At 47.3% G+C, this 57,671-nt stretch carries 52 protein-coding genes, 11 tRNA genes, 4 rRNA genes, 1 other RNA gene and 1 other annotated feature (2 of these 69 running past the window's edge); of the genes, 4 read left to right on the top strand and 64 right to left on the bottom strand.

The window, feature by feature from the left end:
* The 28 genes from tilS to metG form a co-directional block, all read right to left on the bottom strand.
* Nucleotides 1–835, bottom strand: the 5' portion of a protein-coding gene (gene tilS, locus PP175_RS00855; protein ID WP_272441039.1) for a tRNA lysidine(34) synthetase TilS. Its footprint begins 560 nt before the window's first position; the window shows 835 of its 1,395 coding nt (coding positions 1–835); the start codon lies at nt 833–835; its stop codon lies off the left edge, out of view.
* 210 nt (nt 836–1,045) lie between these two features.
* Complete coding sequence (gene spoIIE / locus PP175_RS00850) at nt 1,046–3,505, bottom strand: stage II sporulation protein E (protein ID WP_272441038.1); 2,460 nt, start codon at nt 3,503–3,505, stop codon at nt 1,046–1,048.
* A gap of 158 nt (nt 3,506–3,663) precedes the next feature.
* Nucleotides 3,664–3,975 carry an FtsB family cell division protein gene (locus tag PP175_RS00845; protein ID WP_272441037.1) on the bottom strand — a complete coding sequence of 104 codons (312 nt, stop codon included), beginning with the start codon at nt 3,973–3,975 and terminating at the stop codon, nt 3,664–3,666.
* Between the two features lie 37 nt (nt 3,976–4,012).
* The gene (gene yabQ / locus PP175_RS00840) at nt 4,013–4,591 is read right to left on the bottom strand and encodes a spore cortex biosynthesis protein YabQ (RefSeq protein WP_272441036.1); all 579 of its coding nucleotides are present in this window, start codon (nt 4,589–4,591) and stop codon (nt 4,013–4,015) included.
* On the bottom strand, nt 4,588–4,878 hold the full coding sequence (gene yabP, locus PP175_RS00835) for a sporulation protein YabP (protein ID WP_272441035.1): 291 nt from the start codon (nt 4,876–4,878) through the stop codon (nt 4,588–4,590). The genes yabQ and yabP overlap by 4 nt, the downstream gene beginning before the upstream one ends.
* Nucleotides 4,879–4,974: 96 nt before the next feature.
* Nucleotides 4,975–5,268: an RNA-binding S4 domain-containing protein gene (locus tag PP175_RS00830; protein WP_272441034.1), complete on the bottom strand. Its 294-nt coding sequence runs from the start codon at nt 5,266–5,268 to the stop codon at nt 4,975–4,977.
* A gap of 17 nt (nt 5,269–5,285) precedes the next feature.
* Complete coding sequence (gene mazG, locus PP175_RS00825) at nt 5,286–6,746, bottom strand: bifunctional methyltransferase/pyrophosphohydrolase YabN (protein ID WP_272443144.1); 1,461 nt, start codon at nt 6,744–6,746, stop codon at nt 5,286–5,288.
* A gap of 39 nt (nt 6,747–6,785) precedes the next feature.
* Nucleotides 6,786–8,423: a putative polysaccharide biosynthesis protein gene (locus PP175_RS00820; RefSeq protein ID WP_272441033.1), complete on the bottom strand. Its 1,638-nt coding sequence runs from the start codon at nt 8,421–8,423 to the stop codon at nt 6,786–6,788.
* Between the two features lie 102 nt (nt 8,424–8,525).
* Nucleotides 8,526–9,065 carry a stage V sporulation protein T gene (gene spoVT, locus PP175_RS00815; protein WP_272441032.1) on the bottom strand — a complete coding sequence of 180 codons (540 nt, stop codon included), beginning with the start codon at nt 9,063–9,065 and terminating at the stop codon, nt 8,526–8,528.
* A gap of 156 nt (nt 9,066–9,221) precedes the next feature.
* On the bottom strand, nt 9,222–10,289 hold the full coding sequence (locus PP175_RS00810) for a peptidylprolyl isomerase (RefSeq protein WP_272441031.1): 1,068 nt from the start codon (nt 10,287–10,289) through the stop codon (nt 9,222–9,224).
* Nucleotides 10,276–13,833, bottom strand: coding sequence for a transcription-repair coupling factor (mfd, locus tag PP175_RS00805; protein WP_272441030.1), 3,558 nt, complete (start codon nt 13,831–13,833; stop codon nt 10,276–10,278). Before mfd ends, PP175_RS00810 begins: the two co-directional genes overlap by 14 nt.
* An 87-nt stretch (nt 13,834–13,920) precedes the next feature.
* The gene (locus tag PP175_RS00800; RefSeq protein WP_272441029.1) at nt 13,921–14,142 is read right to left on the bottom strand and encodes an anti-sigma-F factor Fin; all 222 of its coding nucleotides are present in this window, start codon (nt 14,140–14,142) and stop codon (nt 13,921–13,923) included.
* 64 nt (nt 14,143–14,206) lie between these two features.
* Nucleotides 14,207–14,770, bottom strand: coding sequence for an aminoacyl-tRNA hydrolase (pth, locus tag PP175_RS00795; protein ID WP_272441028.1), 564 nt, complete (start codon nt 14,768–14,770; stop codon nt 14,207–14,209).
* Nucleotides 14,771–14,883: 113 nt separating this feature from the next.
* Nucleotides 14,884–15,516 carry a 50S ribosomal protein L25/general stress protein Ctc gene (locus PP175_RS00790; protein ID WP_272441027.1) on the bottom strand — a complete coding sequence of 211 codons (633 nt, stop codon included), beginning with the start codon at nt 15,514–15,516 and terminating at the stop codon, nt 14,884–14,886.
* Between the two features lie 73 nt (nt 15,517–15,589).
* Entirely contained in the window at nt 15,590–16,540 is a 951-nt protein-coding gene (locus tag PP175_RS00785) for a ribose-phosphate diphosphokinase (protein WP_272441026.1), read from the bottom strand.
* A 24-nt stretch (nt 16,541–16,564) separates the two neighbouring features.
* Nucleotides 16,565–17,932, bottom strand: a complete 1,368-nt coding sequence (gene glmU, locus PP175_RS00780; RefSeq protein WP_272441025.1) for a bifunctional UDP-N-acetylglucosamine diphosphorylase/glucosamine-1-phosphate N-acetyltransferase GlmU — start codon at nt 17,930–17,932, stop codon at nt 16,565–16,567.
* 118 nt (nt 17,933–18,050) lie between these two features.
* A complete protein-coding gene (gene spoVG / locus PP175_RS00775; RefSeq protein ID WP_272441024.1) occupies nt 18,051–18,341 on the bottom strand; it encodes a septation regulator SpoVG in 291 nt (96 codons plus the stop codon).
* Between the two features lie 171 nt (nt 18,342–18,512).
* A complete protein-coding gene (locus tag PP175_RS00770) occupies nt 18,513–18,884 on the bottom strand; it encodes a RidA family protein (protein ID WP_272441023.1) in 372 nt (123 codons plus the stop codon).
* Nucleotides 18,885–18,908: 24 nt separating this feature from the next.
* The gene (gene purR / locus PP175_RS00765) at nt 18,909–19,730 is read right to left on the bottom strand and encodes a pur operon repressor (protein WP_272441022.1); all 822 of its coding nucleotides are present in this window, start codon (nt 19,728–19,730) and stop codon (nt 18,909–18,911) included.
* 162 nt (nt 19,731–19,892) lie between these two features.
* Nucleotides 19,893–20,759, bottom strand: coding sequence for a 4-(cytidine 5'-diphospho)-2-C-methyl-D-erythritol kinase (ispE, locus tag PP175_RS00760; protein WP_272443143.1), 867 nt, complete (start codon nt 20,757–20,759; stop codon nt 19,893–19,895).
* Nucleotides 20,760–20,887: 128 nt separating this feature from the next.
* On the bottom strand, nt 20,888–21,070 hold the full coding sequence (locus PP175_RS00755; RefSeq protein ID WP_272441021.1) for a small, acid-soluble spore protein, alpha/beta type: 183 nt from the start codon (nt 21,068–21,070) through the stop codon (nt 20,888–20,890).
* 73 nt (nt 21,071–21,143) lie between these two features.
* Entirely contained in the window at nt 21,144–21,416 is a 273-nt protein-coding gene (gene veg / locus PP175_RS00750; RefSeq protein ID WP_272441020.1) for a biofilm formation stimulator Veg, read from the bottom strand.
* A 168-nt stretch (nt 21,417–21,584) separates the two neighbouring features.
* Complete coding sequence (gene yabG, locus PP175_RS00745) at nt 21,585–22,445, bottom strand: sporulation peptidase YabG (RefSeq protein ID WP_272441019.1); 861 nt, start codon at nt 22,443–22,445, stop codon at nt 21,585–21,587.
* A 59-nt stretch (nt 22,446–22,504) separates the two neighbouring features.
* Complete coding sequence (gene rsmA / locus PP175_RS00740; protein WP_272441018.1) at nt 22,505–23,383, bottom strand: 16S rRNA (adenine(1518)-N(6)/adenine(1519)-N(6))-dimethyltransferase RsmA; 879 nt, start codon at nt 23,381–23,383, stop codon at nt 22,505–22,507.
* On the bottom strand, nt 23,380–23,931 hold the full coding sequence (gene rnmV, locus PP175_RS00735; protein ID WP_272441017.1) for a ribonuclease M5: 552 nt from the start codon (nt 23,929–23,931) through the stop codon (nt 23,380–23,382). The genes rsmA and rnmV overlap by 4 nt, the downstream gene beginning before the upstream one ends.
* Before the next feature lie 69 nt (nt 23,932–24,000).
* Nucleotides 24,001–25,101 carry a resuscitation-promoting factor gene (locus PP175_RS00730; protein ID WP_272441016.1) on the bottom strand — a complete coding sequence of 367 codons (1,101 nt, stop codon included), beginning with the start codon at nt 25,099–25,101 and terminating at the stop codon, nt 24,001–24,003.
* A 177-nt stretch (nt 25,102–25,278) separates the two neighbouring features.
* Nucleotides 25,279–26,046, bottom strand: coding sequence for a TatD family hydrolase (locus PP175_RS00725; protein ID WP_272441015.1), 768 nt, complete (start codon nt 26,044–26,046; stop codon nt 25,279–25,281).
* Between the two features lie 43 nt (nt 26,047–26,089).
* Nucleotides 26,090–28,087 carry a methionine--tRNA ligase gene (metG, locus tag PP175_RS00720; protein ID WP_272441014.1) on the bottom strand — a complete coding sequence of 666 codons (1,998 nt, stop codon included), beginning with the start codon at nt 28,085–28,087 and terminating at the stop codon, nt 26,090–26,092.
* 71 nt (nt 28,088–28,158) lie between these two features.
* Nucleotides 28,159–28,387, bottom strand: a binding site (T-box leader).
* Between the two features lie 503 nt (nt 28,388–28,890).
* On the opposite strand from metG, the gene PP175_RS00715 reads away from it, so the two are divergent.
* Nucleotides 28,891–29,154, top strand: coding sequence for an AbrB/MazE/SpoVT family DNA-binding domain-containing protein (locus tag PP175_RS00715; RefSeq protein ID WP_442870410.1), 264 nt, complete (start codon nt 28,891–28,893; stop codon nt 29,152–29,154).
* 161 nt (nt 29,155–29,315) lie between these two features.
* Here the strand turns inward: PP175_RS00715 and rsmI are convergent, their stop codons facing one another.
* The 10 genes from rsmI to PP175_RS00665 all read right to left on the bottom strand — a co-directional run bounded on the left by rsmI (nt 29,316) and on the right by PP175_RS00665 (nt 37,353).
* Nucleotides 29,316–30,200, bottom strand: coding sequence for a 16S rRNA (cytidine(1402)-2'-O)-methyltransferase (gene rsmI / locus PP175_RS00710; RefSeq protein WP_272441013.1), 885 nt, complete (start codon nt 30,198–30,200; stop codon nt 29,316–29,318).
* Between the two features lies 1 nt (nt 30,201).
* Nucleotides 30,202–30,921, bottom strand: a complete 720-nt coding sequence (locus PP175_RS00705) for a tRNA1(Val) (adenine(37)-N6)-methyltransferase (protein WP_272443141.1) — start codon at nt 30,919–30,921, stop codon at nt 30,202–30,204.
* A gap of 86 nt (nt 30,922–31,007) precedes the next feature.
* Nucleotides 31,008–31,373, bottom strand: a complete 366-nt coding sequence (gene yabA / locus PP175_RS00700) for a DNA replication initiation control protein YabA (protein WP_272441012.1) — start codon at nt 31,371–31,373, stop codon at nt 31,008–31,010.
* Nucleotides 31,374–31,389: 16 nt separating this feature from the next.
* Nucleotides 31,390–32,211 carry a PSP1 domain-containing protein gene (locus PP175_RS00695; RefSeq protein WP_272443140.1) on the bottom strand — a complete coding sequence of 274 codons (822 nt, stop codon included), beginning with the start codon at nt 32,209–32,211 and terminating at the stop codon, nt 31,390–31,392.
* Nucleotides 32,208–33,185, bottom strand: coding sequence for a DNA polymerase III subunit delta' (gene holB / locus PP175_RS00690; protein ID WP_272441011.1), 978 nt, complete (start codon nt 33,183–33,185; stop codon nt 32,208–32,210). Before holB ends, PP175_RS00695 begins: the two co-directional genes overlap by 4 nt.
* A gap of 31 nt (nt 33,186–33,216) precedes the next feature.
* Nucleotides 33,217–33,732, bottom strand: coding sequence for a YaaR family protein (locus tag PP175_RS00685; protein ID WP_272441010.1), 516 nt, complete (start codon nt 33,730–33,732; stop codon nt 33,217–33,219).
* Between the two features lie 15 nt (nt 33,733–33,747).
* The gene (gene tmk / locus PP175_RS00680) at nt 33,748–34,386 is read right to left on the bottom strand and encodes a dTMP kinase (protein WP_272441009.1); all 639 of its coding nucleotides are present in this window, start codon (nt 34,384–34,386) and stop codon (nt 33,748–33,750) included.
* A gap of 77 nt (nt 34,387–34,463) precedes the next feature.
* The gene (locus PP175_RS00675; protein WP_272441008.1) at nt 34,464–35,936 is read right to left on the bottom strand and encodes an aminotransferase class I/II-fold pyridoxal phosphate-dependent enzyme; all 1,473 of its coding nucleotides are present in this window, start codon (nt 35,934–35,936) and stop codon (nt 34,464–34,466) included.
* An 81-nt stretch (nt 35,937–36,017) separates the two neighbouring features.
* On the bottom strand, nt 36,018–36,197 hold the full coding sequence (locus PP175_RS00670; RefSeq protein WP_272441007.1) for a sigma factor G inhibitor Gin: 180 nt from the start codon (nt 36,195–36,197) through the stop codon (nt 36,018–36,020).
* Nucleotides 36,198–36,261: 64 nt separating this feature from the next.
* Entirely contained in the window at nt 36,262–37,353 is a 1,092-nt protein-coding gene (locus PP175_RS00665; protein ID WP_272441006.1) for a Rossmann-fold NAD(P)-binding domain-containing protein, read from the bottom strand.
* 125 nt (nt 37,354–37,478) lie between these two features.
* Between PP175_RS00665 and PP175_RS00660 the strand changes: the two genes are divergently transcribed.
* Nucleotides 37,479–38,027 carry a hypothetical protein gene (locus PP175_RS00660; protein WP_272441005.1) on the top strand — a complete coding sequence of 183 codons (549 nt, stop codon included), beginning with the start codon at nt 37,479–37,481 and terminating at the stop codon, nt 38,025–38,027.
* A gap of 217 nt (nt 38,028–38,244) precedes the next feature.
* Here PP175_RS00660 and PP175_RS00655 read toward each other — a convergent pair.
* The 10 genes from PP175_RS00655 to ffs form a co-directional block, all read right to left on the bottom strand.
* A 23S ribosomal RNA gene (locus tag PP175_RS00655) occupies nt 38,245–41,183 on the bottom strand.
* Nucleotides 41,184–41,416: 233 nt separating this feature from the next.
* Nucleotides 41,417–41,533 (bottom strand): 5S ribosomal RNA (gene rrf, locus PP175_RS00650).
* Between the two features lie 98 nt (nt 41,534–41,631).
* Nucleotides 41,632–43,166 (bottom strand): 16S ribosomal RNA (locus PP175_RS00645).
* Together the 16S, 23S and 5S rRNA genes form the textbook arrangement of a ribosomal RNA operon.
* Before the next feature lie 285 nt (nt 43,167–43,451).
* Nucleotides 43,452–43,718, bottom strand: a complete 267-nt coding sequence (locus PP175_RS00640) for a pro-sigmaK processing inhibitor BofA family protein (RefSeq protein WP_272441004.1) — start codon at nt 43,716–43,718, stop codon at nt 43,452–43,454.
* 29 nt (nt 43,719–43,747) lie between these two features.
* Nucleotides 43,748–44,710, bottom strand: coding sequence for a CPBP family intramembrane glutamic endopeptidase (locus PP175_RS00635; protein WP_272441003.1), 963 nt, complete (start codon nt 44,708–44,710; stop codon nt 43,748–43,750).
* A 223-nt stretch (nt 44,711–44,933) separates the two neighbouring features.
* Complete coding sequence (gene recR / locus PP175_RS00630) at nt 44,934–45,530, bottom strand: recombination mediator RecR (RefSeq protein ID WP_272441002.1); 597 nt, start codon at nt 45,528–45,530, stop codon at nt 44,934–44,936.
* A gap of 15 nt (nt 45,531–45,545) precedes the next feature.
* Nucleotides 45,546–45,866, bottom strand: a complete 321-nt coding sequence (locus PP175_RS00625; protein WP_272441001.1) for a YbaB/EbfC family nucleoid-associated protein — start codon at nt 45,864–45,866, stop codon at nt 45,546–45,548.
* A gap of 11 nt (nt 45,867–45,877) precedes the next feature.
* A complete protein-coding gene (gene dnaX, locus PP175_RS00620) occupies nt 45,878–47,617 on the bottom strand; it encodes a DNA polymerase III subunit gamma/tau (protein WP_272441000.1) in 1,740 nt (579 codons plus the stop codon).
* An 83-nt stretch (nt 47,618–47,700) separates the two neighbouring features.
* Nucleotides 47,701–49,122: a PAS domain-containing sensor histidine kinase gene (locus PP175_RS00615; protein WP_272440999.1), complete on the bottom strand. Its 1,422-nt coding sequence runs from the start codon at nt 49,120–49,122 to the stop codon at nt 47,701–47,703.
* A gap of 121 nt (nt 49,123–49,243) precedes the next feature.
* Nucleotides 49,244–49,508, bottom strand: an RNA gene (ffs, locus tag PP175_RS00610) — signal recognition particle sRNA large type.
* Nucleotides 49,509–49,755: 247 nt separating this feature from the next.
* Here ffs and PP175_RS00605 point away from each other — a divergent pair.
* The gene (locus tag PP175_RS00605; RefSeq protein ID WP_272440998.1) at nt 49,756–49,911 is read left to right on the top strand and encodes a hypothetical protein; all 156 of its coding nucleotides are present in this window, start codon (nt 49,756–49,758) and stop codon (nt 49,909–49,911) included.
* 62 nt (nt 49,912–49,973) lie between these two features.
* On the opposite strand, the gene PP175_RS00600 is transcribed toward PP175_RS00605, so the two are convergent.
* Nucleotides 49,974–50,064: transfer RNA gene (locus PP175_RS00600), tRNA-Ser, on the bottom strand.
* 164 nt (nt 50,065–50,228) lie between these two features.
* Between PP175_RS00600 and PP175_RS00595 the strand changes: the two genes are divergently transcribed.
* Complete coding sequence (locus PP175_RS00595) at nt 50,229–50,816, top strand: TetR/AcrR family transcriptional regulator (RefSeq protein WP_272440997.1); 588 nt, start codon at nt 50,229–50,231, stop codon at nt 50,814–50,816.
* A 68-nt stretch (nt 50,817–50,884) separates the two neighbouring features.
* Here the strand turns inward: PP175_RS00595 and tadA are convergent, their stop codons facing one another.
* From tadA to PP175_RS00520, 15 genes are all read right to left on the bottom strand, one after another.
* Nucleotides 50,885–51,376 carry a tRNA adenosine(34) deaminase TadA gene (gene tadA / locus PP175_RS00590; RefSeq protein ID WP_272440996.1) on the bottom strand — a complete coding sequence of 164 codons (492 nt, stop codon included), beginning with the start codon at nt 51,374–51,376 and terminating at the stop codon, nt 50,885–50,887.
* An 89-nt stretch (nt 51,377–51,465) separates the two neighbouring features.
* Entirely contained in the window at nt 51,466–51,816 is a 351-nt protein-coding gene (locus tag PP175_RS00585; protein WP_272440995.1) for a YmaF family protein, read from the bottom strand.
* Nucleotides 51,817–51,922: 106 nt separating this feature from the next.
* Nucleotides 51,923–52,978: a hypothetical protein gene (locus tag PP175_RS00580; protein ID WP_272440994.1), complete on the bottom strand. Its 1,056-nt coding sequence runs from the start codon at nt 52,976–52,978 to the stop codon at nt 51,923–51,925.
* A gap of 114 nt (nt 52,979–53,092) precedes the next feature.
* Entirely contained in the window at nt 53,093–53,242 is a 150-nt protein-coding gene (locus PP175_RS00575) for a YrzI family small protein (RefSeq protein ID WP_272440993.1), read from the bottom strand.
* A 1,129-nt stretch (nt 53,243–54,371) separates the two neighbouring features.
* A tRNA-Ile gene (locus PP175_RS00570) sits at nt 54,372–54,448 on the bottom strand.
* Between the two features lie 4 nt (nt 54,449–54,452).
* Nucleotides 54,453–54,544 (bottom strand) — tRNA-Ser (locus tag PP175_RS00565).
* A gap of 14 nt (nt 54,545–54,558) precedes the next feature.
* A tRNA-Met gene (locus tag PP175_RS00560) sits at nt 54,559–54,635 on the bottom strand.
* A 13-nt stretch (nt 54,636–54,648) separates the two neighbouring features.
* A tRNA-Pro gene (locus PP175_RS00555) sits at nt 54,649–54,725 on the bottom strand.
* A gap of 29 nt (nt 54,726–54,754) precedes the next feature.
* A tRNA-Arg gene (locus PP175_RS00550) sits at nt 54,755–54,831 on the bottom strand.
* 128 nt (nt 54,832–54,959) lie between these two features.
* Nucleotides 54,960–55,035, bottom strand: a tRNA-Gly gene (locus PP175_RS00545).
* Nucleotides 55,036–55,114: 79 nt separating this feature from the next.
* Nucleotides 55,115–55,201: transfer RNA gene (locus PP175_RS00540), tRNA-Leu, on the bottom strand.
* 372 nt (nt 55,202–55,573) lie between these two features.
* Nucleotides 55,574–55,649: transfer RNA gene (locus PP175_RS00535), tRNA-Lys, on the bottom strand.
* A gap of 6 nt (nt 55,650–55,655) precedes the next feature.
* A tRNA-Asp gene (locus PP175_RS00530) sits at nt 55,656–55,732 on the bottom strand.
* A 9-nt stretch (nt 55,733–55,741) separates the two neighbouring features.
* Nucleotides 55,742–55,818, bottom strand: a tRNA-Glu gene (locus tag PP175_RS00525).
* A gap of 91 nt (nt 55,819–55,909) precedes the next feature.
* Nucleotides 55,910–57,671: ribosomal RNA gene (locus PP175_RS00520) — 23S ribosomal RNA — on the bottom strand; it runs 1,177 nt beyond the window's last position.

Raw genomic sequence — 57,671 nt, 5'->3', positions numbered from 1 at the left:
GTTTAATCATCCTCCTTTGTAAAGCAATGGGACAGCGAAGAAAGCCTGGACGCTGTATTATAATTTTATGCGGTTTTCTCTCGTCTATGATTAACCTTAATTGCGTCTCTGCCTGCGCCGTCATATAGGCATTCTCATCGCGAACCACTTCACTTAGGTGTAGAAACGAATTTGCCAGAGACGGATTCTCCTCTTTCATCAGGGGAATCAGGTTCAACCGAATTCGGTTCCGCAAATATTTCCCTTTAAAGTTGCTCGGATCCTGCCGGGGAATGATCGCATGCGCCTCACAGTATGCGTTAATTTCATGCCGTGTAATCTCAATCATCGGCCGAACGATTTCAACTTGGCCAACCATTCGTTTAAGGGGAATTCCGGCAAGCCCTTCTATGCCCGTCCCCCTGATAAGGCGTATTAACATGGTCTCTACCTGATCATCTGCCTGGTGTGCTGTTGCGATTTTTGTGTAGCCTTCATTCTCTGCAACGGTTTGCAAAAAGTCGTACCGGACTTCCCGGGCAGCTTCCTGTGTGCCCATTCCCGTTTCCTGCATAATTAACGGGACATTAATGGATTCCACATAGCAGGGAACATGGAGCATCCTGCACATCTGCTCCACATACAGGCTGTCTTCTACTGCATCCTGGCCGCGAAACTGGTGATTCAGATGGGCGGCGCCTACCTGCCAACCGTACTTCTTCCGGAGCGATGCTAATGCATGAAGAAGGGCAATGGAATCCGGTCCTCCAGAAACAGCTGCCAGGATTTTATCGCCCTCTGTGAATAATTGGTGGTCCTTAATCGTTTTTTCTAAGATATGCAGCAATTCATTCACCTTCATATCCTTACCGTATTATTGTATACGATAATTCGTTTTCGAAGTTTCATTTTTTTTACCTTCTTCATGCTACCTTATTATGCTGCAAAAAACGAGATCTTTGCAAATCATGCCTTCTTAGTTTTATTCTGTTGCTTAGCAGCGTAACAGCGCAAAAATAAAAAGGCAGGATGCCGGGCCCTTGGCACACTGCCTCGAAAAGTTTGTTTAACTTACGTATCTTGGCCTGTTGATTGAAGGCGCATTTGGTACGGGGATGGTTGCCCAGGCGGGAGAATACCGGTCAATTCTCGTTACCATGACAGTCATATCATCTATGATTTCGCCATAATGGTGGCGAATAACAAGCTCCAGCAGTAAGTCTGCTATCTCCTGTGGATCATTCGTCTTTATCTCCGCTATTTTCCGCTTCATCCACAGGTTTTTATTCTCCACATTACGCGCCGCGTCATAGATGCCATCTGTCATCATAATTAGCAGATCACCCGGCTTCAGCTGGCAGCTGACTACATCTACATCAATGTCGTCAATGATGCCAATCGGCAGATTGTTTGCCGAAAGAGGTATGACTTCGTTCCCCCTTTTTATAAAACTTGGCGTAGAGCCGGTCTTAATAAATTTTGTTTTGGCTGTGTGAAGATCCACTAGCGCAAGATCAACCGTTGCATATATCTCGTCTGGAGAGCGGAGGGACAATACGGTATTTACCGATTTAATGCTTAAGGTTTCCTCCATGCCGGATTCCAGCAGTTTCTCCAGCAAGTCCAATGTAGTAGAACTCTCAAGGTATGCGCGCTCCCCGTTCCCCATGCCGTCGCTCATGGCCAACGCCATCTTCCCGTTTCCCAGTTCCATAATTTTAAAGCAGTCGCCCGATAGAAGCTGCCCTCCTTTTGCAGCACCAGCTACTCCCGTTTCAATTTCAAATTCCTGAGCCGATCCCAGGCACATGGTACAGAAGCCATCCGCAAATGCCTGGCAGTTCTTTTCTTTTACAGTAATTTTTTCACCGACTATATCAGATAGCAGCGGAGCAATCACCTTAACGCATTCGTCACGCCCATTGCACGAAGGCTGGCTGATCTCAATATCTACTTTTCCTTCCTCAAGATTTAAAATATCTACATTACGTATGGAAAGCCCCATGCTCTCCAGAGATGACAGTATTTGTTCCTCTTGCAGGTGTAGATGAATCCCCTCCTTTTGCACTTCGCTGGCAAAATTCTGCATGACTCTTGAGACACCGGCGAGTTGATCGGCAACCAGCAGCCGGCTTTTCGCAATTTGTTTGTTAATGTCAGCCTGATTCTGCTGGCGGGCATACTCCTGTTCAATAACCTGGAATACGCGTTCTTGCTTAATACACTTCTTCAGCCAGTTTTTCGGTGCTGAATAAACCGTTATCTCCCCTTCCTCTTCCAGTGTCTTCATCATCTCGGTCATCTCCTGATACGTTGAGTCAAACTGTCTCTCCCAGCACTGATCTTTTTTCCAGCAGCGCTGGCACGTATGGCGGGTGACCTCACTTAAGAAATAATCCTGTTTTTTCTCGGTATCTGAGTGATCGCCTATCTGGGTGTTGAATGTATCGGAAAGCTGGGAGAATAACTTAGCGAATTGATTCATCTTGCCGGCCGTTACATCTCTAATACGCCTAAGGTACTGCTGCTGTGAATCAATATTCTCTTCTGTACCCGGGATAAAGGAGCCGATCCAGTTAAGAACCCCTCTCGGTGTAAGGAAGAACATCACGATCGCGCTCACTGTCTCGAAGGTCGACTGCATGATCTCACGCTGTTGGCCGACGTATACCGTTAAAATAGAGGAGCCTATTAAAAGCCCAATGCCAACTGCCAGTTTATTGCCCTCCCTCAGGAGTCCGGCAAGCAGGCCGGAAAAAGCAAGCAAGCTAATTTGATAAACCGCATCGATATTGGCCAGGCTTAACACCAGCCCTGTTACGACGCCTACCGCTGAGCCAACTGTTCCCCCGCCAACAGCCGCAAACAGCAATACAAGATATCGGGACAGTACGTTATCCACCGCAACATCTTGAATGAGCCACCCTACCGTTCCAGTCATTACGGAAGCCAGGAGGATAATTAAGCAGATAATTTCTTCGCTTTTCAGCTGGTTCCGGCTCCTTCTTGATGTAACGATTGGAAGCGCCTGCACAAAGATGAGCGTCAGAATAAGCCCAAGAACCGAATCAACTCCATTCATAAACAGTTGATACCATGAAAATTGGTTTGTGATGTAATCGGCGCCCATTCTGCTCAGGAGGACCGCGAGAAACGCTATAATCGGTGCATAGTTGATTTCTGACTTTTTTCTGTGTTCCATAAAACCCAGCATAGCCAGCGCGAGGGCGATTCCGAAAAAATTTGTGCCAGCGATTTGTATCGATTGAGTGGCTCCCCCCACAATAAGCGAAACGGCGATCAAGGCGAGTCTGTTTTTCTTTATAAAGAACATCACTGTGAAAAATGGAATGGAGAAAGGGGATAACTCCTGCAGAATCACAGCTCTCCCAAGCAGAAACCCCATCGCGACATGGAGAAGACTCCACTGATGTGAGACCACCCACATCCAGTCTCTTAATCTTGCACCTGCTTTATGAAAAGATTGTGCCGCCTTGTTGGTTGAAACGGATTCACTTGGAATCATGATCATTCGCCCCTTTCGTTTTGGTGATCCTTATTTAAACACATGGCAAAATGAAAATTTGTCAAAACAACGGGCGATGTTAAAAGAATTTTCCGACAAATTAATAATTTGATTTACATCCGGTCTAAAACAAAAAAAAGAAACAGAAGCGGTTGCCTCTATTTCTGCCCGGTGTCTGGCGTGAGGAAAATGACTTCCCCTTTTTTGGATAAAAGAAGATTTTTCCGGGCCAGTTCTCCAATATATTCGCTGTTATTGAGTTGTTTTACTTTTTGTTCCAGCTGTGATTTTTCCGCCTTCGCCACCTCTGCCTGGTGTGTTAGGTCGGACAGCTTACTTTCCTTGTCTGCCAGCTGTTTACTCTGGGAAAAGTATGTGAATGCGCCCCACACGACAAAGACGGCTACCACGAACAGCAGGAGACGCATTCGCCGCTTTAGCCCCTGGTTACCTGTTGAAGACACCTGCATAGCATCAAACACCCTTCACTGTTGTACGTTAGTTTACTCACATTCTCTTACGTTTTACCCAGTTCGTCAAGGCATTCTTCGCTCGCGCCCATAAGCGGGTAACCTGTAACCACTGCTTTTTCCCCGGCTGCCCCAGCCGCTTCCAGAGCATAAGGCCGAGCCAGCGAAACGGGCGGAAAAGCCAACCCGCTATTTTGAGCAGCAGTTTAGCGGTAAACAGCAGGATGGATACAACCAGCCGGTAAAGGGATACCAGAGGAACCAACACCAAATACTTCAGCATCATCAGGAGCCTTCCGTACAGCCATACAATAAGTGCAATCATTTTACCCAGCAGATATAAATAAGCAGGCTGCAGGAACAACAGATACGATATCGCCCCAATGGCTATACCGAGAAACACATAAATACGGACGATGCCTTCGTTTACCCGGAGGAGCGTGCCAAACACAAGAAATATACAGCTTACCCAGAAAAGAAAGTCGCACAGCCAGATTACCCACCCGGAAAGTCCGCTTTTTCTCTCCAGTGTACGGTAAGTATCGAACAGCATACCGATTCCCATGCCGCAAAACGCCATTGAAAGCAGCGTTAAGGCCTGACTTGTGATGGTCACCTAAATATCCGGCCAAATAACCCTTTAGCCCTCTCCCCCTGATAGGATTCATCGATGTATTCCATTCCGAATACCATACCTTCAATGGACACCTGTCCGTCTTCCAGGCTGAGGTTTTTCATGTGCAGGTTCTTCCCTTTTATCGTTAGAAAACCGCCTTCCGTCTGTAGCAGGAATTCCTCGTGGTCAAAACTTTCCACTTTGAGGACACCGGTTATGTCTAGCTTTTTCCGGTTAATCATGACCACATCATGACGAATGGTCTTCTTCGGCCCCGTCTCCATCATGGCACATCCTCCTTTTTTGTACCATGTTATGGCGGACAACTCTTATTTAGAACAAAAAAGGCGGACAGGTTACACAGCCTGTCCGCCTTACCCAGCTTACCAGATGGTTGCATCCGGCTCGCTTGCCTTTTCCCGGGCGAGGAACTCTTCTTTTATGATCGTATATAGCGTCGCCGCCTCGTCTTTTTTTGAGGTATCGAGCAGTTTCTCTACCCGTGCGGTTACTAGCTTATTGCCGTACCGTACAGCAAGTTCGTCCCCTACTTTTACTGTTGAGCTCGATTTCGCGGTAATGCCGTTAATGCTGACGCGTCCCTGGTCACATACCTCCTTGGCCAGCGTGCGCCGTTTAATCAGCCGGGACACTTTAAGAAATTTATCCAACCGCATATCTTCTCCTCCTTTTCCTATTCGTTTTCCTTTTGCAGTTGCTTAGCTTCTTCCCACCAGGCATCCATCTCATCAAGCGTTGCATCCTTGGAGGTCTTTCCCGCCTCATGCAGCTTGCGTTCAATATAAGAAAAGCGAAATTTAAACTTGCGGTTTGTTAAAGCAAGGGCTTCCTCCGGGTCAATTCTCATAAAACGGGCGAGGTTGATAATGACAAACAGCAAATCACCAAGTTCTTCCTTGCGGTGTTCATCTGTCTGTGCTTCCCGCAGTTCTTCCCACTCTTCCTTTACCTTATCATACAAGTCCGTAATCGTTTCCCAGTCAAATCCGAACTCAGCTGCTTTCTTCTGAAATTTATAGGCGCGGGAGATAGAGGGCAAATCCCGGGGAACGCTGTCCAATACAGAGGAAAATTCCCTGTCCACTCCCTTTGCCTTCTTTTCCTCGCGCTTGATATCCTGCCAGTTAAGCAGCGCTTCCTCCGCAGACTCCGCTTTCCGCTCTCCAAATACATGTGGATGCCTTCTGATTAATTTCTCATTTAATGTCTGGACGACATCATACACGGAGAAATAGCCATCTTCCTCGGCCATTTCCGCGTGAAGCATGATTTGAAGAAGCAGATCACCCATTTCCTCGCACATAGCGTCCGGGTCCTCATCATCTATGGTCTCAAGCACCTCATAGGTCTCCTCAATAAGGTTTTTTCGGATAGATTGGTGGGTCTGCTCACGATCCCAGGGGCATCCTTCTGGACTGCGAAGGATTCGAATGATCTCTTTTAAACGCCAAAATTGTCGATTTATAACGTTATCTTGCATCGTTTGCGGTACAAAAAGGGTAGTCAGATTCGTGAATTCATCATAACGGTCCAATTGGTATAGTGGAATGGAATGGATTTTCTCTTCCCCCGCCACTCCTGCGGCATTAACAATGGTCACAGGGTACTCATCCGGGTACACTTCCATCAGCGTAAGCTTCACATCAGAAGCGACAAACCGGTCATAAACCTGACAGATAAGCGTATGTATGCCTGGCTGAAGCTGCTCCGCACGCAGGCTTGTCGCATCGAGCAGCGCGAATCCATCTGCAGGATCCATATACAGCGCAGTAAAAATTGGATCCAGAAAGCTTTGTCCGCCTTTAATATCCACGACGATTCCTAATTGCGGAGCTCTCTGCAGCAAAAGCTGCACCGTTTGCTCCGCAACAAGCGGGTGCCCTGGCACCGCATAGACAATTTCTTCATGCTCGGATGCCAGTTGTAGAAGCCTTGCTGCAATGTCTTCATATACGTCCGGAAACTGATCGTGGGCTTCATATACTTCGTCAAAACTTTTATAAGCGACCCCTTCAGCCGCGAGCTCAGCTGCAGCAGGATGATGATCAGTGCGCATGTACAAGTGCTGCGCATTTTTTAACGTCTTATATAAACCGAGCGGTAGGCCTTCAAGGCTGCCAGCTCCCAATCCCATTACCGTAATTTTATGCAAACGGAAAATCCCCTTTCAAGATTAATCGTGCAACAGACGCAGTCGTGTTAAGAAAGGGATCAGCTTTCTGCCAGCTGAAGTACCTTCAAGATCGGTTCGGCTTACTGTGCCGGAAACAAACAGAGCAATTCCATACATGGCGACCCCTGCAGTAACAGCTGCTACACTGACAGCTGAATAATAGAGGCGTTCGGAATGTATCCAATCTACGAGAACCTGTTCAGATGCCCGCATCGCAACGAAGGCAGCCAGCCCCATCATCGCTACTGCTAAAATTGGCTTCACAAAAAAGCGTTTCGCACTAAACCGCATGCCGGTATAAGCGAATATCGCGTACAAATTTAAGAGAGCAGATACAGCAAAAGCGGTTACGGTAGAGAAGGCCGCTCCAGAAATCCCCCAGAAAGGTATAAGTACCAAATTTAAAATAATCTTCAACAAAGCCCCAAGCGCAAGATTGCGCACAGGAAGAAGAATTCGTCCCATACCTTGCAGAATGCCGGATGATGTAATGCCTAAAGTGGAAAAAATGGTTGTGAAAGCCAGCACAATAAGCGTTGATGTGCCGCTTTCGTTTTTATAGAGCATAATGTTAACAGGTCCCGCTACCACTGCCAGCCCTACGGAACAAGGCAGTCCAATAAGAAAAGTCAGTCGAAGGGCCAGTTCAGAACGTGAGGCGATGAGTCGGTGCTGGCCGCGCGCCCGTGCTTCCGCAATAGCAGGTACAATCGAAAGCGAGAGTGCGGTTGCGAAAAAGGCACCAAATTGTACAAGCGGCTGCCCGCGATCAAATATGCCCTTCAGGTTGTAAGCATCCTGCTGGCTGAACCCTCCGTACAGAAGCATATTCACAACAGTGAAAGAATCAGATAACTGCATAAGCGGCAGGACAAGTGAGCCCATACAGATCGGAATGGCATAATAAACAATTTGCCGGATAATACTTCCGGTACTTTCTTTTGCATATGAACGGTTGTCATCCGTCTTACTTTTCATGGTCTCGTGCTCAATGCGCCGGTTGCGTCTAAGATACAGCAACATGATGCAGAAGGAAACCAATGCTCCCGTGACAGCTCCAAAAACAGCGCCGGATCCGGCAAGATACACATCCCCGGTCGTTTTCATAAAATAGTATGCCAGAATAATAATGGTCATAACCCTAACAAGCTGTTCAAAGATCTGGGACACGGCTGTGGGCATCATATTATGGTGTCCTTGAAAATAGCCGCGCATCGCTGCCATTATCGGTACCAGCAATAATGCAAAGGACACGCTCCGGATTGGCATCGTCAGCCTGGAATCCCGCATCCACGCTGCAATAACAGGTGCACCGATCCACAATAAAATAAAAAAGAACACCCCGGTTATACTGAGTAGCACAGCAGCCACAACAAAGATGCGGCGGGCGCCGTTGGCATCACCTACCGCGAGTTTTTCCGCCACCATTTTGGATATAGCGATAGGGAACCCAGCTGTCGCAAGAATGAGCAGGGCGCTATACAACGGGTAAACCTGCGTGTATACATAATACCCTAAATCTCCTGTAATATTTTGATAAGGGATGCGATAGACAACCCCTAACATTTTCGATAGAAGTGCTCCAGCGGCAAGTATTGCGGCCCCCTTAACAAAAGATGCACCCTGTTCTTTGGACACACTATTCCCCCCTCTCCTTAAAACTATCGAAATTATAACATAAAAAGAACCCTCTCCATGAAAAAAAGCTTCCCGACAGAGACCCTGCGGAAAGCTTTTATATTACTGCTCCATCTGTTTAGCCAGGAAGCCGGCAGCTGTCTCTGCCATCTTAAGCTCAAGTTCTCCCATGGACTGATCATTTCGGTTCAGCAGGATGACGGAGCCAATTGGATCCCCGCCCGCAATAATCGGTGCAACAACATAGGAAGAAAACTGCTCATCATGGTCTCTTATGACTTCATAATTTCCGGCATTGGATTCCAGCACCGGTTTTCTTTCTTCCATGCAGTTCTCCACAACTTGGCCGACCGATTTATCCATGTAGTCCTTCTTGGATGCACCGGAAACAGCGATAATGGAATCACGATCACTAATTAAGATAATATGATTAAGGTTTTCATACAGGGATTCGGCATATTCCTTGGCGAAATCGCCTAGCTCCCCAATTGGAGAATATTTCTTCAAAATGACTTCTCCATCTCGATCCACAAAGATTTCCAATGGGTCACCTTCTCGAATCCTCAGGGTGCGTCGGATTTCCTTAGGAATAACCACACGCCCCAGGTCATCGATACGGCGAACAATTCCAGTTGCTTTCATCTTGTTGCCTCGCTTTCTTTGGAGTAATCTCATGACTGCAACTAACTTGTTTGTAGTATTTATCCCCAACACGGAGAATATTCACCATCATGATATACATTATTCCTACCACAAGAAAGAGCTGTTCCTACTGGAGGAAGCAGCTCTTAGGTACAATTATTTTTTTGCCGGCTGCTGTGCAGGAGCCGGCTGGCTGCCAGATGGAGCCTGGCTGCTTGGAGAAGGTGCAGGTGCCTGTCCAGGTGCTGGCTGGGCAGGTTGCGCTGGTTGGGCTTTGATCATGGATGCAGGAATATTCGATTGCTTAATAAGGGTTTTGACATTCTTATCCAGGAATTGCGACTGCTTGTCCTGAGCCATATACATTTTAATTTGCTGCTTCACCTGGTCATACGGCTGAACGGTCCGTTTTTCCACGCGAATAATGTGATAGCCATATTCGGTTTCTACCGGGTCGCTAATCTTATTAAGCGGAAGGGTCATAACTGCCTGCTTAAACTGCGGAACTGTGCTGGCAATTTGCATATCCTTGTACAGTCCGCCATTCGCCTTGCTTCCCGGATCGTCTGAGTTCTGCTTAGCCAGCGCGGCAAAATCAGCGCCGGATCGAAGTTCCTTCAGAAGATCGTCGGCCTTCTTCTTCGCATCTGCCTTTGAACGGCCCTTCGTATCATCAATTAGAATGTGGCGTACGTCAGCTGTTGTGAGCTGGCCAGAAGCCTTAATTTCTTCATATTTTTTCCTCATATCAGCATCTGTGATGTCTTTAGAGAAGTACTGTTGTACCTTCGACTGCTGGAGGAAGAAGTCCTTTAACTGCTGTTCGGTCACATTCTTAGAAGCATAATAATTCTTCAGGTCCTGCGTTTTCAGAGACTGCTGGGTAAGCGTCTTGAACTGATTGAAGTTCTTGTCAGCCTGCTGCTTAATTTCAGATGTCTCCGGAACCTTTGCGGCAACGTAATTGCTCATTACCTGATAATTAAGGACAAATTGAAGGGTATCTTTCTTGCCGGCATCAATTTCCTGGGCAAGCGTAGGATCACGAAATACCGCTTTTAAAGCGTTGATAAAACTTTTATATTGAGTCTCAGTAATCTGTCCCCCGTCATATTTGGCTACGATGTTTTCCTGTTTCTGTGGTGTACCGCCGCAGCCAGCGACCAGGGCGGCGACAAGGCCCAATATTAACATAAAGGACCAGATTCGCTTATTTCGCAACATTGGATGGTTCCTCTCTTTCCTTGTCCTTATTCAACTGTTCAAACTCCTGAAGAAAATCTTCCATAAGAAGGATAGCTTCTTCAGGTTTCAATCCCTTAACTTTAACAGTTATGGCTACCTGCTGTCCAGTTTTGGAAACACTGATTCTGCGCTGGAACTTCGATGTCAAATCGAAAATCCGGCTCCAGTCCACCGCAGACGTCCGGTCTTCGTGGAACAGTATTTTAATGTCCTGGTCTTTCTGCGAAATCTCCACAATTCTATTGCGAATCGCATACGCACGGAGACGGGCAACATACAGTAGATTTTCCACGCTTTCCGGGAGCGGTCCGAAACGATCCTGCATTTCTTCTCGCAGCTCCTGGATCTCCGCCTGCGTACTTACAGCGGCAAATTTCTTATACATTTCAATTTTCTGCTTGCCATCCTGGACATAGTCAGAAGGAATGAATGCATCGATTGTAAGAGAGATCTCAGGCTGTATCTCTTCTTGCTTCTTTGGTTCGCCTTTTAATTCTTCGATGGCTTCTCTCAACATTTCACTGTATAAGTCAAAGCCGACAGAGGCAATGAAACCGTGCTGCTCAGCACCAAGCAAATTGCCGGCTCCGCGGATGGATAAGTCCCGCATGGCGATTTTAAACCCTGATCCCAGTTCAGTAAACTCTTTGATAGACTGGAGCCTTTTCTCCGCAACCTCCGTAAGTACCTTGTCACGCTGGTACGTGAAATAAGCATAAGCAATTCTATTGGATCGTCCGACACGGCCGCGCAGCTGATACAACTGAGAAAGACCCATCCGGTCGGCATTTGTAACGATAAGCGTATTTACATTCGGGATATCCACACCCGTTTCAATGATGGTGGTACTCACCAGCACGTCGGACTCCCCTTCAAGAAAGCTGAGCATAACGGATTCCAGTTCCGTTTCGCTCATCTGCCCATGTGCGATAACTACCTTCGCTTCCGGAACAAGCATGCGGATTTGGTCGGCCATTTTTTCAATGCCTTGCACCTGATTGTATAGAAAATAAACCTGCCCCCCACGGGCCATTTCGCGCTCGATGGCCTCCCGCACAAGTGCACCGCTGTACTCCATCACATACGTTTGCACCGGGAACCGGTTTTCCGGCGGGGTCTCAATAACAGACAGGTCACGCACCCCCAGCATAGACATATGCAGAGTCCTTGGAATTGGTGTGGCTGTTAAGGTGAGAACATCCACATTTGTTTTGAGCCTCTTTAACTTTTCCTTATGTGTTACGCCAAAACGCTGTTCCTCATCGACAATTAACAACCCAAGATCCCGAAAAACCACATCCTTGGAAAGCAGGCGGTGGGTACCAATGACAATATCCACGGTTCCTGCTTTGATTCCTTTTATCGTCTGGGTCTGCTCCTTCTTCGAGCGAAAGCGGCTGATTACTGCAATATTTACCGGATAATCGGAAAAACGTTCTCTAAATGTTTCATAGTGCTGCTGTGCCAAAATCGTGGTGGGCACAAGCACGGCAACCTGCTTCCCGTCCATGGCGGCTTTAAAGGCAGCGCGGATGGCAACTTCTGTCTTGCCGTAGCCCACATCTCCGCAGAGCAGGCGATCCATAGGACGCGGAATTTCCATGTCTGCTTTGATTTCGCTAATGGCCCGCAGCTGATCCTCTGTTTCTTCATAAGGAAACATCGCTTCAAATTCCCGCATTTCATCAGAGTCCCGGTTAAAGGCATAGCCCTTCGCCTCCTGGCGCGCGGCATACAGCTTAATTAAATCCTGTGCGATGTCCTGTACGGATGCCCGGACGCGGCTTTTTACCTTCTTCCAATCGCTTCCGCCCAGCTTGTAAATTTTTGGTTCCTTTTCCTCACTGCCGACATATTTCTGCACCTGATCGATCTGCTCAATTGGCACATACAGCTTGTCGTTGCCTGCATATTTAATATGAAGATAGTCTTTATGAATACCATTAATATCAAGGGTTTCAATCCCAAGATATTTTCCTATTCCGTGGTTCACATGAACAACGAAATCCCCAACCGCAAGCTCCGTATAACTTTTAATCCGTTCTGCATTGCTTAAATTGGTGCGCAGTTTAGATGCTTTCCGTTGTTTTTTGGTGAAAACTTCGCTCTCTGTTACGACGACGAGATGCTGAATCGGCAGCTCAAAACCGGTCTGCAGGTTCCCGAGTGTTATGACAGGCCTGCCGCTCTTAATGGCTTCTTCATTATTTAAAACAATATCGGCCTCGATCTGATAATCTTGAAAAACTCGCTCCAGCCTGCGCGCCCGCTCTTCATCCGCAGCGCAGAACATAACCGTGTAACGATACTTCTTCCATCGTTCCAGTTCGGCTTTCAGCACGTTCATCTGGCCATGGAAATTCTGCATCGTTTTACAGTTGAAGTTTACGATATTTTGCGGATTTGTTTTGTGTACTTGGCGCAGGAATAAGGAGATGTGCAAAATCGGCCGCTTTTTCGGTGCAATGATGGAGTCGAGCGGATAAGAAATTTGAACATCCGGCACAAACTCACCCTCCTCAATAAGGGCTATTTTCCACTCATTCTCATCCTTATCGATTTGGGCAGCCGCCTCCATAATGCGAGAAGGCTCATCCACAACCAAAAGCGGTGCTGTCCCCATATAATCTAGCAAACTATGCTGCTCAGGATAGAGCAAAGAGCTGTATTTATAAAGGCCAGGGAAGCTTGTTCCAGACTTTAGCTTTTCTATCTCTGCGCCAACCTTTTCAACAATTTGTTCCTTAACCTGGGCATCCCGGATTTTTTTGAGGGATTCGCCCATTACCTGTTCGAGCCGTTCGGAAGCTTTTATAAATATTTCCCTTCCCCCGAAAAACTCGCGGGCCGGTCCTATTATAATTTCACTCATCTTCTCAACTGAACGCTGGTTGCTAATATCGAACGTTCTGATAGAGGAAATCTCCACATCAAACAATTCAATTCGTACCGGGTGATTCATATAAACAGGAAAAATATCAATAATTCCGCCGCGGACGCTCAACTCCCCCCGCGCTTCCACCATCTCTACCCGTTCGTATCCAAGCGCAACCATCTTCTCCAGAAAAAGCTCCAGATCAATTTCCTCTTCAACGGCCAGCTTAATTTGCGCTTCTTTCCACTGCTCGACAGGTACAACCGGACGCCGAATTCCGGCATATGGAATAATGAGTACACCACGCCTGCCCTTGGCTAGCTCGTTCATTACCTCAATTCGCTGGCTTAGTGTTTCAGGGCTTGCAACCGATACTTCGGAAAGCACCAGTTCGTTAGCCGGATATAGCCACAGCCTGTCGGACGGGATAAGCTGATTCATATCATCGTAAATCTTCTGCGCTTGATACATGTTATGGGTAACGATTACAATAGAACGGTCAATTTTTTGATAAACCGCAGCGAGAAAAAGCTGGCGGGCCGAACCGCTTAATCCAGACGCGAGTTGCTCGCGCAAGCCTTCGCGGTAGCCGCTTACAATCGCCTGAAATTCATCGTCCGCGAAAAATCTCTCTAGTAATCCCTGCACTCCGACTCCTCCTCTCTGTTCCACTTCACAAATGAAAAATAAGCCTTAGCACATAAGCCAAGGCATCGTATGATTCCATTTCGTCATTTATTGTAAAGGGTGCGCTAATTCAGGATGCCGATTCAGCGCTTCACTACAATATTCACAGGCAATACGGGCTGTGATGTCCCCATTTGTTTCATAGCTAATTATATGAGTCCGTTCCTCAGGGGTCAAGGAATAGAATCCAAGGCTAGCTTCCGTTGCAAACGGATGATCGAGCATGGCAAACTGCGATCTGCAATGGGGGCAGATGTATTTGATTGTCATAAATTTTATGCCTCCTGGAACTTCGTTATGCTTAACAGTATCTCCAGAAGGACTTTTCTCAATACTATTGATTAAATTGATTCATAACCCGCAGAAAGGAAATTTCGGTCCAGGCCTTTGCCGCTTCCGCTGCCCGTTTCACGGCATCTTCTACTACTGGCAAATCGTCAGGGGTAAAGGATGACAGTACGTGATCGACTACCTTGCGGCCTGGCTGCGGCCGGTCAATCCCAATCTTTACCCGTTTAAATTCTTCAGTACCCAGATGTGAGATCAAGGACTTCATCCCATTGTGCCCTCCAGAACTGCCCTTTGTGCGAAGCCTGATCTTGCCGCAGGGAATATCCATATCGTCAAAGATAACCAGCAGATCCTCCTCTGGATTCACTTTGTAGAAGTGGAGGAGCGGCCCTACACATTCCCCCGAAAGGTTCATGTAAGTGAGCGGTTTTACGAGAATCACCTTCTCCGATCCAACCCGGCCCTCTCCCAGCAGCCCTTTAAACTTGCCTTCGTTTAAGGAGATATTCCAATTACGAGCCAACTGATCAATTGCCCAGAAGCCTACATTATGTTTTGTCTTTTCATATTCTCTTCCCGGATTTCCCAACCCCACGATAACTTTCATCGTTACACACTCTCTTTCCTATCCACCGAAAAAAGGCGCAACCTTCCCGGTTACGCCTTTTTGTTTTCAGCCAACTTATTGTCCTTGTTCGGCGTTACTTACATTGCCGCTGTTTACTGATTATCTTCGGCATTCGTATCTTTACTTTCATCCTGCTTGGCATCTTCCATCTCTTCCGAGTCCTCAGGTACGGGTGTTGTATCTGCAGGTACCACACTGAGCACCATTTCCTCCGGTTCGTGGTTAACCGTCACACCTGAAGGAATAGAAAGATCCTGCACAACAATAGAGTCCCCAATTGCCAGATTATCCACCGACACGGTTATCGCATCCGGAATCGCACCTGGCAGGCATGCAATGCTAAGCTCCCTGAGTGTCTGCTGCAACACACCGCCGGCTTTAACCCCCGCTGCTTCACCTTGAACCACAATATGAACCATGGTTTCGATTTCCTCGTTCATATTGACTTGATTGAAATCAAGGTGGAGAATCTGCCCTTTTAATGGTTCCTGTTGAACCTCTTTAATGAGCACATTATAAGAATTGCCATTAACATTTAACGAAATGATATGGTTAATACCCTGCTGGCGTACGACTTGAATCAAATCTTTCTCAGTTACAGCTAGAGGCTGGCTTTGTATATCGCTTCCATACAGTACAGCAGGGATTTTTCCCGCTTTTCTCAGTTTATTCGTTGCAGAGCGCTGCGTCTCATGTCTTCTTTCTGCTTTTAATTCCATTGCCATTTGGTGTCATCCTCCTGTACGGTACATGGTCATTATTTACTGTACCCCAAACAGAAGAGGGCAAATCCTATTTTTAATCAAAAAGTTTGCTTACAGACAGCTCTTCATGAACACGAATGATGGCTTCGCCAATAATAGGTGCAACCGATAGAATTTTAATCTTTTCAATATGCTTTTCCGGTCCCAGTGGAATCGAATTCGTTACGACTAATTCCTTGATGCAGGAATTCTGAATGCGTTCAATGGCTGGTCCCGATAATACCGGATGTGTACAGCATGCATATACAGCTTTTGCCCCGGACTCAACCAGTGCATTGGCAGCCAGCGTTACTGTTCCTGCCGTGTCAATCATATCATCAATAATAATGGCCGTCCGGTTCTCAATGTTGCCTACAATATTCATAACTTCGGCCACATTCGGTTCCGGTCGGCGTTTGTCAATAATAGCGATCGGGGCTTCTAGGCGTTCCGCAAGTTTGCGTGCTCTCGTAACGCCGCCGTGATCAGGTGATACCACAACGATATCTTCCAGGCTTTTTTCCAGAAAATACTTTCCGAGTATAGGAACGCCAAGTAGATGGTCGACAGGAATATCAAAAAAGCCCTGAATTTGAGTAGCATGAAGATCCATCGTAATGACTCGGTGGGCGCCGGCTGTTTCGATTAGATTTGCTACCAGCTTGGCTGTAATCGGATCCCGGGCCCTGGCTTTGCGATCCTGGCGGGCATAACCGTAGTAAGGAATGACGACATTTATGCTTTTGGCCGATGCTCGTTTGAGCGCATCCACCATAACGAGCAATTCCATTAGATGTTCATTGACCGGTGCACTTGTAGATTGAATAACGAACACATCCGCACCACGTACGCTTTCGTTCAGTTTAATCTGAACTTCGCCGTCACTAAAATGAACGACCTGAGCATTCCCCATTGGCAGCCCAATATGGTCCACAATTTCTTTGGCCAGTGCCGGATTGGCATTACACGTAAATACTTTCAACTTCGGATCGCGATAATTCGCCATGCTACTCTATGACCTCCACAAAAGTTATTTCTTTTTTGTAAGTTTCTTCGCGTAATCTTCTTTATTTGTCTGGCGTTCGCGGGCTATTGCAAGCGCCTCATCCGGGACATCCCTTGTAATCGTTGAACCGGCTGCAATATACGCGCCTTCACCAACCGTTACAGGGGCAACCAGGTTCGCATTGCACCCGATAAACGAATTGTCTTTAATAATCGTTTTATGTTTATTTACACCGTCGTAATTTACAGTTACAGTGCCGCATCCCACGTTCACCCCGCTGCCGACTTCTGCATCGCCGAGATAGGTAAGATGGGAAACTTTGCTTCCTTTTCCCAGAGATGTATTCTTGATCTCCACGAAATCACCAATTTTAACGGATTCCCCGATATGGGAATTAGGGCGTATATAGGCAAAAGGTCCAACCGTTGCTTCATCATCAATCTGGCTGTTCATCAAGACAGATTGTTTAATTTCAACGCCATTGCCTACCCGGCAGTTCATAAGCTGTGTGTGCGGCCCAATCACGCAGTCTTCGCCAATAACGGTTCCTGATCCAATGATCGTACCGGGATAAAGGACCGTGTCACGGCCGATTTCTACTTCTGTCTCTATATAGGTGGAGGACGGGTCAATGATGGTTACACCTTGACGCATGTGGCGGGTAAGGATGCGTTCCCGCATTAATGCTTCTGCCTTAGCCAGCGCCACCCGGTCATTAACGCCTACCGTGATTTCTTCTGTTATAAAACCCTCAATGCGCTCCCCTTGTCTGCCGAGGATCTCAACCACATCAGGCAGATAGTACTCACCCTGCGCATTGTCATTGCCAACTAGCTTTAGTGCGGCGAATAACTTTTCATTATCAAAACAATAGGTTCCCGTGTTGATTTCACGTACCTTCCGCTCATCCTCTGTTGCATCTTTCTGCTCTACAATACGGGCGACTTCGCCGTTGTCTGCACGAATAACCCGTCCATACCCGGTGGGATCTTCCATGACGCGGGTTAAAATTGTAGCTGCAGCATGGCTCTGTTCGTGTGTTCGGATAAGAGCGGCCAGCGTATCAGAACTGATTAACGGTTCATCTCCGGAGACTACAAGCGTTGTCCCCCGCTTTTCACCTAGAATCGAATCCGCTTGCATAACGGCATGTGCAGTACCGAGTTGCTGTTCCTGCATGGCGTACTCGATTTGGTCACCCAGCTGCTGCTTCACCTTATCGGCTCCATGACCTACGATGACAACGATCTCATCGGCCTGCAGTTCTACCAGGTTATCAACAACATGCTGTACCATAGGCTTCCCGCAAACCGGGTGTAATACTTTGTAGAGTTTGGACTTCATCCGGGTTCCCTGGCCGGCAGCCAGGACAATCGCAAATTTTTCTGACATGGCGACCTCCATTTATCATGACGATAAGTTTCCACACTGACTATATCTTAATTAAGGGTTGATTTCAAGGTGCAAAGAAAAAAGGGACCTCTAAATATTAGGCCCCCTTGCACAACCGTTACGCTCCCTCTTCTACTAATTCTCCCTCTGAGGTTTCTCCTACCCGTTCGTACTCAGCCAGCACTGCGGCTTGAATCTTCTCGCGAGTAGTCGAAGAAATTGGATGCGCGATATCGCGAAATTCTCCTTCGGGTGTACGCTTGCTTGGCATTGCCACAAACATACCATTGTTGCCATCAATAACCCGGATGTCGTGAACCACAAATTCGTTGTCAATGGTAATGGAACAAATCGCTTTCATACGCCCATCCGTGTTAACTCGGCGGAGTCTTACGTCGGTCACTTCCATGTCTGCACACCACCTTTTTCCAGTTATCAAGAGCTTGATAAGTGTAATTCTCCAAAGGGTAGTGAATTCCTCCTAAAGGGATAAAAAATTTCCACTTTTTTTAAAAATACGTTTTCGGTTTCACACAAATGCCATATAAACAGCGGTTTAGGAGCAATAGCACCGCTTATACTATAATGCAGCAATCACTTCGATTTCAAGAAGGGCGTCTTTAGGCAATTGGGCAACCTGCACCAGAGAACGGGCAGGGCGGTGATCCTTAAAGTACTCTCCGTAAATGTCGTTTATAGCCGAAAAGTCATTCATATCCTTTACGAACACCGTGGCTTTGACCACCTTATCCAAGCTGGTTCCTGCCGCGGCCAGAACGGCTTTTAAATTAGCGAACACCTGGTGAGTCGCTGCTCTCACATCATCCGCAACCAAATCGCCTTCTGCCGTAAGCGGAATTTGGCCGGAAGTAAAGAGCAGGTCGCCGATTTTTATTGCCTGAGAATAAGGGCCAATCGCTGCTGGCGCGTGTTTTGTTGAGATCGTTTCCATTTTCGCATCCTCCTTATGTACTTTCTATTTAGTGAAATAATTGCCCAGCTCCAGGCGGACTTCTTTGTCTCTGGTATCCACTTCTGTCATGCTTAGCAGGGAAACATAGTCATCTACAAGAAGCTCAGGTACATTCGCCGTCTCCATAAAAATGCCGATCCCGGCGACCTCAGCCTTAAATTCTTCCAGAAGATCAATCATGCCCCTAACCGTTCCGCCTGCTTTCATAAAGTCATCAATAATAAGAACTTTTGAGTGTTCCGGCATGCTCCTTCGGGCCAGTGACATGGTCTGAATTCGTTTGCTTGATCCAGAAACGTAATTAATGCTTACCACCGAACCTTCTGTGACCTTGCTGTAACGGCGAACAATCACCACGGGAATGTTCAGGTACTGGGCGGCCGCATAGGCAAGCGGAATGCCTTTAGACTCTACAGTCATGACGATATCCGCACCTGATTCCGCGAAAGCGGAGGCAAAGATTCTACCGATCTTCCCCAGGGCTTCCGGATTACCGAGCAGATCAGCCATATAGAGGTAACCGCCCGGTAAAAGCCGGTTTGGGGACTGCAGCATCCCGCATAGATCTTTCATGGTACGTTCAGCTTCTTCCGGACTGGCTTTCGGAATGTATTTAACACCGCCGGCAGCCCCGGCTACTGTTTTCAGCAGGCCAATACCTTCTAATTCAAACAGCTCTTTTATAATCGATAAATCTTCGCTAATGGATGATTTAGCCGATCCATATTGATCGGCAAAAAAAGTTAAAGGGATCAGTTTATGGGGGCGAGCGAGCAGGTGCTGAGTCATATCAACCAGTCGGGCGCTTCTCCGCAGTTTCTTCATTTTATTTCCTCCGTATTAGAACACTTGGCTGACACCAAGATGTGGCGCAGGCGGGCAGCCTTAGTGGCACTTATGTGAAAAAGAAAGACCAAACTTTCTTTTTTACGAAAAAGACGAATATTATGAAGTAATATACCACTTTTGTACGGATTTATGCAAGAGCTACCAGTTGTTGCCTCCCAACACCCTCACAGCGAATACATCTTTACAAAATCCTCTTAGTCCGTTATAAATTCGGTTTGCCCTGGATTCTTTATCCGTAAGGGCAAATACCGTTGGACCGCTTCCGGACATTAAGACCCCATCTGCACCAAATCGCGCCATTTTTTCCTTTATTAAACGAACTTCCGGGTACCGTTCCAATGTGACCGATTCGAGGTGGTTGCTTAACGATTCGCACACTGCCAGGAAATCCTTTCTGTATATCGCTTCCATCATTTGTTTGGACTTGCCGGTATCCTTGAACTGCTCCGCCTTCAGTGCCCCGTATACCTCGGCGGTTGATACGCCTATGGGTGGTTTGGCCAGTATGACCCAGCAAGGCGGAGGGGAAGAGAGAAGTTCGATTCTCTCCCCTCTCCCCTTCGCTAAAGCTGTTCCGCCGTAAACACAAAACGGTACGTCCGACCCTATCCGCGAGCCCAAATCAGCCATTTCCTGCATATTCATTCCTAAATTCCACAGCTGATTCAAGCCCCGAATCGTGGCCGCTGCATCGCTGCTTCCCCCAGCCAATCCAGCGGCTATCGGAATTTGCTTATCTATGTAAATCCGCACGCCCTTGTCAATATTAAACTGCTGTTTTAGGAGCATGGCAGCCTGGTATACATGGTTTCGCTCATCAAGCGGCAGGAAGCATACAGAGCAATCCAGTACAATCTTATTTTCATCAAGCGGCTCAATCGTCAGGCGATCCGCCAGATCAATGGTGGTCATCACCATTTCAACCTCATGGTAACCATCCGGCCTTTTGTACAAAACATCAAGCGTAAGATTAATTTTGGCCGGGGCTTTCACCATTAAACGCACATTTTTCACCTGCTTTTTTCTCCCATTCATTTTTCCGCTTTGACCATTGTAGCATTAAGAGCAAAGCCCCTGCAATGTATGCAAGAAAAAGGCCAGGAGCTTCTCTCCTGGCCTTACGGGGTGTGAGTTTATCTCATATTTTGCTGCGCTAAAGCCTGTTCCGCCAATTGAATGGCGCGCTTTACCATATTCCCGGCATCACGGGTTGTAATACCTCCCCAACCTTCCTTCTGCAAGGTATCGTAAAATCCCAGGTCCTTTGCAAGCTCATACTTAAACTCTTCAGACATGATGCCTCTTCTTCTTGACATAGATGCATCCTCCTTTGTACCCCGTTTCGTTAGTATGCCTTAGACACAAATAAAAACAGCAGGATATTGTATCCTACTGTTCGAGCGGAATGCGTATGTGTTCTTCGTTGCGGCAGATGGTAAGTTCAACTGTTTCGGTTAAAATATCCGCATAGCTATAGGACACGCGTTCAAAGGTATGCTTGTCCTCATCAAGCTTAACAATAAAAACAGACGGATATGTCTCTTCGAGGATACCCGACCTCTCCACGGTCTTGCGACGGCCACCATTAGCGCGGAGCAAAATCCGTTCACCAAGGTGACTATCTAAACTACGTTTAATATCTCTTAACGTATTTCTCGCCATTCAGACCACCTCACTGTATTAAACTATACCACTCATATTATAGTATGTCAAGCGGAACATAAAATTATAGCAACCACAGCAATTAGTTGTCAATAAATTTTTATCTGTAAAATTCAACAAAAAACGGACAGATGTGACCGCCCGTTTTCTCGCGATTTGCCTGCTTTTTCACTGTTTCGGAATGCCAAAGCGAAAACACCCCTTTGTTTCAAGCCCACCAACCCCATCTAACCCTGTAATGGTATTTTTAATCATGTCAAAAATGTTCACAGATTGTCGAATGGAAGTGTACGCTATTTTCTCCGCTATGTACACGGGATCAAGGGTATGGATGTTTATTCGTTTCGGTGAGCTGGCGAAATTAGCCCCAGAAAGAAGAATCGCTTCAAAAAACGATTGGCACGCACCGGCAAAAATGACGAGGTTGTCTTTGCCGGGCTCGTATAGTCTAGCCTTCTCCACAGCCTGAATAAAGTAGCGCGAATTGCGGTAGCTATCCAGGTTATTCGCCGGGCCCCGCTTCGCCTGTAAGGCATCATGGCCTGTTATTACGAGTATATCCGGCCGGTGCTTCTGAAGCAGCTCGGTGACCCGGTTCGGCATATCCTTCTCCGCCATATAATAACCGTCCACCGGTATCTTTAATTCCTCATACACCTGCAGACATCTCTTGAGATAAGTAGAGTCCCCATCGAGGTGCAGAACCCTTCCAGGCCAATCAAATGAACCGCCAACCTCCTCCGAATGGTTCACCAGACGCCATTCGCTGCGGTCGCGCATCCTGTTCCTATCCTGCTGTATGAGCCGAACCGCTTCCTGGGCCCTTTGCCTGTATTTCTGCGTGCGTGTCTCAACCTCATGGGGATCCAGTTTAACCAGATCGGATAGCGGCGCGTCGGCCAGCAGCCTATATTCAAAGCCCAGCAAAAAAGCGGAACCTGTCTCAGGATGCATCTCAATAATTTGAAATAGCATATCCTGCCCGTAAGACTTCCTGGCCACAACATCCCCTACCTTAAAATGAACCATCAATAAAAACCCCCTCTCCCTGCCAGTGTATGCCCGGGCGGGAGAAGGGGTTCATATGCTTACAGGCCGCCATGGCGGCTAATCAGATTGCTGAGCTCGCCAAATTCCTTAATGGAGAGTGTCTCCCCGCGGCGGGCCGGATCAATCCCGACTTGTTCAAGAATGGACAGCATGCCCTCTTTACGCTCTTTGCCAAACAAGTTATTAATCAGGTTGTTAGAGAGTGTTTTCCGCCGCTGCCCAAAACTGGCTTTGACTACCCGGTAAAACATGGCCTCACTATCAACGTCCACGGCCGGTTTCTCCCGGATTCGTAACCGGAGCACTGCTGAATCAACGTTTGGCTGGGGAATAAAAACGCTGTGCGGGACAACGGTTACAATATCTGACTCAGCATAAAACTGTGCCAGCACCGTAAGCGCCCCGTATGCTTTACTGCCGGGTGAAGCAGCTAGACGCTCGGCCACTTCCTTCTGAATCATCACCACAATGTTCTCAAGCGGCAGGCGCTCTTCCAGAAGCTTCATTAGAATAGGACTGGTAACATAATACGGAAGGTTTGCCACGACACTTACCCTGCGGCCATCAAACTTGTCCTGTATTAAGGAGGCCAGGTCCATTTCAAGAACGTCGCCATGAACCACTTCCGCGTGTGGATACGGGGAAAGCGTATCCTTGAGAATCGGCAACAGACGCTGGTCAATCTCAATAGCAACGACTTTACCCGCTTCACGGGCCAGCCGCTCTGTAAGCGCTCCGATCCCTGGCCCTATTTCGATCGCACCCTTCTCAGGCGTGAGTTCGGCTGCCTGCACGATCTTATCAAGGATATTAAGATCAACCAGAAAATTCTGTCCGAGGCTTTTCTTAAAGGTAAACCCGTATTTTTTCAGAATTTCTCTCGTTCTGGTTGGCGTCGCGATATCGCGGTTGTTCATTTGTTTTCCTCCTGTGCTTCAAGCCAGGCTAAAGACGCAGCAAATTCCTCTCGGGATACTTTCAGCATAAGCAGCCTTTTGTGCAGCTGTTTGGCATTTGCATACCCGATTCCCAGCTTTTCTCCAAGCCGAAATCGCCTGTCTCTGGCCTGGGCTCCACCAACTAAGCCTGCCTCAATTAAATCGTCCATTGTAATCTGTTCTTCAGGCGCATCCGCTTCCGTGCGGACTTCAGCCAGAGCCCGTCTGATTGCTTCATCCGTGGCATACTCCACACCAAGGTTTCGTTTCCCTCTGCCTTCATCCCGCTTAATAAAAGCGTGTTTACAGCCCGGAACGTGCTGGCTGACAATCTTGCGGATTCTCTCGCCCTGAAAATCAGGATCCGTAAAAATAATAACGCCCCGCGTCTGCTGCGCCCGGCGGATTCGGTCAAGTACGCGGCCAGAGATAGCTGAACCGCCTGTTTCTATTGTATCGGCTTGAACGGCCCGTTTGATAGCCACGGTATCCGATTTGCCTTCTACCACGATAATTTCTTTAATCATTGCAAGAACCTACTCTCCTTATAAACCAAAAAGAACAGGGAAGGCTTCCTTCCCTGTTATATCATACCATTATTCTGGTTTATTTGGGCCTATCACATACACCTTTTTTCGCTGAACGCCAAAGTCGCTTGCATCCTGTTCCGAATTGAAAAACAGGTCAATGTGATCCCCCTGGATGGCGCCACCGGTGTCCTCAGCCCTTCGAAAACCATACCCTTCAATATAAACCCACCAGCCAAGCGGAACAACACTAGGGTCTACTGCTATGGTTCTTCCTTCCGTCAATTTTGTTCCTGTTTTTGTAATCATCCGGCCCGGGTCATTGGGTGAATAACCGTTCGATGCAGGGTCAGATGAATAAGCTGTCATGGTAATGTCCAACACTTCGCGCGGGGTGAAGGATAGGCCGCTGCCATCTCCCGCCAGCATTGCTGCACGCCGGGTTGACACCTCACTGCGTGAAGCCGTTACCATGTTTGCTGTACCAAGTGCCATGATTCTGCTTTTAGGCTGTACAAGCACTCGTGCATCAAGAAGTTTTTTTGAGGTTGGCTTTCCATTCGTATAGACTACTTCATATCGCTCTACGGCTTTGCCCGGCTGTCCGTCTTGTATCACTCTCGACTGTCCCCGGGCTAACGTGCCGTCCTGTTTTTCTTCTGTATTGAAGGCTATTGTTTTCTGCATTGGTACAATTTTTTGGCTAATCCGACTAACAAAAATAACTGAATTATCTTTCACTTCCTGGTTGAGCGGCGGCTCAACTTTATCAAGCGGGTTTAACTTAATTCTCTGCTCGTTAAGCACCTCCTGAATGGTTTGTCCTTGCGTATAAGCCAATCGTCTGCTGCCTGCTACTGTGAGTGTCACGGGTGTTCTATGTGTAAAAACAACCTGCATCCCGTTATGTAGCGGTGTGGACAACCCGGGTTGAATGAAATCATGTGAATCCGGGTGAATCCCCTGATCCTTTAAAAACTCCTGCAGTGTTTCCGCTTTGGTGTCCACAGCCATCTGCTCACCATTGCAAACAAACTTTATCTCTTTTTTCTGTAAAGCATTAAGTAGGAACCCAAGGCTCACGGCAACAATCATCGCACCAGCTATGTACAGAACCGTCCTTGGGCGCCTCTTTACACCAAGCTGAACTAAACTGTTTTTTAAAATCATATCTGCCTCCTTAGTGGTCGAGTGCCATTGTAGAACATATCCCAAAACTTTGTCAAACCAGTAATTTACAGACTGTTCGACACTTTTTTCGTTTTTTCAATAGGAATATTGTCCTGGTTAGGCGCTCAACCCTTGTCATTACTAAGGTGGCTGGTATGGATATATTTTACATAAGGTCTAAATTTGGAATAATTTTTTCGCGTTTTTCGTCGTGATTTCAGCCAATTCTTCGAACGAAATATTTTTTAAAGCAGCAATTTGTTCGGCTACAAAGCGGACATAACCGGTCTCATTTCGCTTTCCACGATAAGGTTCCGGTGTTAAATAAGGGCAATCCGTCTCGATAAGCAGCCGATCCAGCGGCACCCTCTCCGCCACTTCTTTAGGCTTCCTGGCGTTTTTAAATGTTACAGGTCCTCCGAGGGAGATGTAAAAATTCATCGCCATGCACTGCTCCGCCATCTCAGGACTGCCTGAAAAGCAGTGCATGATCCCGCCTACTTCTTCAGCCTTTTCCTCACGAAGGATGTCCAGTAAATCCTGATGGGCATCCCGATCATGAATGATGATGGGCAGGTTAAGCTTTTTTGCCAGGCGAATCTGCTTGCGGAATACCTCCTGCTGCACATCCTTAGGGGAGGTATCCCAATAATAGTCCAAGCCGATTTCTCCAATTCCTACTACTTTTTCTTCATCTCTGGCCAACTGCTCAATCCATTCAAGATCCGCGTCTGTCAGCGTTTTTGCATCCTGCGGGTGCCAGCCGATAGCCGTGTAAATAAAATCATAGTTATGAGCCAGTTCAAGCGATGTCTCGATGGTTTCTCTGTTATAGCCGATGTTGCAGATGTACGAAACCCCATTTTCCCGGGCCCGCGCGATAACCGCTTCCCGGTCTTCCTCAAATTTCTCGTCATTCAAATGGGCGTGTGTATCAAAAAGCACGTGCTAATGCCTCCTTTGACGATGCTGTCTACTCGTTTTATTCTTATTTGACAATGGCCCCGTTAGGCATGGAGTCAGGAACGGTTGCAAGCGTCAGCTTATCATTCACAGATGCGGCCAGTATCATGCCATTCGAATGCTCCCCGCGCAGCTTCACCGGTTTAAGGTTAGTTACACAGATTACTTTTTTACCCACAAGCTCCTCTGGTGTATAATACTTAGCTATCCCCGAAACGACCTGGCGCTGTTCATAGCCCAGATCCAGCTGCAGCTTCATCAGCTTATCCGCTTTCGGGATTTTTTCCGCTTCCAGTACCTGCGCTACACGGAGTTCCACTTTCGCGAAATCATCAATACCTATTTCCAATTTGCTTTCCGGCTTGTCCGTTGCTGAAGGCTGCTGTCCGCTTAATGCTTCCTGTTTTTTCTTGTTTTCCTCTGCCTGTTTCCGGGCAGCCGCCGTTGTTTCATCGATCACCTTAATTTCCTCTTCAAGATCGAGGCGCGGGAAAATAACGTCTCCCCGGTTTACCTTCAGTCCGCCCGGTAATTTACCCCATACTTTTGCAGACTCCCAATCCGTTAAACCTTCGCCTTCCTGGATGCCCAACTGCTCCCAGATTTTTTTAGGCGTCTTTGTCACAAACGGCTGCAGGGCAATGGAGATAATGCGAATGCTCTCTGCCAGATTATACATCACGGTACCCAGACGGCCGCGTTTTTCCTCGTCTTTAGCAAGTGCCCATGGGGTTGTCTCATCAATATACTTATTGGTCCGGCTGATAAAATCCCACAGATGTGCCAGCCCATTTCCGAAGCGCATCTCATCCAGGTTCTCTTCGAGGCCCGCAAGAGCTTTTCGGGCAGATTCCTTAAGGTCATTATCCAGCGGTTCCTCATCAGAAGGAGAAGGAATGACCCCGTCAAAATATTTCTCAATCATGGCTACAGTGCGGCTTACCAGGTTGCCAAGATCATTGGCAAGGTCGAAGTTCAACCGCTGAATGAACGCTTCCGGTGTGAATACGCCGTCCTGGCCAAAGGCAATTTCACGAAGCAGGAAATAGCGGATGGAGTCGGAGCCATAACGGTCAATTAAGAATTTCGGGTCGATAACATTCCCCTTCGATTTAGACATCTTTCCATCGGGCATGAGCAGCCAGCCATGTCCAAAAACTTTTTTCGGGAGCGGAAGATCTAAGGCCATCAGGATAATTGGCCAGTATATCGTATGAAAACGCAGAATGTCTTTGCCAATCATGTGCACATCTGCCGGCCAGTATTTTCTAAACTTAGAGTCATCTTCTTGCAAGTATCCAAGCGCTGTAATGTAATTAGCCAGTGCATCGATCCACACGTAAATGACGTGTTCCGGGTCAGTTGGATGTTTGATCCCCCAGTCAAATGTGGTACGGGACACACAGAGATCTTCCAACCCTGGCTTGAGGAAATTGTTTACCATTTCGTTGCGGCGCGATTCCGGCTGGATAAATTCCGGATGTTCCTGAATATAATTCATCAGGCGATCCTGGTATTTCGACATGCGGAAGAAGTAGCTTTTTTCCTTAACAAGCGATACCTCCCGTCCACAGTCCGGGCATACATATTTATCGCCTTTTTTTGCCTGGTGCTCGGTCCAGAAGGCTTCGTCCGGCACACAATAATATCCTTCATACTCTCCTAAGTAGATATCTCCGTTCTCCAGTAGCTTCTGAAAAATCTTCTGAACGGCATCCATATGCCGCGGCTCCGTTGTCCGGATAAAGTCGTCATAGGAGATATCCAGGCGTGCCCACAGGTCTTTAATCCAATCCACAATCGGATTGATAAATTCCAACGGCTTCTTGCCTTCTTCTGCGGCACGGCGCTGCAGCTTCTGACCATGTTCGTCCGTACCTGTTAAATAGTAAACATCATACCCACGCAGTCTTTTATATCTGGCAAGTGCATCACAAGCAATCGTTGTATAAGCATTTCCAATGTGAAGCGTGTTACTGGGATAATAAATCGGCGTCGTGATATAAAAAGTTGGTTTGGCCATTTGTTAAACCCTCTCTTTCCACTTTTTCATTAGATTCAAACTTTTATTCAACCAAAAAAAGCCCTCATCCCTGCTGGGACGAAAGCTTCGTGGTACCACCCAAATTCCCTGCCACCCAAGTTAGGTCTGCAGGCTCAATCCCTTAACGCGGGCCACGTCGCTTCCTTATTCGGCTTAGGGCCAAGCTCGAAAGCGATCGCTCAGGGGCCATATTCATCTGCTTTTTCCTGCCGGCTTCCACCCACTCCAGCTCTCTGTGAAGAAAAAGAAACAGATTACTCTTCCCGTCATTGCGGCAAATTATGTTAGCTAATATTACCACTTCATTAATATCGTATTCAACTGCGTCGATTAACTTCATTGCTGAATTCGAATCAGATGTACCCGCAGGGTGATTCACTCTTATTCTATACAGAAACACCCTATCCTCGTCAAGTGGTTGGAGTGATAAACCTATATTTACCTTATCGGCATGGTATTTCCTCTGTAAACTTTCAGAATTTAAGGGAAATATTTGCTTCAATTTAAAGGGTGCAAAATTTACACTAGCTGTTGCCAGGCTGCTGAACGAAAGTGGAAACTGCAATAAAAAACCAGTGTTTTCAAGGGTTCGTCGGTAAATATTGGTCTGGTCTTTCCTGTGTGTCTCCTTCGCCTTCATTTGTCCCTAACCATATGGTAGTAAATGGGTTGACTAGAATTGGAAACACTGTTATTATAGTGATAAATATCTTTTGTCGAATTTTGGCGAATTAATGGCGATAATTTCTTAAATAGGAATAATGAGAGGAGATACTATTTCAATGAAATCCACAGGAATCGTACGAAAAGTAGACGAATTAGGCCGGGTTGTAATCCCGATAGAATTGCGCCGTACGTTAGGAATTGGTGAAAAAGACGCGCTGGAAATTTACGTGGACGGCGAGCGAATTATGCTTAAAAAATATGAGCCGGCATGCATTTTCTGCGGCAGCGTTGAGAACACGGTAACGTATAAAAATAAAATTATATGCGGGGACTGCCTTGAGCACATGCCAGTGCCGCAGCACGCATTATCATCTATATAATAGAAGAAGTCATTACTTGGCTGCGGCAAGCCGCAGGCGAAAGTCGACAAACTTCGTTACTCTTATGTATATAAGAAAGCCGAGAAGACAAAGGCCACTTCCCTTTGTTTTCTCGGCTTTCTGCTTTTTCCATGCTGCGACTTGTTCTGTCTCCGATGGCCCTACTCACCGGTTTTGTGATACTGGTTGTAAACTTCCCGCTTGGGGACACCCCGGTCATCTGCCGCGGATTTAACAGCAGCCTTCGTATCGAGGCCCTGTTGGAGGTACGCCTCAACATGATCGATAACCGTTAGTTCATCCCACCATCTCGATTGCTGATCACCTGCCAACTCCCCGCTGTTTCCCGAGACGATGACTGTGAACTCCCCGCGCACTTCTTGCTGCTCTTCCAGAAACAGCCGGACTTCGGCGAGGGTGCCACGAATAAACTCCTCATACCTTTTCGTTAATTCCCGGCCAAGAGCAGCCTGCCTGTTCCCAAATGCTTCTTCCATTTCTTTTAATGTTTTAGTTACCCGGTGTGGCGATTCGTAAAAGATAAGCGTTTCCGGGTACTTGCTGAGCCGCTCTAATTCCTGCCGCCTCTGCTTATTGTCACGCGGAAGAAAACCGCGAAAAGCGAACCGGTCTGTTGGAATACCCGATACGATAAGGGCGGAAAGGCCTGCATTAGCGCCGGGAATCGGTACAATGGTTATGCACTCATCCACTGCCATTCGAACTAGATCTTCTCCCGGATCGGATATTGCCGGGAGGCCGGCATCGCTGACTAGTGCCACCTGTTTGCCTTCTTTTAACAAGCGGATAATCTCGGGGCCGCTCGCATTCTTATTATGCTCATGGTAGCTGATTAAACGCGTATCAATCTCGAAATAGGTAAGCAGTTTCCGGGTCTGCCTTGTGTCCTCTGCAGCAATAATATCCGCTTCTTTGAGCGTGCGAATCGCCCGCATTGTCATATCTTCCAAATTTCCGATTGGAGTAGCCACCAGATAAAGCGTTCCGCTCTCAATTACAGGGGAAAAACTTTTTTGTATAAACATATTAATCCTCCGTCTTATTCCCATAGTAAATGGAGTATATCTCTTCACAGTACTGCCCGTCTTCCCCGTAAACAATGAGCGGCGGAAGAATCTTCATGTCCGGTTTGCCATCCCTAATGCCCTCAATTAAAAGCATATTAGCATCCGCCCCCGCGCGCGGGTGGACAAACCTCACCCGCTTTGGCTCGATCCGATATGCACGCATAATGCTTATAATATCTGCCAGACGGCCGGCTCTATGTACGTATGCAACCTTTCCGCCTGACCGTACAAGCCTGCAGCTTACCTGGATCATTTCCTCCAGCGTTAGCAGGATTTCATGCCGGGCAATCGCAACATGGCTGCTTTTATTTTTATCACCGCCCACTACCGGCATGTATGGCGGATTACATGTAAGAAAGTCGTACTTCCCATTTCCCAGAAAAGATACCGCTTCTTTTACATCACCATGGTATACGGTAATTTGCTCGTGCAGCTTGTTTAGTCTGATGTTGCGGCTGGCCATATCATACAACCTGTCCTGAATTTCGACTGCATCAATATGCGCCGCAGTTCTTGTGCTTAAGAGAAGGGGAATCACACCATTTCCCGTACACAAATCCACAATTCGCCCTTTTGGAGGAATGCCCGCAAACCGGGCAAGCAGCACAGCATCCATGGAGAAACAGAAAACCTCATCGCTTTGGATAATTTTCATATTTTTAGTGAGCAAATCATCCATTCTTTCCCCGGGATTAAGGCATACGCTGTTCACCTTACCATTTCCTTTCTAAAAAAGCGACCCGCCTAAACGGGTCGCTCCGAGATTCATTGTTTATTAAGAAACGACAGGCAGAAAAGACAGTCCCCTTCGGTACGCAGGCTTCCGTAATGCAGATTGCATATGTGAAAACCTTCCTGATAAAGGCGAGCTAAATTATCGTAGCCCTCCCCGACAGCCGGCTTTTTCTTTCTGCTGCCTTTCGAAGTGTTTTTCTCCTGTTTTCCCTGCTTTGTTATTTGCTGCTCCCTCTGCTGCAGCCGCTCTCTAAGGTGTTGATTCTCGATTATGAGGTTTTGATTCTCTTCCAGAAGCTCAATCACTTGTTTCTTAATTTGTCCGAGTTCTTGATACAGGTTTCCTACCTGCTCTTCTATTGAAGAAACCTGGTGAAATATGTTCTGCTTATCCACAACTCCACCTCAATATCTACTCCACCTTTTCAAGTACGCTTATATCCTCCAGAGGAAAAGAAAGAATTCGTTGGGCTTCATACAAATCAACCTGAACTTTGCGCTCCAGGATATTTACGCCGGCAACCCGGCCGTATCCCATAGCTGTTACCACTTCCTGGCCGATATCCGGCAGTACTTCTTTGCCACTCTCATAGTTATCATTCTCATATTTCAAGCAGCACATGAGCCTTCCGCATAAACCGGAAATTTTTGCAGGATTTAGTGATAAGTTCTGATCCTTAGCCATCTTTATGGAAACCGGTTCGAAATCACCAAGGAAGGTGGAACAACAGAGTATGCGCCCGCATGGGCCGATACCGCCAAGCATCTTGGCTTCATCACGCACACCTATCTGGCGAAGTTCAATGCGTGTGCGAAAGATTGCAGCCAGATCTTTTACCAGTTCACGGAAATCCACACGTCCATCCGCAGTAAAGTAAAAAATAATTTTGTTTTTGTCGAACGTATATTCAACATCAACCAGCTTCATATCCAGCTTATGAACGGCAATTTTCTCCTGGCAAACGCCGAACGCTTCATTCGCCAGCTTCTTGTTGTCCGCAACCTGCAGATAATCATTATCATCCGCAATACGCAGCACTTTCTTTAGGGGAAGGATGACATCCTCCTCCTCCACCTGCTTATGCCCAATTACAACCTGCCCGTACTCAACACCGCGCGCTGTTTCCACAATAACGTAATCATTCGTCTCAATCTGGAAATCGCCTGGGTCAAAGTAATATATTTTACCCGCTTTTTTAAAGCGGACACCTACAACATCGTATAAAATGGTTATCCCTCCTGCAGACGAAGTACCATGTCCTCTAAGGATAACTGCAGATTAGCATAATGGCTTAACCTGTTTTTCGTTATCAAGACTGTACCCATTCCGTTTACAAGACGCCGCTGACCCCAGCGGACAGTATGTCTTGCAATGGTCTCCATCTGATCTATATTCGTAATGCGGGATTCTCTTCCCAGCAAGTAAAGCAGTAAATCACGCAGCCACACCACAAGTAGATCAAGAAACAGGTCTATTTCATCAACAGCCTTATCAGCTTTCAATAATTTATCATGAATGGAAACAAGAGCATAAGAGCCCCGTTCCATAATGTCCTCAGTCAATTGTATCACTAGAATTCTAAACTGTGCAAACCATTCTGCTTCACATAATTCACGGGCTTTAACTAAATTAAAAGAAACCGCTGTTGCAGCGCGGGCCAGACCGGGCCGCACACCTTCTTCTTCCAGCCGGGCAACAATGGATTCCTCCGGCAAGGAAGGAAACGCAACAACCTGGCAGCGGGAAAGAATGGTGGGTAATATGTTGCTTGCCTGTTCAGTAAGCAAAATGGCGACGACACCTTTTGGCGGCTCCTCGAGGAACTTAAGTAGCCTATTGGCCGCTTCGGTTGTCATCTTATCTGCTTCTACCATTATATAAACTTTATGCTGCGATTCCATCGCACGATAAGAGAATTCTTTCTGTAACTCTTCAATTTGCTTAATTTTAATGCGGGTTCCTTCCGGAGCAACTCTGTGCACGTCCGGATGATTGCCCGAGGCAATACGCCGGCAGTTTTCACATGTTTCGCAGCTGTTCCCGTCCCCGCGCTGACAAAACACCGCTTTAGCCAGTTGGACCGCCATATCACGCTTTCCTGAACCGGCCGCCCCTGCAAATAAATAAGCATGAGCGAGCCGATCATTTTGAATGCTGCGGTGCAGAAACTCCGCAATCTGCTTCTGTTCATAACAATCCTGCCACATGCTATCATCCTCTGTTTCTTCTGTTAGCCTGCTACATGTACATGTTAACAAGCAGGCCCTTGATTTCTCCGACTGTATCCAGTATGTTGATGCCTTTCTTTTCTTTATCCAGAACGGCGTTCGTCACATCTGTTAGCTTTTTATCTACTTCCGTTATAATTTTATAGACTTTACTGCGTCCGCGGCGGCTAAATCCATGTCGTTCTTCCAGGGCCACTCCGTTTTTTACGGCTTCTTCCATAAAATTCTTAACAAGAGACTTATAGTGCTTTAAATCCTTAATCGTGCGCGAACGGCCCAGCCTCTCACCCTGCATATCGATCTGCTCAATCAGTTTGTTCAGCTTCTCCACATCAAGCTGCTGGCTGCGCTTATTCATTACTTCTTCAAAATCGACATACTGGGGGAGAACCTTCTGCTTCTGTTCGGGCCCCTGCGTTTTGTCGATTGGCATGTTTTCCCCAATACGCACAGGCAATCTCCTCTCTCCATGAATGGTATAGTCAGCCAAGTTTTCTACTATTATCGGAAGGATTGTTCCGGACATGCACCCTCAGGCAGTCTAATCCCGTTTGCCTATAAAACGAACCAGATCTTCGAAAATCCCCTTCTGAATCGCTTCTATTTCACGGTCGGCACCCACAATTACCACTCTGTCCGGCTCCTGCCTGCATAGGGAGGCAAACCCTTCTCTTACGCGGCTATGATAGTCCAATGGCTTTCGTTCTATCCGATCCAGCCCTTCGGCTCCAAACCGGGCTTCTAGCCTTTCACGGCTTTTCTGCATCGGTATATCGAGAAAATAGGTGCGATCCGGACGAAGGTTGTCTGCAGCTATCCGATTGACGCCTATTACCTGGTCAAGGGGCAGCTGGAGCCCATAGCCCTGATACGCGATGCTTGCATCGACAAAACGGTCACACAGGACGATAGCCCCTCTATCAAGGGCAGGCTTAATTTTTTCCCTGACATGCTGTGCCCGGGAAGCGGCATACAGCAGGACTTCCGTCATGGCCTGCATTTCTGTATTTTGCGGATCTAAAATAAGTGTACGGATTTTATCGCTGATGGCCGTTCCGCCTGGCTCCCGTGTGACAATTACATCATAGCCTCTTTCTTTTAAGTTTTGATAGAGCAGCTGGATCTGGGTCGTTTTTCCCGATCCGTCCATCCCTTCAAACGTGATAAAAAATCCCTTCATGATGCCTCCTATACAAATCACCGATTCAGCTATTCTATTAACTGCTTGTTTGCCACTCTCTTACAGCTGCTGCTTGCTTACCTGTCATTGGCCAGTACTAATAGGCCTGTCATATTCTCATCTTGTCCCCCCTGGAAAATACCGCCCGCGTGCTTAATCAGCCTTATTTGCTGGATATGTGCGGACGTAATTTTTTCGCCGGGGAGCAAAAGCGGGATGCCGGGTGGATACGGGATGATCATTTGGCCGCAAATCTTCCCGGCCGTCTCATCAAGCGCAACCAGGTTATGCCCGCTTTCAAATGCTTCCTTCAATGAAATTCGTGGATAGGAAAGCTCCCCCACTTCAGGTACCGGAAAATCTATTACCCGGAAACCATCGGCTGCTGCCGATTTTTTATCTAATATTTCATCTAATATAAGAAGCGCTTTACGCAATTGATCCATATGATGGCTGGTAACAGATAGCGGAAAAACGATCACTACATTGTACACATCAGCCATCTCCGCAACAATACCGGCTTCTCCAAGCCATTTAAGCAGTTCATATCCACTTACGTTTCGGAATCGGCTGGATAGTACCCATTTAAATGGATCCACGGAATGAATATGTCTGGATACGCCAGACCAAATTAAAAGAGAGCTCAGCTCATCTGTTAGTTGCTGTCTCATCTCGTTGAGCAGTACAAGCGACTTAAAGATAGCCTCCCGCCCCTCTGTGACAAGGTATTTCCGGGCAAGGTCAAGTGAAGCCATTAACGGATAGGAAGGGCTGCTCGACTGCACCATTGATAGTGTTGAAACCAACCTTTGCCGGGAAATTCGTTTGCCCTGTATATGAAGCATGGAGGCCATGGTCATAGCCGTTAACATTTTATGTGTAGACTGTACAACAAGATCAGCGCCCGACTGAAGCGCGGATTTAGGAAGGCTGTCGGCCTGCCCGAAATGAGCACCGTGCGCCTCATCCACGATGAGAGGTATCTCTGAATCGTGGGCAATGTGAGCTATTTCCTCGACATCGATACCCATGCCATAATAGTTTGGATTTGTAATCCACACCGCTTTTGCCTCCGGGTACTGCTCTAGCGCGGTGCGGATGCTGCTGGCGGTAAGGCCAGCAGCCACCCCGGTTTCCTTTTCTGTATCAGGGGTAATATAAACAGGCCTGCTGCCGGCAAGAAGAAGGCCATTAAATACGGACTTATGGGCATTCCTCTGTACAAGTACTGTATCGCCTGGACTGCAGATGGTAAGGGCTGCTGCCAGGTTGCCTACAGTTGAACCGCCAATTAAAAAAAAGGTCTCGTCCGCCCCAAAAGCATCTGCAGCCAGCTGCTGGGCTTCCCGAATGACGCCGGATGGGTGATGAAGATCATCCAGCCCCTCAACCTCTGTTGCATCAATGGCTAACACTGGCGCAAATAAAGCCTGTGATTCCGGTTCGAAAACCTCCCCATCCTTATGCCCGGGTACATGAAGAGATACATTTTGTTTTTGTTTGTATAGCTCAAGCGCTTCATACAGCGGAGCGCGATTATGCCCTAACATAACATCCCTCTTTTTTGATTATACCTACTATGATACAGCATTTTGGGCAGAAAAAAACCCTTCCACATTTATTGGAAGGGCCTATGCATTCTGCTTGAGCCATATCTGGCGCATTTGCTTAATAAAATACAGATATTTATCTTCATTTACTTCTGTTGTCACCATTTCCTGTTCACAACTGCGGCAAACAAAAGCAGTAAAAATAAAGATTCCTTCTCTATCTTTTCTGCCGCAAACAATACAATGATCTTCCCGTTCCATTTTCCTCATCCTTTTTGGTTTTATGAGCAGTTATTCCCCACCGGCTAGAATTTCATACATAAAATCAAAAGGTTTCAAAAATTTCTCGTCCAAAAGAAATATAACGGCAGCCAATCGTTGTTATTTCTTCCGGTTCATAAAGGCCACAGCAATCGATAATCAGCGGAAAGGAGTGTTTTCCTTGAAGGTGAGTCTCCCATTCAGCCAGCATCAGCTGAGAAAATTCTTTATGCCGCTCTACTATTACGAGAGCTTGAGCAGCATTGAGCGTCTGCCACTTTCCGAGAGATAAATCCAGTCCGGTCATTCGCTTTGTCTTTGTTTCCGGGCAATAGATTTGAACCTGGCACCCCATTTGTTCCAGCCTATTCCTAATCTCGCCTACACATGTACCGCCGGCTTGCCAGATAGCTATCACCGGCTTGCTTTGATTATCCATAACAACATGCTTTTCCACCATCCGGCAAATCCAGCCTGCAGGAACATCGTCGGCACAAAAGAACTGTTGTCCGATCTGAGGATGCAGCCCTAATCCACGCAGAATGGTAACCCAGTCATACTTTGGCAAGTCAGGTAAACCGGCCAATTGCTGTATGTGCGCTCTATTGGTAGATTCATTTATGTATAAATAATTGAGCATCTCTGCTTCACGCGGGGACATCAACATTACCGGGCAACCAGAACGCACCAATTCCCGGCGCAAGTGCTTAAGCGTTTTTCCCTCTTCAGTTGTACCGATAATAAAAGCCGGTGGATTCCATTCAATTGATTGCCCGGCAGCCATTTTTAAGCCAAGCAGCGGAAAGGATGCGACAGAGATTTCGATGTTTCGATCCCTAAACAGCTGCGTTATGCGTTGCACGGTACCCGGCAGAAAAGGGCGGGCCAGAAGAAGTGTAATAGCATTTGCCGGGCTTTCCTTGCACTTTGGCATCCACTGATTTAGAAAATGATGCAGCTCTTCTTCTGGTGCCTGTTGCTGTTGTTCAAAAGGCAGCGAACCTACATAAAGCAGATAGGAGAATTCGCATTCATTTTGCACTTGTTCTGTGGAGTAAACAAAGCCTTCATCCCTTAGGGAGGTAAAAAAACGAACCGCCGCTTCTGCATATGGACCACTCCCTGCTATCATCCAACGGGTTATGAACCCCCCCATTCTGCGTCCCCCCTATATAGCCTTAACGGCCGATGTAGATCTTTCCAATTGCGTGTTTTCTAATAGATAAATTGTATGCAATAATAGAAAACAGAATAATGCAGCACGAAAGGATATACCGTGACATGAGAGAAAAAAACTCAAGCAAATTGGACAAAAACCATACCGTATACAGCCACACGCTCTTTTATCGCTATCGATGGGGATTTATTATGATAGGCATACAGGCTGTTGTGCTTGCCAGTTCGTTTCTTTTTGCTAAGCAGCAGCTTGGTGCAACTAATACTATGATGTTTCATTCACTAGGTTTTATTCCAATCCTGTGGCTGCTTCAAGGCTTATCCTTCTTTACTTTTTGTTATGCCGCCGCTTTATCCCCCCGCTGGCATATCGATGCACTCGTTTCCCCATGGGGAGGTTGGAGAACCCATAATTTTCTTTCCATCCACCATTATCAGCAGCTCGAATGGTCTTTCTTCATGTTTGGCATAGCGGGTAGTTTATTTACCGCTGCATGGGTAGGCATGGTGTACGGTTTTTTTATGTTTAGCTTTCATTTTGCCCTAAGCATCCCACGAATTCTTACGATATTCCGCTTACAGAAATGGAAAAAAGCGAATTCACAACTGGTAATCAAACATGAGCACCTTGGAATTGGCCTGTATTCCATCTAAAAATATCTCCTAGTATGTGAAAGCCGGTTTCCCCTTAAAAAGGGTAATCGGCTTTTTCGTATTTAGCAGCAAAATTATTAAGCTAACGAGAATCGAATCTATAGTTCAATAACTAAAAGCGAAAAAAGTCCCCTGCTTAACTAGCAGGGGACTATTATTGGTTACACTTTGAAAACTGAACTGGAAGTAACGATGCATTAGGAATTCCTTAAAAAATTGGGTTAAGCCCTCGACCGATTAGTATTCGTCAGCTCCATGCGTTGCCGCACTTCTACCCCGAACCTATCTACCTCATCATCTATAAGGGGTCTTACCAGCTTATGCTGTGGGAAATCTCATCTTGAGGGGGGCTTCACGCTTAGATGCTTTCAGCGCTTATCCCGGCCGCACATAGCTACCCAGCGATGCTCCTGGCGGAACAACTGGTGCACCAGCGGTGCGTCCATCCCGGTCCTCTCGTACTAAGGACAGCTCCTCTCAAATTTCCTGCGCCCACGACAGATAGGGACCGAACTGTCTCACGACGTTCTGAACCCAGCTCGCGTACCGCTTTAATGGGCGAACAGCCCAACCCTTGGGACCTACTTCAGCCCCAGGATGCGATGAGCCGACATCGAGGTGCCAAACCTCCCCGTCGATGTGGACTCTTGGGGGAGATAAGCCTGTTATCCCCAGGGTAGCTTTTATCCGTTGAGCGATGGCCCTTCCATGCGGAACCACCGGATCACTAAGCCCGACTTTCGTCCCTGCTCGACTTGTAGGTCTCGCAGTCAAGCTCCCTTGTGCCTTTACACTCTGCGAATGATTTCCAACCATTCTGAGGGAACCTTTGGGCGCCTCCGTTACACTTTAGGAGGCGACCGCCCCAGTCAAACTGCCCACCTGACACGGTCCTCCATCCCGATAAGGGATGCGAGTGAGAAGGCCGGCATAATCAGGGTGGTATCCCAAGGATGCCTCCACCGAACCTGGCGGTCCGGGTTCAAAGGCTCCCACCTATCCTGTACAAATCATACCAGCATTCAATATCAAGCTGCAGTAAAGCTCCATGGGGTCTTTCCGTCTTGTCGCGGGTAACCTGCATCTTCACAGGTAGTATGATTTCACCGAGTCTCTTGCCGAGACAGTGCCCAAGTCGTTACGCCTTTCGTGCGGGTCGGAACTTACCCGACAAGGAATTTCGCTACCTTAGGACCGTTATAGTTACGGCCGCCGTTTACTGGGGCTTCGGTTCACAGCTTCGCGCTTGCGCGCTAACCGCTCCCCTTAACCTTCCAGCACCGGGCAGGCGTCAGCCCCTATACTTCGCCTTGCGGCTTCGCAGAGACCTGTGTTTTTGCTAAACAGTCGCTTGGGCCTTTTCACTGCGGCCCCCTCACGCTTATCACGCTAGCGGGGCACCCCTTCTCCCGAAGTTACGGGGTCATTTTGCCGAGTTCCTTAGCAAGAGTTTTCTCGCGCGCCTTAGGATTCTCTCCTCGCCTACCTGTGTCGGTTTGCGGTACGGGTACCTTACTTCTCGCTAGAAGCTTTTCTTGGCAGTGTGAGATCAGGAACTTCGGTACTTAAATTTCCCTCGCCATCACAACCCGGCGTTACAGTGTACGGATTTGCCTATACACACGCCTCATTGCTTGGACAGACATAACCAGCAGTCTGCTTACCTTACCCTCCTGCGTCCCTCCGTTGCTCAAACGAAGTAGAGGTAGTACAGGAATTTCCACCTGTTGTCCATCGCCTACGCCTTTCGGCCTCGGCTTAGGTCCCGACTAACCCTGAGAGGACGAGCCTTCCTCAGGAACCCTTAGGCTTTCGGCGGAAGGGATTCTCACCCTTCTTTTCGCTACTTACACCGGCATTCTCACTTCCTGCCGCTCCACCCGTCCTTCCGGTCGAGCTTCACCGCTGCAGGAACGCTCCCCTACCCCTGACACCTACGGTGTCAAGCCACAGCTTCGGTACTTCACTTAGCCCCGTTACATTTTCCGCGCAGAGTCACTCGACCAGTGAGCTATTACGCACTCTTTAAATGGTGGCTGCTTCTAAGCCAACATCCTGGTTGTCTGGGCAACTCCACATCGTTTCCCACTTAGTGAAGATTTAGGGACCTTAGCTGGTGGTCTGGGCTGTTTCCCTTTTGACTACGGATCTTAGCACTCGCAGTCTGACTCCCGGATATCTGTAGCCGGCATTCGGAGTTTGACTGAATTTGGTACCCCGCGAGGGGCCCGCATCCAATCAGTGCTCTACCTCCGGTACAGTAAATCCGAGGCTAGCCCTAAAGCTATTTCGGGGAGAACCAGCTATCTCCGAGTTCGATTGGAATTTCTCCGCTACCCACACCTCATCCCCGCACTTTTCAACGTGCGTGGGTTCGGGCCTCCAGTGCGTGTTACCGCACCTTCACCCTGGACATGGGTAGATCACACGGTTTCGGGTCTACGGCTGCGTACTCACTCGCCCTGTTCAGACTCGCTTTCGCTGCGGCTCCGGCTTCTCACCTTAACCTCGCACGCAACCGTAACTCGCCGGTTCATTCTACAAAAGGCACGCCGTCACACAGTTAATGTGCTCCGACTAGTTGTAGGCACACGGTTTCAGGTTCTCTTTCACTCCCCTCCCGGGGTGCTTTTCACCTTTCCCTCACGGTACTGGTTCACTATCGGTCGCCAGGTAGTATTTAGCCTTGGGAGATGGTCCTCCCAGCTTCCCACGAGGTTTCACGTGTCTCGCGGTACTCAGGGTACGTCTCGGAGAGACAGCCATTTCGATTACAGGGTTGTTACCTTCTGTGACGGGCCTTTCCAGGCCGCTTCATCTATGACCGTCTTTTGTAACTCCATGTGAGACGCCCTACAACCCCGGAAGGCGAACCTTCCGGTTTGGGCTTCTCCGCGTTCGCTCGCCGCTACTTACGGAATCACTATTGTTTTCTGTTCCTCAGGGTACTTAGATGTTTCAGTTCCCCTGGTCTGCCTCTACCTGCCCTATGGATTCAGGCAGGAGTACGATCCCATTACGAATCGTGGGTTTCCCCATTCGGACATCTCCGGATCAACGCTTGCTTACAGCTCCCCGGAGCATTTCGCAGTTCGCCACGTCCTTCTTCGGCTCCTGGCGCCTAGGCATCCACCGTGTGCCCTTCATAGCTTAACCTCTATCGCCTTGCCTTAAGCTTCGAATCTCTTCGTCTGCTTGTCACTGCGCTGCTCACGTATTAAAATACGCTCCGCTGCTCGTTCCCACGCATCCTCGATCTTCTCGCTTCTGACAACGCTCTAATATGGTATCACCTAAAAGGTTTTTACAATTGGATTTTCCTATTGCGCATTGTTTCTTCCATGATTCAGTTTTCAAAGTGCAATGTGACAGCAACCGTTAGGTTGCCGGCCTGGCAATGTCCTACTCTCCCAGGGCGTTGCCGCCCAAGTACCATCGGCGCTGAAGGACTTAACTTCTGTGTTCGGGATGGGAACAGGTGTGACCCCTTCGCCATAACTGCCAGACAGCAAGATACTTAGTGTATCTCATTTTGTATTCAATTCCAAGAAGAAGTTCCTGGAAAACTGAACAGTGAAAGTGCCAGTGTGCCGATTCTCCATAGAAAGGAGGTGATCCATCCGCACCTTCCGGTACGGATACCTTGTTACGACTTCACCCCAATCATCTGCCCCACCTTCGGCGGCTGGCTCCTTACGGTTACCTCACCGACTTCGGGTGTTGCAAACTCTCGTGGTGTGACGGGCGGTGTGTACAAGACCCGGGAACGTATTCACCGCGGCATGCTGATCCGCGATTACTAGCGATTCCGGCTTCATGCAGGCGAGTTGCAGCCTGCAATCCGAACTGAGAATGGTTTTTAGGGATTGGCATACTCTCGCGAGTTAGCAGCCCGTTGTACCATCCATTGTAGCACGTGTGTAGCCCAGGACATAAGGGGCATGATGATTTGACGTCATCCCCACCTTCCTCCGTCTTGTCGACGGCAGTCTCCCTAGAGTGCCCAACTGAATGCTGGCAACTAAGGACAAGGGTTGCGCTCGTTGCGGGACTTAACCCAACATCTCACGACACGAGCTGACGACAACCATGCACCACCTGTCACCACTGTCCCGAAGGAAGCCTCTGTCTCCAGAGGGGTCAGCGGGATGTCAAGCCCTGGTAAGGTTCTTCGCGTTGCTTCGAATTAAACCACATGCTCCACCGCTTGTGCGGGTCCCCGTCAATTCCTTTGAGTTTCAGCCTTGCGGCCGTACTCCCCAGGCGGAGTGCTTATTGCGTTAGCTGCGGCACTGAGGATTGGAGTCCCCAACACCTAGCACTCATCGTTTACGGCGTGGACTACCAGGGTATCTAATCCTGTTTGCTCCCCACGCTTTCGCGCCTCAGCGTCAGTTACAGACCAGAGAGTCGCCTTCGCCACTGGTGTTCCTCCACATCTCTACGCATTTCACCGCTACACGTGGAATTCCACTCTCCTCTTCTGCACTCAAGCCTCCCAGTTTCAGGTGGCCCTCCACGGTTGAGCCGTGGGCTTTCACACCTGACTTAAGAAACCGCCTGCGCGCGCTTTACGCCCAATAATTCCGGACAACGCTTGCCCCCTACGTATTACCGCGGCTGCTGGCACGTAGTTAGCCGGGGCTTTCTCGTCAGGTACCGTCAGACCGGGAGGTCTTCCCGGCGGTTCTTCCCTGACAACAGAGCTTTACGATCCGAAAACCTTCATCGCTCACGCGGCGTTGCTCCGTCAGACTTTCGTCCATTGCGGAAGATTCCCTACTGCTGCCTCCCGTAGGAGTCTGGGCCGTGTCTCAGTCCCAGTGTGGCCGATCACCCTCTCAGGTCGGCTACGCATCGTCGCCTTGGTAGGCCACTACCCCACCAACTAGCTAATGCGCCGCGGGCCCATCTGTAAGTGTCCGAAAACTTTCCATCCAGAACCATGCGGTTCCAAATCCTATCCGGTATTAGCTTCGGTTTCCCGAAGTTATCCCAGGCTTACAGGCAGGTTGCCCACGTGTTACTCACCCGTCCGCCGCTAACTTTGAAAAGCAAGCTCTCCAAAGTCCGCTCGACTTGCATGTATTAGGCACGCCGCCAGCGTTCGTCCTGAGCCAGGATCAAACTCTCCAAAAAGGTTCGATGCTGTTCGCTCATACGAGCTGGTCTTACTTAATAAATCCAGAATTGAATTCTGGGTCAATCGCACATTTGGCATTTCACTGTTCAGTTTTCAAGGAACTCTATCAGTCAGCCACTCTATCAATCGCTTATCAGCGGCGACTTATATAATATATCATCTTTCAAAAACAGAGTCAACAACTTTTTTCAATCCGTATCATAATCTGTGGAAAAAGAATAAGCTCACCGGAAAGTGAGCTTATTTAGCGCAGCAAACCTCACTTCGGACCAGCATCATTATCACATGCAAAATAGCTTAATTAATATGAGCGTTGCAAGCCCCGGCAGCCCAAGGAATCCAGCAACTGTGGCCGTGACGGGATTTATGGGAATAGCAAGCGAAAAGGACTCCCCCGCTAAGTTCACTAGGAACAATAGAATGCTTCCGATTACTAAATTCCCTACAATCCAACCAATCCACTTCACAGGTCTCCAACCAGACAAGGCAGTAAAAAAAAGTACTGCACATGCAATTAAAACAATGCTTAATACAGTAAAACTGTTCAATTCAAAAGCTCCCTCCTAATTAAGATAGTTTACCGGAAGAAGTACAAACAGACCGTAATGGTATTGTTTAATGCATGGAACAAAATCGACGCCCACAAACTTTTATAATGATGGCGAAGCCAGCCAAGAATCAGCGCCATCGAGAATAAAGGCATGAACAAAACGGGATCCACATGGATAATACCAAAAATCAAGCTCGACCCTAAAATGCCAAAAAAAGGGCCAAACTGTTGAACCAACGCAGTTTGCAGAGCGCCTCGAAACATGATCTCTTCAGCAATCGGAACAAAAAGGCCAACCAGAAGAACTTCCACAATTCCAGTAATCAGATTCATGTTCTTAGCCTGTGCTACTTGTCCTGATATCTGCTGTTCGCGCCAGGAATCCAATTCTAAATGGAACAAGTGGGATAGAGGCACCGTCACAATAAAATCCAGCACAAAAGCGGTAAACAAATAACACACTACGACCGCGCCAAGAAGCTGGCCGATTTTAACAGGGCGCACGAATCCAATATCCCCCAATCTGCCACGGAAAATCAACAACCCTGCAGCCGCCATCATAAACTGCGGCAGAAAAGAGGATAAAAGGCCACCAATGGACTGATCTGAGAGAGCATGGTCCAGATGAAAAGTCTCCATTACAATGTAGACAAGCTGAATAAGAGCATAGCCTATTTGATAAAAAGCAAAATAATAAACAGCATCCCGAAGCGATACACCTTCGGCCAAATCCAGCCATTTACCTTTGCGGGATCTAATATAAGAAGGGATAAAAAGTAAAGCAGGCAGCGTGCTTAAGATAGCTGTAATAATAAGCAGAACAACTCCAGTCCCATTCATATGTTCGGAGGACTGCACCTTCCAATTCCCTTTAGCTGTAGCTACCCACATCAAAGAGGAAAACTGTACGCCAATGCTGCTTGCATAACCGAGGACTAACAGTATCCCCGTTATTAAAGCTATTCGGTTCCATCGCTTGTTTATATACATCCCTTCACCTCTCATTTGGTACAAACTTATGCGAATTTGATGGGAATGAGAACTCTTTCCAAACTGTTTCACCGAAAAACAAAAAACGGCGAATTCAGAAGCAGCAGTCCCCGCTTGAAGCTGGAAAAATCGCCAAAATGAATCCCCGTTTATTTAAAAAGCCGGTATCTATCGCCTGTTTGATGCAAATGTTGTTGCGAACTGTTTTTATCCGCTCCAGAAGCTACAGTTCGCGTCTTCCTTCCAGCGCCTTAGATATTGTCACTTCATCCGCATATTCCAAATCTCCACCAACCGGCAGACCATGTGCGATGCGTGTGACGCGAATGCCAAATGGTTTAACAAGGCGGGAAATATACATGGCCGTCGCCTCCCCTTCGATGGTAGGGTTGGTTGCAAGAATAAGCTCTTTGACCTCTTCATCCTGAAGGCGTTTTAAGAGCTCTGCAATTCGGATATCCTCCGGGCCGACTCCGTCCATAGGCGATATCGCACCATGCAGAACATGGTAGTACCCGTTGTACTCTCTTGTTTTTTCCATGGCGATTAAATCCTTTGGTTCCTGTATCACGCATATCATAGAGCGGTCACGTGAATGATCCGTGCAAATCCGGCACGGATTTACATCCGTAATATTCTGGCATACCGAGCAGTATACAAGCTGCCGTTTGGCATTCACGAGTGCTTTTGCCAATTCTAGCACATCGTCCTCTTTCATACCCAAAACAAAAAAAGCCAGGCGTGATGCCGTTTTGGGCCCAATACCTGGCAGTTTCATAAACCCGTCAATTAATTTTGCTATTGGTTCAGGATAGTACACAGAGTTTCTCCATCCTTAGAATAATCCCGGAAGGTTGGCCCCGCCCGTGAATTTCCCCATATCTTTCGCAATCACTTCGTCCGCTTTAGCAAGTGCCTCATTAATAGCGGCAAGCACCAGATCTTGAAGCATTTCAACATCATCTGGATCAACAGCTTCCGGATTGATTTTAACATCGAGAATTTGTTTATGGCCATTAGCTGTAATGGTTACCATACCCCCGCCAGCTGTTCCCTCTACGGTCTTATCCTTTAACTCTTCCTGTGCTTTTTGCATCTGCTGCTGCATTTTCTTCATTTGTTTCATCATATTTTGCATATTCCCGCCACCAAACATACCATTACCTCCTAGTCTATAATACGAACGAGATCTTCTCCGACCAGTTTCAACGCTTCTTCAATAAGCGGATCACTGGACGGTTCCTCCTTTTTTTCCTCGGACACTTCTTGTTCTGTGGAAGGCGTAACGGAACCGCTGATCTCCCTCCACTGGTTTTCCATCAAAGTATACAATTCAACAGGGCGATTGATAACCCCTTTTATAACTTCCTCAATGAGCTTTTTGTTGTCTTCCCGCGCCGTTGTCTCACAATGGATTACCGTTTTAAAGCCCAAAACAAGGCCATCATCGGATAGAGCCACAGGATGGCCATCCTGGAGCCACGCGCTAAGGCTAACGCTGCGCTGTTTAACCCGGGAAAGTACATCAGGCCAGATCGATACTAATTTTGAAACCTGCTTTGGATAAGACTGAACCGCAATTTCCCGTATGCGGGCAGTTGGTATTTTCACCGTGGACTGAAGTTTCTTAGGCTCCCGCTTTTTAGCCGCGGTTGAACTATGCGTTTCTGTTGTAGGTTCTCTGGTCTCAATTTTCTTAATGTGGTTCTCCAATGACTGAATCCGCTGCACGAGCTGTTCCAATGTACCGGCATCCACGGCTGGACTTTCAATAGAACGAGCTGCATCCGGGGCAGAAGATGGGCGAAAACCATCAGCAGCATCTTCCGTCTGGCACAGTTGGATGAGTACCAACTCGAGAAGCACACGCGGATGATTCGCCCACTTGATTTCATTTTGCGAGCGGTTTAGCTGTTCAACAATCGTAAACAACCGCTCTCGCTGATACGAATCACCCAGCTCTTTGAACGCAGGGTCAATGGCAATTCGGTCCTGAATTTCCTCGAGTCCCGGCGCTGTCTGATAAAGCAGCAAATCCCGAAAATAAAACAACAGATCGTCCAGGAACTGCTCCGGGCTTTTCCCCCGCTGTACAAGCTTGTGCACCACATCCACTACTTCAGCGGCGGATCCATCCCGAACATAGCGGGCCGCCTCTGCGAGCAGTTCATGGGACACCGCACCTGTAATAGACAGCACATCCTCAAGTTCGACCCTTTTTCCTCCAAAGGACAGGGCCTGGTCAAGAAGACTCAACGCATCCCGCATCCCGCCTTCAGATAAACGCGCGATAAACGTAAGCGCCTGTTCAGACACATGCAAATCTTCGGATTGGATAACCTCACTCAGCCTGCTCACTATAGCCGCACTGCCAATTCTGTGGAAGTCAAAGCGCTGGCAGCGTGAAACAATGGTTGCCGGCAGCTTATGAGGTTCGGTAGTAGCGAGGATAAATAAAATATGTGCAGGAGGCTCCTCCAGCGTTTTTAACAGTGCGTTAAACGCTTCCGTTGTCAGCATATGAACTTCATCTATAATGTATATCTTAAATTTCACCTGAGAAGGTGCATATTTTACTTTATCTCGAAGATCCCTGATCTCATCAATCCCGCGGTTAGAAGCAGCATCAATTTCAACAACATCCACAACGGATCCGTCTGTAATCCCCTTACATGCATCACATTGATTACAGGGTTCTTCAGCAGGGCCGTTCTCACAGTTTACAGCCTTGGCCATAATTTTAGCTGCGCTTGTCTTCCCAGTGCCCCGCGGGCCGCTAAATAAATACGCATGGGAAAAACGCTGCTCCCGAATGGCGTTCTGCAGTGTGCGTGTCACATGTTCCTGTCCGACAATATCACCGAATTTTTGAGGACGCCAAACACGATACAATGCTCGGTAGGCCATTTTGTATCTCCATCTTTCCTATATTAAATCAATTGCCCTTTAATTATAACATTATTTTATCTTTGTGAGAAACGAACCGGATATTAACAGGATGGAAGGGTGATATAGAACGTTGTACCGTTGCCTTTGGACGAGACGCGTATGGTGCCCCCCATATCGTGTATGATTTTCTGGCAAACTGGCAGCCCAAGCCCAGTACCTTCTTCTTTTGTAGTAAAAAAAGGATCGAATATTTTATCCAAAAGATAAGGCGGAATTCCATGCCCTGTATCCTGGACAGCGATTTCGATCTGATTTCCCACCAGCGAAAAACGAAGAGTGAGCACCCCTTTATCTTCCATGGCTTCTATCCCATTCTTCGTCACATTCAAGAGCACCTGTTTCAATAATTCGCCATCTCCAATAATGGAAGGAAGGGCTTCCGAACTTTCCACGACAACATCAATGCCGTGCAGAAGGGCTTCATTCTTCACAATTGGCAGGATCTCCTTAAACACCTGTTCCACATCAACAATCTGATACTGCACCTGTCTTGGCTTGCTGAGGAGAAGAAATTCACTGACAAGGTCATTAATGCGTTTGATCTCCATCAGCATAATTTTTGTGTACTCTGTCTCCTTCACTAAACCCGCTTCCGCTAGAGATTTCTGCATCATCTGTAAAAAACCATTTATAGAAGTAAGCGGGTTGCGAATTTCATGCGCTGTTCCTGCCGCAATCTGGCCAATCATCGCCAGGCGATCTTTGCGTTCAATTTGCTGGCCAATCGAATGCATATTTGAAACATCCTTAAACAGATAATATCCGCCTGCAATTTCACCGTTCGGCAATCGGAAAACATCTGAGTCCACAATCAATTGAAATCTTTTTTCCCCATTGCGCCAGGAATGCGCATGGTTGCGCACAGTTACCCCTTCAAGAATAGACGGCGATATAAAATGATCGCGTACATCCGCAAAAGCTTCGGTAAACGTTCTGTTTATAATATGCTCCTTTTTAACCCCTAGAAGTTCACACGCTTTCCAGCTAACTTCATAAATAACGCCTTGCTTATTAAAAATAATAATGCCCAGATTAACATTCTCAATAATCTGATTATAGAACGGTAGGAGGAAGCCCTCTGTTTTATTCTCTTCAATGTTTGTCATGAGAAGATAGTGGTACACCTGCTCCGTTTTTTTAGCTTCACTATATATAATTAAATTGCATGTGCATGTCCTGCCCGTCTTAAGTTTCAAAATCATGCGGGGAGCCTTTTGGCTTTCCTGCGCAATGGTTTTGCACCCGGTCATCCAATCGCGAAAGGAGTCACGCGTCAGAAAAAGATCGTTGTATTTTTTCGTTTTAATCTGTTCATACGTATGCCCGGTAGCCTGAAGCAGAATGGCATTCGCTTCGACTACATTCCCTTCCCCGTCAAACAGCGCCGCTGCAAACGGAACGCTATGTAGGTGCTGTTCAATTTGTTCTCTGCTAAGCTCTAACTTAAAAGAAGAATGCGGCATATCTTTCACCTCGCGTTGTACCACTTAGGACCCAACTAACATATTCTGCATTTTTTTTAAAAATCCTTTTTAATAATTAAAAAGCCCCTGACATAAAGTCAGGAGCTTATAAAAATGTTAGCCGCACACCTGCCATTGATACGTCCATCCAGGCGTACCCGCGTAGTTAGCTCAAACCAGGCAACCCTGCGGCACACGAGAAATTCCACTTATGGCTGCTTCCTTCCGGACCTGACCAGGTTCATGGGTTCCCATTGCGCAGGACCCGGTTCTCAACACCACTTTCACAAGTCGGACCCTACATGAAACGCACCTCCGACAGGAATTCAACCCCGCTATAGCGGATTGCGGGTTACAGGGCACCGCTACCTCCCCGTCTAGTGCGACAAAATTATAAACAAGTTTTATAGCGGTTCATCACCGCTTACTTATAATAACAAAAAGCAGATTGCAAAGCAAGATGGTGGGGATATTTACTATATCCCACCTGTATTATACCCAGCGGCACATAAACTATCCGGCAGCTTCCACGCCTGGAACTTTTCCCACTCATTCATCCCACGCATAAACAGGTATTAAACTTCACAGATTATGTAAAGAATCCATACTATAAGGACTGGAGCTGAAATACCCATGGCACAGAAAAATAAGATAAAAAATATCGAACTGGATAACCGCAAGCTGATTAACGAGTTGGAGAAGACCCCTTACTCCACAAACCTGGTTGAAGAAATTGAACAGGATGAAGTGAACTATCGCGATACTGGGGTGCGGGACGAAGACAAATAGGAAATAGGATACTGCGTTAAAAAAGGACGCCAGGCCTGGCGTCCTTAATCTTTTTATAGGTATGGCGGAGATGGAGGGATTCGAACCCCCGCACGCTTGCGCGCCTAACTGATTTCGAGTCAGTCCCCTTGAGCCGGCCTTGGGTACATCTCCATATGAAACGAAAATAATTATATCACATATCGTTTAGCAAATCAATCGTTTTGATATTCGTCAAAGTTTCCTTCAGGGTTATCATTGATTTTGCCAAACTTTGGACCTATAATCATTTTATAATTTATACTGACTAGTCAGTACAAAATATAGAGGTGACATCATTGCGAGCAAAAACAAAAGAACTTATTTTTCAGGGAGCCCTCAAGGCATTTGCGGAAAAGGGCTACAATGAGACAACCATGGATCAAATATCGGAACTATGCGGGGTGGCGAAGGGTACCCTGTATTACAACTTCAAGACGAAAGAAGATTTGTACATATTTGTTATGGAGTCAGGCGTTGAGCGATTTATCGAAAAAATTAGAGATTTCGTTGAAGTGATCAGACCGGATGATTTTCGCCAGCGGGTTATCCGGCTAATCGAAGCACACTTGGAATTTTTCCAGACCGAAACAGACTTCTGCCGGCTCCTCCTAAGCAAAGCATGGGGAACCCAGGAGCGCCATTATACGATTCGCCATGTACTGCAGAAATACTTCGAGTTTCTTGAGTCGCAATTACAGACCGCCAAGGATGCGGGGAAGCTCCCATCTATTATTGATATCCGCACGACAGCAAGCAGCTTTTTCGGTATGCTGGCCTTCACTACAATGAGAACGATTGCATACGGACAATCGCTGGATGAACCGGCGGTCCGCTATAGTGTGCAGAGCCTGGCTTTACATGCGCTGGGCATCTTCGAAGAATAAACACAGACATAGAGATAACCAAACAATGAGAGGTGCAAGGAAAAAAAGGGATGAACCTGCCAGTGCAGCTAATCATCCTTCTTTTTTCGTTTTTCCCGAAGGGCACGAAAAAAGTCTTTAAGCAGCAGGCCGCATTCTTCTTCCATCACTCCCTGCGTAATTTCGACCTGATGATTGAAACGCGGATCCTGCAAAAGGTTCATTAAGCTTCCTGCACACCCCGCTTTCGGATCCATTGCACCATATACAATACGGGGAATCCGGGCTTGTACGATTGCGCCTGAACACATTGGGCATGGTTCAAGCGTCACGTAAAGGGTGGTATCCAAAAGGCGCCAGCCTCCAAGCGATTCGCTCGCCTTCTTTATCGCCATCAATTCAGCATGGGCAAGCGGGTCTCTCGCTGTTTCTCTTTTATTGTAACCACTGCCTACTATTTCGCCATTGCGTACAATAATGGCGCCAATTGGGACTTCGCCGATCGCGGCTGCTTTCTTTGCTTCTTCAATGGCAATCGCCATATAATCGTGATCCTCCAACGTAGTCATGCTGTTCGGCATAGCGGCCTCCTTTTCCCCATTATACAATGTTTCTTTCACCCATTATCAATTAAGAACCCCAGGAGATTCATTGCGCCTGGGGTAAAAGTTCAATATCCTCTTCCAGTTCGGCCAAAATAGTAATGTACATGGCCACGAGCCAATGCCGTTTCGCCATTAAATTCATGATAATGCCCCCCACCAGGCAAGGGAATAGCGGGACCTGTAACCCCACGATAATAATGTACATGACCGTCATCAAACGATGTATTTCCTTCATAATAATGAACGTGACGATCAATTCCTCCAGGATTAACTGAAGTGACCCCGCTCATTCGATGACGGTGTCCAAAGTTCACGGATGTTATCGTAGCGTAGGGGTGTCTGTGTGGAGGACCCTGTCTAGTTCCCCAGTTAATTAATTCAACATTGTGGGCGTGAAAGCCAGCTTTTTCTGTCATTTATAAGCCCCCCTAAAATCCAATCTACGTTCAGTTAATGCAGGGGTTATATAAATGGACACGGCTAATGCTTAATTTCAGATTTTTTTATGCATCATGAAGCAGTTTATGGCTGAACGGCATCGTTTAGTTCATTAATCATAACTAATGCCTGGTAATACTGGTGCCGGCTTCTGTTTAACTTCGCGAGCCTCAGCAGGTTAGCCAAATCATCAACATACCATTTAAGCTCCGGCAATTCATTCATTTGATTAGCTTCCTCAGATATATCCTTAATGGTCTGCAGCTTCCGGGCAATGTCCTCGTCTTCCATTAAGTATACCTGACTGTTTTTTAAATCCTCCACATTGGCAAAGTGTACAACCCCTTTCCCGGAAACACCTGAGTGGCTGATTTGTTTTATCCATGCTCTTACAGCTGCTTTACGCTGAACAGGAAGTAGTTTCGCGTTATTCAAGCGTTGAACCATTATTCCATCGCTTATTTTGACACCCTGAGTGGACGGTGGGCGATACGGCTTTTTGAATTCTTCTGCAATTTTCAGCAGATTGCCCCCCGTGTATCCAAACAAAGCTTTGTCCAGCTTAATAAATTTATCCATCGCATCATCCAGCAGCACCGGGTCGCTGCGCAACTGGGCCTGATTTAACAAAGGAAAAACGCCTATCACATATTTTTTAAGGTCGGAGGAGTTTGTATTCGTTGTTATGTAGCTTGCATACGTCCCAGCGTCGCGGCTGATGGCAATAATCTGCTCTCTGGATTCATCAAAGTCCCCTGAACGAATTTCTTTTAAGTATCCTACCGCCAGCTCCCTAATCACCATAATAATTGAAGCTTTCACTTCAACGGATGATGGCCTCTGAACCCCTGTCCATTTTCCGTCTGAATCGAGGGTGGCCCGTTGCTTCATAAAGTATGCTTTACCGCTCTGAAACTGTATATCATCGGGGCCAACTTTACCGCTTTGCAGATAGGTTACCCCTTCACGCAGATTCGCTACAATACTGTCTAAAGATGCTGGCTGCGGATGGGATATCTGCACTTTTTTTGTCTCTTGCGGTTTATCTGCTATACGTTTTTCAGGAATGCACCCTCCCAGCAACACTTCCCCCGCCAGTATGGATGTGCAAATGATTATGCCCCCAGCATAATTTTTCAACCATAAGACCCCTTTCGTATACCTCTCACTGCCTACTTTATCTCAATCGACAGCAAATTTTAACCCCAAAGCGCTGTAAAAAACACCCTGTTAGAGAAAGCAGGGTGTACGAAATTACATAAAACGCATATATTCATAACGTTTTTCTTCTACTTCTTTCATCATTTTAGCTACATGATTGTCGCGTTCGATTTTGTTGATGTCGGGATGTGCATCACGTTTTGCTACTGTAATCGTGAAATAGATCAAGTCGATGGTAAACATGGATAATTCCTCCCAAGTAAATTTGTTTGTTTACGTTAAGCCTTTCTCCTTGTATAACCAGATAAGCAATGCATTTGTTCGAACCATATGGTCATCCTCCTTTCATGGTTTAAAAATGCAAAAACCCTGGGATAAAAATCCCCGGGTTTTTACATCGAAATATATAGCCCACCCGGGATTGACAGCCCAGGATAATTACGCCTAATGGGTAATTTGGAAGGCAACCTCTTCTTCAAGAACAAAGAGGTGCACCGGGGCCGAAATGATAAACATATGCATCTTGTTTGGTTGTATGTGTCAAACGTTGCATAATTTTCGACCTCCAATTTCCAAAATTATCTACTTGAAATTATATAATTTTTCCAAATAGAAGTAAACACTATTTTTTTGAAAATTTTAACTAAAATTAATCTGTTTATTACATACCCTTTTTGGTTAATTCCATCTCAACTTGCGCGGTTGCTACAAGGCTGTGTGGATAAAAAGAATGCACGGCTCCATTCTCAAAATACACCGTATAACTGCCTCGCTTCTGGATACATTGAATCGTTCCTACCTTATTAAAAAACCTGTTTTCGGTTTCTATAACTTTTACCCTCTCGCCCCTCTGGAACAAGTAACAGGGATACATGGCTTCACTTCCTCTAAATCAAATTCTATTTGTGCATGATGGTAGCTTTACTATATCTGCTTTTTACAAGTAAACCAAACGGCTTGGAGCCTGATAATAAACGAGTTAACCGTTTACATCTTGTTCAATTTAAAATTAGCTTTACTTTTCATAATCCTTATGTAGTAATAATCGTTCTAAATATTGCTGTGAGTTTTAATAAGAAAAATCCATTGTTTAATATTTCGAAACCCCGGGTAATTCATTAACATAAGCGGGAATAAGCGAGACGAAAAAGATAATGCTTCGTCCATTATCAACCTCAGCTCAGTGTTTCGGCTTATAGCCAACTTCAGCACGTTTATAACTACAGTTTTTAAACGTGCGAGGAACCCCAAGCTATGAATGACGTATATAGGTTCCGATAAAAAGTGTGAGCCTTTCTGGCTTGCACTTTTTATTGTTTTTACGCAATAAAAAAACCTTTTTCTTTGTGAAAAAGGTCATGATTATTATGTATGGTGGGCCTAGGCTGACTCGAACAGCCGACCTCACGCTTATCAGGCGTGCGCTCTAACCAACTGAGCTATAGGCCCATAATGGCGGAGAAGGAGGGATTCGAACCCTCGCACGGTTTAACCCGTCTACTCCCTTAGCAGGGGAGCCCCTTACAGCCACTTGGGTACTTCTCCACAATATAAATTGTTGGTAGCGGCGGAGGGGATCGAACCCCCGACCTTACGGGTATGAACCGTACGCTCTAGCCAGCTGAGCTACACCGCCAACATATAAAAAATGGTCGGGAAGACAGGATTTGAACCTGCGACCCCCTGGTCCCAAACCAGGTGCTCTACCAAGCTGAGCCACTTCCCGAATGTTGCAAAAAGATAAATCAATATAAATGGCGTGCCCGGAGAGACTCGAACTCCCAACCTTCTGATTCGTAGTCAGACACTCTATCCGATTGAGCTACGGGCACATCTGATTTCATTCTTTGCAAAGATGTCCATTCTACGTAGTTAGAATGAATATTAATGGAGCACCCTGCGGGTATCACTGATTCGAAATCAGCATGAAGTTAATCGACGCAGTTGAATTCGATATTAATGGAGCGGACAACGAGACTCGAACTCGCGACCCCGACCTTGGCAAGGTCGTGCTCTACCAACTGAGCTATGTCCGCATATGGTAAAACCTACCCAGTACTAGTGATTCCATTCTCTGCAAAGGAGAATATTCGACGTAGTTAGAATGAATATTAATGGTGCGGATGAAGGGACTTGAACCCCCACGGTGTTGCCACCACTAGAACCTGAATCTAGCGCGTCTGCCAATTCCGCCACACCCGCATTAATTACTCCATAAGGAAGTATTGACAACTAAACATTAAATAAGACATACCTTGCCATCAATTGCAATACTAATGACTCACAATTGACTTCGATACCGGATATGTGAGGGTTTTAGCCCTATTCTTTTGGGCCCCATAAAAGTATTCGGAATAACATCGAAGCATACGCTTCACTTTTATTCTGCAAGTGATCATACTCGTCACTTTTGATTAAAGTGGTGAGCCATACTGGACTCCGACGCACAGGATGTGCAAGGTTCTGCATTGCAACACGATGTTGCGGTTTTAGCAGAACTTCCTCTCTGGTGAGAGTCCTGTTCGAATGATTACAAAGTCTGCAGATGATCATACTCATCATTTTTAATTAAAATGGTGAGCCATACTGGACTCGAACCAGTGACACCCTGATTAAAAGTCAGGTGCTCTACCAACTGAGCTAATGGCTCTTAAAATGGCGGAACTGACGGGACTCGAACCCGCGACCTCCGGAGTGACAGTCCAGCGTGAACTCCAACTTCACCACAGTTCCATAATAAGATGGTGACCCGTAGGGGATTCGAACCCCTGAATGCATGCGTGAAAGGCATGTGAGTTAAGCCGCTTCTCCAACGGGCCGACAGCAGATTACTGATTCCTTTGAAAACTAAAGGTTTGCACCTTGAAAACTGAACTGGAAGTAACGATGCGTTAGGAATTCATTAAAAATTGGGTTAAGCCCTCGACCGATTAGTATTCGTCAGCTCCATGCGTTGCCGCACTTCTACCCCGAACCTATCTACCTCATCATCTATAAGGGGTCTTACCAGCTTATGCTGTGGGAAATCTCATCTTGAGGGGGGCTTCACGCTTAGATGCTTTCAGCGCTTATCCCGGCCGCACATAGCTACCCAGCGATGCTCCTGGCGGAACAACTGGTGCACCAGCGGTGCGTCCATCCCGGTCCTCTCGTACTAAGGACAGCTCCTCTCAAATTTCCTGCGCCCACGACAGATAGGGACCGAACTGTCTCACGACGTTCTGAACCCAGCTCGCGTACCGCTTTAATGGGCGAACAGCCCAACCCTTGGGACCTACTTCAGCCCCAGGATGCGATGAGCCGACATCGAGGTGCCAAACCTCCCCGTCGATGTGGACTCTTGGGGGAGATAAGCCTGTTATCCCCAGGGTAGCTTTTATCCGTTGAGCGATGGCCCTTCCATGCGGAACCACCGGATCACTAAGCCCGACTTTCGTCCCTGCTCGACTTGTAGGTCTCGCAGTCAAGCTCCCTTGTGCCTTTACACTCTGCGAATGATTTCCAACCATTCTGAGGGAACCTTTGGGCGCCTCCGTTACACTTTAGGAGGCGACCGCCCCAGTCAAACTGCCCACCTGACACGGTCCTCCATCCCGATAAGGGATGCGAGTGAGAAGGCCGGCATAATCAGGGTGGTATCCCAAGGATGCCTCCACCGAACCTGGCGGTCCGGGTTCAAAGGCTCCCACCTATCCTGTACAAATCATACCAGCATTCAATATCAAGCTGCAGTAAAGCTCCATGGGGTCTTTCCGTCTTGTCGCGGGTAACCTGCATCTTCACAGGTAGTATGATTTCACCGAGTCTCTTGCCGAGACAGTGCCCAAGTCGTTACGCCTTTCGTGCGGGTCGGAACTTACCCGACAAGGAATTTCGCTACCTTAGGACCGTTATAGTTACGGCCGCCGTTTACTGGGGCTTCGGTTCACAGCTTCGCGCTTGCGCGCTAACCGCTCCCCTTAACCTTCCAGCACCGGGCAGGCGTCAGCCCCTATACTTCGCCTTGCGGCTTCGCAGAGACCTGTGTTTTTGCTAAACAGTCGCTTGGGCCTTTTCACTGCGGCCCCCTCACGCTTATCACGCTAGCGGGGCACCCCTTCTCCCGAAGTTACGGGGTCATTTTGCCGAGTTCCTTAGCAAGAGTTTTCTCGCGCGCCTTAGGATTCTCTCCTCGCCTACCTGTGTCGGTTTGCGGTACGGGTACCTTACTTCTCGCTAGAAGCTTTTCTTGGCAGTGTGAGATCAGGAACTTCGGTACTTAAATTTCCCTCGCCATCACAACCCGGCGTTACAGTGTACGGATTTGCCTATACACACGCCTCATTGCTTGGACAGACATAACCAGCAGTCTGCTTACCTTACCCTCCTGCGTCCCTCCGTTGCTCAAACGAAGTAGAGGTAGTACAGGAATTTCCACCTGTTGTCCATCGCCTACGCCTTTCGGCCTCGGCTTAGGTCCCGACTAACCCTGAGAGGACGAGCCTTCCTCAGGAACCCTTAGGCTTTCGGCGGAAGGGATTCTCACCCTTCTTTTCGCTACTTACACCGGCATTCTCACTTCCTGCCGCTCCACCCGTCCTTCCGGTCGAGCTTCACCGCTGCAGGAACGCTCCCCTACCCCTGACACCTACGGTGTCAAGCCACAGCTTCGGTACTTCACTTAGCCCCGTTA

It is taken from the genome of Aneurinibacillus sp. Ricciae_BoGa-3, from assembly GCF_028421645.1.
Lineage (GTDB): Bacteria > Bacillota > Bacilli > Aneurinibacillales > Aneurinibacillaceae > Aneurinibacillus_B.
This window is presented reverse-complemented; position numbering and strand designations above follow the sequence as displayed.

What these genes read in the sequence shown, in the direction of transcription:
- PP175_RS00715 (WP_442870410.1), top strand. Translation starts at nt 28,891, where the DNA reads ATGAAATCCACAGGAATCGTACGAAAAGTAGACGAATTAGGCCGGGTT.
- PP175_RS00830 (WP_272441034.1), bottom strand. Translation starts at nt 5,268, where the DNA reads ATGCGGTTGGATAAATTTCTTAAAGTGTCCCGGCTGATTAAACGGCGC.
- PP175_RS00785 (WP_272441026.1), bottom strand. Translation starts at nt 16,540, where the DNA reads ATGGCGAATTATCGCGATCCGAAGTTGAAAGTATTTACGTGTAATGCC.
- rnmV (WP_272441017.1), bottom strand. Translation starts at nt 23,931, where the DNA reads ATGATTAAAGAAATTATCGTGGTAGAAGGCAAATCGGATACCGTGGCT.
- glmU (WP_272441025.1), bottom strand. Translation starts at nt 17,932, where the DNA reads ATGTCAGAAAAATTTGCGATTGTCCTGGCTGCCGGCCAGGGAACCCGG.
- dnaX (WP_272441000.1), bottom strand. Translation starts at nt 47,617, where the DNA reads ATGGCCTACCGAGCATTGTATCGTGTTTGGCGTCCTCAAAAATTCGGT.
- PP175_RS00685 (WP_272441010.1), bottom strand. Translation starts at nt 33,732, where the DNA reads ATGTCCGGAACAATCCTTCCGATAATAGTAGAAAACTTGGCTGACTAT.
- PP175_RS00790 (WP_272441027.1), bottom strand. Translation starts at nt 15,516, where the DNA reads ATGGCAATGGAATTAAAAGCAGAAAGAAGACATGAGACGCAGCGCTCT.
- PP175_RS00705 (WP_272443141.1), bottom strand. Translation starts at nt 30,921, where the DNA reads ATGGATGATTTGCTCACTAAAAATATGAAAATTATCCAAAGCGATGAG.
- PP175_RS00675 (WP_272441008.1), bottom strand. Translation starts at nt 35,936, where the DNA reads ATGTTAGGGCATAATCGCGCTCCGCTGTATGAAGCGCTTGAGCTATAC.
- pth (WP_272441028.1), bottom strand. Translation starts at nt 14,770, where the DNA reads ATGAAAGTTATCGTGGGGTTGGGAAATCCGGGAAGAGAATATGAAAAG.
- PP175_RS00660 (WP_272441005.1), top strand. Translation starts at nt 37,479, where the DNA reads ATGAGAGAAAAAAACTCAAGCAAATTGGACAAAAACCATACCGTATAC.
- PP175_RS00770 (WP_272441023.1), bottom strand. Translation starts at nt 18,884, where the DNA reads ATGGAAACGATCTCAACAAAACACGCGCCAGCAGCGATTGGCCCTTAT.
- metG (WP_272441014.1), bottom strand. Translation starts at nt 28,087, where the DNA reads ATGGCCAAACCAACTTTTTATATCACGACGCCGATTTATTATCCCAGT.
- PP175_RS00625 (WP_272441001.1), bottom strand. Translation starts at nt 45,866, where the DNA reads ATGTTTGGTGGCGGGAATATGCAAAATATGATGAAACAAATGAAGAAA.
- PP175_RS00615 (WP_272440999.1), bottom strand. Translation starts at nt 49,122, where the DNA reads ATGCCGCATTCTTCTTTTAAGTTAGAGCTTAGCAGAGAACAAATTGAA.
- tmk (WP_272441009.1), bottom strand. Translation starts at nt 34,386, where the DNA reads ATGAAGGGATTTTTTATCACGTTTGAAGGGATGGACGGATCGGGAAAA.
- PP175_RS00575 (WP_272440993.1), bottom strand. Translation starts at nt 53,242, where the DNA reads ATGTTTACCATCGACTTGATCTATTTCACGATTACAGTAGCAAAACGT.
- PP175_RS00635 (WP_272441003.1), bottom strand. Translation starts at nt 44,710, where the DNA reads ATGTATATAAACAAGCGATGGAACCGAATAGCTTTAATAACGGGGATA.
- purR (WP_272441022.1), bottom strand. Translation starts at nt 19,730, where the DNA reads ATGAAGAAACTGCGGAGAAGCGCCCGACTGGTTGATATGACTCAGCAC.
- spoVG (WP_272441024.1), bottom strand. Translation starts at nt 18,341, where the DNA reads ATGGAAGTGACCGACGTAAGACTCCGCCGAGTTAACACGGATGGGCGT.
- PP175_RS00585 (WP_272440995.1), bottom strand. Translation starts at nt 51,816, where the DNA reads ATGACAGAAAAAGCTGGCTTTCACGCCCACAATGTTGAATTAATTAAC.
- PP175_RS00800 (WP_272441029.1), bottom strand. Translation starts at nt 14,142, where the DNA reads ATGACAATCAAATACATCTGCCCCCATTGCAGATCGCAGTTTGCCATG.
- PP175_RS00665 (WP_272441006.1), bottom strand. Translation starts at nt 37,353, where the DNA reads ATGGGGGGGTTCATAACCCGTTGGATGATAGCAGGGAGTGGTCCATAT.
- yabP (WP_272441035.1), bottom strand. Translation starts at nt 4,878, where the DNA reads ATGATGGAGACGGGGCCGAAGAAGACCATTCGTCATGATGTGGTCATG.
- veg (WP_272441020.1), bottom strand. Translation starts at nt 21,416, where the DNA reads ATGGCGAGAAATACGTTAAGAGATATTAAACGTAGTTTAGATAGTCAC.
- PP175_RS00605 (WP_272440998.1), top strand. Translation starts at nt 49,756, where the DNA reads ATGGCACAGAAAAATAAGATAAAAAATATCGAACTGGATAACCGCAAG.
- rsmI (WP_272441013.1), bottom strand. Translation starts at nt 30,200, where the DNA reads ATGTTTATACAAAAAAGTTTTTCCCCTGTAATTGAGAGCGGAACGCTT.
- PP175_RS00755 (WP_272441021.1), bottom strand. Translation starts at nt 21,070, where the DNA reads ATGTCAAGAAGAAGAGGCATCATGTCTGAAGAGTTTAAGTATGAGCTT.
- PP175_RS00845 (WP_272441037.1), bottom strand. Translation starts at nt 3,975, where the DNA reads ATGCAGGTGTCTTCAACAGGTAACCAGGGGCTAAAGCGGCGAATGCGT.
- tadA (WP_272440996.1), bottom strand. Translation starts at nt 51,376, where the DNA reads ATGCCGAACAGCATGACTACGTTGGAGGATCACGATTATATGGCGATT.
- PP175_RS00810 (WP_272441031.1), bottom strand. Translation starts at nt 10,289, where the DNA reads ATGTTGCGAAATAAGCGAATCTGGTCCTTTATGTTAATATTGGGCCTT.
- mazG (WP_272443144.1), bottom strand. Translation starts at nt 6,746, where the DNA reads ATGGGATTGGGAGCTGGCAGCCTTGAAGGCCTACCGCTCGGTTTATAT.
- PP175_RS00670 (WP_272441007.1), bottom strand. Translation starts at nt 36,197, where the DNA reads ATGGAACGGGAAGATCATTGTATTGTTTGCGGCAGAAAAGATAGAGAA.
- rsmA (WP_272441018.1), bottom strand. Translation starts at nt 23,383, where the DNA reads ATGAACAACCGCGATATCGCGACGCCAACCAGAACGAGAGAAATTCTG.
- yabG (WP_272441019.1), bottom strand. Translation starts at nt 22,445, where the DNA reads ATGGTTCATTTTAAGGTAGGGGATGTTGTGGCCAGGAAGTCTTACGGG.
- PP175_RS00730 (WP_272441016.1), bottom strand. Translation starts at nt 25,101, where the DNA reads ATGATTTTAAAAAACAGTTTAGTTCAGCTTGGTGTAAAGAGGCGCCCA.
- spoIIE (WP_272441038.1), bottom strand. Translation starts at nt 3,505, where the DNA reads ATGATTCCAAGTGAATCCGTTTCAACCAACAAGGCGGCACAATCTTTT.
- spoVT (WP_272441032.1), bottom strand. Translation starts at nt 9,065, where the DNA reads ATGAAAGCAACTGGAATTGTTCGCCGTATCGATGACCTGGGGCGTGTG.
- holB (WP_272441011.1), bottom strand. Translation starts at nt 33,185, where the DNA reads ATGTGGCAGGATTGTTATGAACAGAAGCAGATTGCGGAGTTTCTGCAC.